Annotated in this window: 57 protein-coding genes (2 of these 57 only partly in view); 16 read left to right on the top strand and 41 right to left on the bottom strand. The window is 70.8% G+C overall.

Going from position 1 to position 54970, the window contains the following annotated elements:
* A protein-coding gene (locus ACQPWZ_RS29630; RefSeq protein WP_433572846.1) for a helix-turn-helix domain-containing protein crosses the window boundary here: on the top strand, positions 1–33 show its 3' portion. 777 nt of this gene lie to the left of the window's left edge; the window shows 33 of its 810 coding nt (coding positions 778–810); the start codon falls outside the window, past its left edge; its stop codon occupies positions 31–33.
* A gap of 14 nt (positions 34–47) precedes the next feature.
* Here ACQPWZ_RS29630 and ACQPWZ_RS29625 read toward each other — a convergent pair whose 3' ends face one another.
* The 14 genes from ACQPWZ_RS29625 to ACQPWZ_RS29560 form a co-directional block, all read right to left on the bottom strand.
* Positions 48–467, bottom strand: coding sequence for a hypothetical protein (locus ACQPWZ_RS29625; protein ID WP_340476318.1), 420 nt, complete (start codon positions 465–467; stop codon positions 48–50).
* 217 nt (positions 468–684) lie between these two features.
* The gene (locus tag ACQPWZ_RS29620) at positions 685–1875 is read right to left on the bottom strand and encodes a tyrosine-type recombinase/integrase (protein ID WP_433572845.1); all 1191 of its coding nucleotides are present in this window, start codon (positions 1873–1875) and stop codon (positions 685–687) included.
* Positions 1876–1953: 78 nt separating this feature from the next.
* Positions 1954–2169 (bottom strand): helix-turn-helix domain-containing protein, encoded by a 216-nt coding sequence (locus ACQPWZ_RS29615; protein WP_433572844.1) that lies wholly within the window; start codon positions 2167–2169, stop codon positions 1954–1956.
* A gap of 223 nt (positions 2170–2392) precedes the next feature.
* The gene (locus ACQPWZ_RS29610) at positions 2393–3559 is read right to left on the bottom strand and encodes a DUF3631 domain-containing protein (RefSeq protein ID WP_433572843.1); all 1167 of its coding nucleotides are present in this window, start codon (positions 3557–3559) and stop codon (positions 2393–2395) included.
* Positions 3556–3909: a hypothetical protein gene (locus ACQPWZ_RS29605; RefSeq protein ID WP_433572842.1), complete on the bottom strand. Its 354-nt coding sequence runs from the start codon at positions 3907–3909 to the stop codon at positions 3556–3558. The genes ACQPWZ_RS29610 and ACQPWZ_RS29605 overlap by 4 nt, the downstream gene beginning before the upstream one ends.
* Entirely contained in the window at positions 3906–4817 is a 912-nt protein-coding gene (locus ACQPWZ_RS29600) for a bifunctional DNA primase/polymerase (RefSeq protein ID WP_433572841.1), read from the bottom strand. The genes ACQPWZ_RS29605 and ACQPWZ_RS29600 overlap by 4 nt, the downstream gene beginning before the upstream one ends.
* An 88-nt stretch (positions 4818–4905) precedes the next feature.
* Positions 4906–5160 carry a hypothetical protein gene (locus tag ACQPWZ_RS29595; protein WP_433572840.1) on the bottom strand — a complete coding sequence of 85 codons (255 nt, stop codon included), beginning with the start codon at positions 5158–5160 and terminating at the stop codon, positions 4906–4908.
* Positions 5157–5357 (bottom strand): hypothetical protein, encoded by a 201-nt coding sequence (locus ACQPWZ_RS29590; RefSeq protein WP_433572839.1) that lies wholly within the window; start codon positions 5355–5357, stop codon positions 5157–5159. The genes ACQPWZ_RS29595 and ACQPWZ_RS29590 overlap by 4 nt, the downstream gene beginning before the upstream one ends.
* Before the next feature lie 15 nt (positions 5358–5372).
* Positions 5373–5561, bottom strand: coding sequence for a hypothetical protein (locus ACQPWZ_RS29585; protein ID WP_433572838.1), 189 nt, complete (start codon positions 5559–5561; stop codon positions 5373–5375).
* 19 nt (positions 5562–5580) lie between these two features.
* Positions 5581–5835 (bottom strand): hypothetical protein, encoded by a 255-nt coding sequence (locus ACQPWZ_RS29580; protein ID WP_433572837.1) that lies wholly within the window; start codon positions 5833–5835, stop codon positions 5581–5583.
* 142 nt (positions 5836–5977) lie between these two features.
* Positions 5978–8209 carry a cell division protein FtsK gene (locus tag ACQPWZ_RS29575; protein ID WP_433572836.1) on the bottom strand — a complete coding sequence of 744 codons (2232 nt, stop codon included), beginning with the start codon at positions 8207–8209 and terminating at the stop codon, positions 5978–5980.
* Positions 8210–8303: 94 nt separating this feature from the next.
* Complete coding sequence (locus ACQPWZ_RS29570; protein WP_433572835.1) at positions 8304–8684, bottom strand: RRQRL motif-containing zinc-binding protein; 381 nt, start codon at positions 8682–8684, stop codon at positions 8304–8306.
* On the bottom strand, positions 8684–9646 hold the full coding sequence (locus tag ACQPWZ_RS29565; protein WP_433572834.1) for a DUF2637 domain-containing protein: 963 nt from the start codon (positions 9644–9646) through the stop codon (positions 8684–8686). The genes ACQPWZ_RS29570 and ACQPWZ_RS29565 overlap by 1 nt, the downstream gene beginning before the upstream one ends.
* Entirely contained in the window at positions 9643–9939 is a 297-nt protein-coding gene (locus ACQPWZ_RS29560; protein WP_433572833.1) for a hypothetical protein, read from the bottom strand. Before ACQPWZ_RS29560 ends, ACQPWZ_RS29565 begins: the two co-directional genes overlap by 4 nt.
* A 500-nt stretch (positions 9940–10439) precedes the next feature.
* On the opposite strand from ACQPWZ_RS29560, the gene ACQPWZ_RS29555 reads away from it, so the two are divergent.
* On the top strand, positions 10440–11822 hold the full coding sequence (locus tag ACQPWZ_RS29555) for a hypothetical protein (protein WP_433572832.1): 1383 nt from the start codon (positions 10440–10442) through the stop codon (positions 11820–11822).
* Here ACQPWZ_RS29555 and ACQPWZ_RS29550 read toward each other — a convergent pair.
* Both ACQPWZ_RS29550 and ACQPWZ_RS29545 read right to left on the bottom strand, forming a co-directional pair.
* Complete coding sequence (locus ACQPWZ_RS29550; RefSeq protein ID WP_433572831.1) at positions 11819–12721, bottom strand: phosphotransferase enzyme family protein; 903 nt, start codon at positions 12719–12721, stop codon at positions 11819–11821. The two genes, ACQPWZ_RS29555 and ACQPWZ_RS29550, sit on opposite strands and share 4 nt — an antisense overlap.
* Positions 12718–13170: a GntR family transcriptional regulator gene (locus tag ACQPWZ_RS29545; protein ID WP_433572830.1), complete on the bottom strand. Its 453-nt coding sequence runs from the start codon at positions 13168–13170 to the stop codon at positions 12718–12720. Before ACQPWZ_RS29545 ends, ACQPWZ_RS29550 begins: the two co-directional genes overlap by 4 nt.
* Positions 13171–13346: 176 nt before the next feature.
* On the opposite strand from ACQPWZ_RS29545, the gene ACQPWZ_RS29540 reads away from it, so the two are divergent.
* On the top strand, positions 13347–14051 hold the full coding sequence (locus tag ACQPWZ_RS29540; RefSeq protein ID WP_433572829.1) for a DUF4145 domain-containing protein: 705 nt from the start codon (positions 13347–13349) through the stop codon (positions 14049–14051).
* A gap of 115 nt (positions 14052–14166) precedes the next feature.
* Here the strand turns inward: ACQPWZ_RS29540 and ACQPWZ_RS29535 are convergent, their stop codons facing one another.
* Entirely contained in the window at positions 14167–14445 is a 279-nt protein-coding gene (locus ACQPWZ_RS29535; protein WP_433572828.1) for a hypothetical protein, read from the bottom strand.
* Between the two features lie 185 nt (positions 14446–14630).
* Positions 14631–16283, bottom strand: coding sequence for a P-loop ATPase, Sll1717 family (locus tag ACQPWZ_RS29530; protein ID WP_433572827.1), 1653 nt, complete (start codon positions 16281–16283; stop codon positions 14631–14633).
* Between the two features lie 426 nt (positions 16284–16709).
* Here ACQPWZ_RS29530 and ACQPWZ_RS29525 point away from each other — a divergent pair, with 426 nt between their 5' ends.
* The gene (locus tag ACQPWZ_RS29525; protein ID WP_433572826.1) at positions 16710–17711 is read left to right on the top strand and encodes an NAD-dependent epimerase/dehydratase family protein; all 1002 of its coding nucleotides are present in this window, start codon (positions 16710–16712) and stop codon (positions 17709–17711) included.
* A 21-nt stretch (positions 17712–17732) separates the two neighbouring features.
* Here the strand turns inward: ACQPWZ_RS29525 and ACQPWZ_RS29520 are convergent, their stop codons facing one another.
* The gene (locus ACQPWZ_RS29520) at positions 17733–18845 is read right to left on the bottom strand and encodes a sensor histidine kinase (RefSeq protein WP_433572825.1); all 1113 of its coding nucleotides are present in this window, start codon (positions 18843–18845) and stop codon (positions 17733–17735) included.
* A 2-nt stretch (positions 18846–18847) separates the two neighbouring features.
* Positions 18848–19579, bottom strand: a complete 732-nt coding sequence (locus tag ACQPWZ_RS29515) for a response regulator transcription factor (RefSeq protein WP_433572824.1) — start codon at positions 19577–19579, stop codon at positions 18848–18850.
* A gap of 111 nt (positions 19580–19690) precedes the next feature.
* On the opposite strand from ACQPWZ_RS29515, the gene ACQPWZ_RS29510 reads away from it, so the two are divergent.
* The 3 genes from ACQPWZ_RS29510 to ACQPWZ_RS29500 are packed head-to-tail and all read left to right on the top strand — an operon-like array spanning position 19691 to position 21806.
* Entirely contained in the window at positions 19691–20404 is a 714-nt protein-coding gene (locus tag ACQPWZ_RS29510) for a glycosyltransferase family 2 protein (RefSeq protein ID WP_433572823.1), read from the top strand.
* On the top strand, positions 20401–21048 hold the full coding sequence (locus tag ACQPWZ_RS29505; RefSeq protein ID WP_433572822.1) for a TIGR04282 family arsenosugar biosynthesis glycosyltransferase: 648 nt from the start codon (positions 20401–20403) through the stop codon (positions 21046–21048). The genes ACQPWZ_RS29510 and ACQPWZ_RS29505 overlap by 4 nt, the downstream gene beginning before the upstream one ends.
* Positions 21045–21806 carry a class I SAM-dependent methyltransferase gene (locus tag ACQPWZ_RS29500; protein WP_433572821.1) on the top strand — a complete coding sequence of 254 codons (762 nt, stop codon included), beginning with the start codon at positions 21045–21047 and terminating at the stop codon, positions 21804–21806. Before ACQPWZ_RS29505 ends, ACQPWZ_RS29500 begins: the two co-directional genes overlap by 4 nt.
* Before the next feature lie 322 nt (positions 21807–22128).
* Here the strand turns inward: ACQPWZ_RS29500 and ACQPWZ_RS29495 are convergent, their stop codons facing one another.
* On the bottom strand, positions 22129–23367 hold the full coding sequence (locus ACQPWZ_RS29495) for a molybdopterin-dependent oxidoreductase (RefSeq protein WP_433572820.1): 1239 nt from the start codon (positions 23365–23367) through the stop codon (positions 22129–22131).
* Positions 23368–23480: 113 nt separating this feature from the next.
* Between ACQPWZ_RS29495 and ACQPWZ_RS29490 the strand changes: the two genes are divergently transcribed.
* On the top strand, positions 23481–24881 hold the full coding sequence (locus tag ACQPWZ_RS29490; protein WP_433572819.1) for a hypothetical protein: 1401 nt from the start codon (positions 23481–23483) through the stop codon (positions 24879–24881).
* A gap of 543 nt (positions 24882–25424) precedes the next feature.
* Entirely contained in the window at positions 25425–25910 is a 486-nt protein-coding gene (locus ACQPWZ_RS29485; protein ID WP_340476309.1) for a peroxiredoxin, read from the top strand.
* Between the two features lie 46 nt (positions 25911–25956).
* Here ACQPWZ_RS29485 and ACQPWZ_RS29480 read toward each other — a convergent pair whose 3' ends face one another.
* From ACQPWZ_RS29480 to ACQPWZ_RS29450, 7 genes are all read right to left on the bottom strand, one after another.
* Positions 25957–26769, bottom strand: coding sequence for a hypothetical protein (locus ACQPWZ_RS29480; protein WP_405573922.1), 813 nt, complete (start codon positions 26767–26769; stop codon positions 25957–25959).
* Entirely contained in the window at positions 26769–28064 is a 1296-nt protein-coding gene (locus ACQPWZ_RS29475) for a VWA domain-containing protein (RefSeq protein WP_383237434.1), read from the bottom strand. Before ACQPWZ_RS29475 ends, ACQPWZ_RS29480 begins: the two co-directional genes overlap by 1 nt.
* 74 nt (positions 28065–28138) lie before the next feature.
* On the bottom strand, positions 28139–28306 hold the full coding sequence (locus tag ACQPWZ_RS29470; RefSeq protein ID WP_433572818.1) for a hypothetical protein: 168 nt from the start codon (positions 28304–28306) through the stop codon (positions 28139–28141).
* Between the two features lie 64 nt (positions 28307–28370).
* The gene (locus ACQPWZ_RS29465) at positions 28371–28730 is read right to left on the bottom strand and encodes a hypothetical protein (RefSeq protein ID WP_433572817.1); all 360 of its coding nucleotides are present in this window, start codon (positions 28728–28730) and stop codon (positions 28371–28373) included.
* Between the two features lie 167 nt (positions 28731–28897).
* Positions 28898–30019, bottom strand: coding sequence for a zinc-dependent alcohol dehydrogenase family protein (locus ACQPWZ_RS29460; protein WP_433572816.1), 1122 nt, complete (start codon positions 30017–30019; stop codon positions 28898–28900).
* Positions 30020–30070: 51 nt separating this feature from the next.
* Positions 30071–32143 carry an alkaline phosphatase family protein gene (locus ACQPWZ_RS29455; RefSeq protein WP_433572815.1) on the bottom strand — a complete coding sequence of 691 codons (2073 nt, stop codon included), beginning with the start codon at positions 32141–32143 and terminating at the stop codon, positions 30071–30073.
* Positions 32144–32236: 93 nt separating this feature from the next.
* The gene (locus ACQPWZ_RS29450) at positions 32237–32641 is read right to left on the bottom strand and encodes a hypothetical protein (RefSeq protein ID WP_433572814.1); all 405 of its coding nucleotides are present in this window, start codon (positions 32639–32641) and stop codon (positions 32237–32239) included.
* 282 nt (positions 32642–32923) lie between these two features.
* Between ACQPWZ_RS29450 and ACQPWZ_RS29445 the strand changes: the two genes are divergently transcribed.
* Both ACQPWZ_RS29445 and ACQPWZ_RS29440 read left to right on the top strand, forming a co-directional pair.
* Positions 32924–33694, top strand: a complete 771-nt coding sequence (locus tag ACQPWZ_RS29445) for an MBL fold metallo-hydrolase (protein ID WP_433572813.1) — start codon at positions 32924–32926, stop codon at positions 33692–33694.
* Complete coding sequence (locus tag ACQPWZ_RS29440; RefSeq protein ID WP_383237450.1) at positions 33691–34365, top strand: DedA family protein; 675 nt, start codon at positions 33691–33693, stop codon at positions 34363–34365. Before ACQPWZ_RS29445 ends, ACQPWZ_RS29440 begins: the two co-directional genes overlap by 4 nt.
* 80 nt (positions 34366–34445) lie before the next feature.
* Here ACQPWZ_RS29440 and ACQPWZ_RS29435 read toward each other — a convergent pair whose 3' ends face one another.
* Together ACQPWZ_RS29435 and ACQPWZ_RS29430 are read right to left on the bottom strand one after the other, a co-directional pair.
* On the bottom strand, positions 34446–35549 hold the full coding sequence (locus ACQPWZ_RS29435; protein WP_433572812.1) for an MBL fold metallo-hydrolase: 1104 nt from the start codon (positions 35547–35549) through the stop codon (positions 34446–34448).
* 12 nt (positions 35550–35561) lie between these two features.
* Entirely contained in the window at positions 35562–36779 is a 1218-nt protein-coding gene (locus ACQPWZ_RS29430; protein ID WP_340476300.1) for an aminotransferase class I/II-fold pyridoxal phosphate-dependent enzyme, read from the bottom strand.
* A 207-nt stretch (positions 36780–36986) separates the two neighbouring features.
* Here ACQPWZ_RS29430 and ACQPWZ_RS29425 point away from each other — a divergent pair, with 207 nt between their 5' ends.
* Positions 36987–38498, top strand: coding sequence for a bifunctional phosphatase PAP2/diacylglycerol kinase family protein (locus ACQPWZ_RS29425; RefSeq protein ID WP_340476298.1), 1512 nt, complete (start codon positions 36987–36989; stop codon positions 38496–38498).
* Between the two features lie 83 nt (positions 38499–38581).
* Here ACQPWZ_RS29425 and ACQPWZ_RS29420 read toward each other — a convergent pair whose 3' ends face one another.
* Together ACQPWZ_RS29420 and ACQPWZ_RS29415 are read right to left on the bottom strand one after the other, a co-directional pair.
* The gene (locus ACQPWZ_RS29420; protein WP_433572811.1) at positions 38582–39937 is read right to left on the bottom strand and encodes an MFS transporter; all 1356 of its coding nucleotides are present in this window, start codon (positions 39935–39937) and stop codon (positions 38582–38584) included.
* Positions 39938–40275: 338 nt separating this feature from the next.
* The gene (locus ACQPWZ_RS29415; protein WP_340476296.1) at positions 40276–40707 is read right to left on the bottom strand and encodes a phage holin family protein; all 432 of its coding nucleotides are present in this window, start codon (positions 40705–40707) and stop codon (positions 40276–40278) included.
* A gap of 145 nt (positions 40708–40852) precedes the next feature.
* Between ACQPWZ_RS29415 and ACQPWZ_RS29410 the strand changes: the two genes are divergently transcribed.
* Entirely contained in the window at positions 40853–41662 is an 810-nt protein-coding gene (locus ACQPWZ_RS29410) for a methyltransferase domain-containing protein (RefSeq protein WP_433572810.1), read from the top strand.
* A gap of 123 nt (positions 41663–41785) precedes the next feature.
* Positions 41786–42136: a VOC family protein gene (locus ACQPWZ_RS29405; protein ID WP_340476294.1), complete on the top strand. Its 351-nt coding sequence runs from the start codon at positions 41786–41788 to the stop codon at positions 42134–42136.
* Positions 42137–42160: 24 nt separating this feature from the next.
* Here the strand turns inward: ACQPWZ_RS29405 and ACQPWZ_RS29400 are convergent, their stop codons facing one another.
* Both ACQPWZ_RS29400 and ACQPWZ_RS29395 read right to left on the bottom strand, forming a co-directional pair.
* A complete protein-coding gene (locus tag ACQPWZ_RS29400; protein ID WP_433572809.1) occupies positions 42161–44131 on the bottom strand; it encodes a DUF5107 domain-containing protein in 1971 nt (656 codons plus the stop codon).
* A 103-nt stretch (positions 44132–44234) separates the two neighbouring features.
* Positions 44235–45134 (bottom strand): arginase family protein, encoded by a 900-nt coding sequence (locus tag ACQPWZ_RS29395; protein WP_433572808.1) that lies wholly within the window; start codon positions 45132–45134, stop codon positions 44235–44237.
* A gap of 253 nt (positions 45135–45387) precedes the next feature.
* Between ACQPWZ_RS29395 and ACQPWZ_RS29390 the strand changes: the two genes are divergently transcribed.
* Positions 45388–46134, top strand: coding sequence for a GntR family transcriptional regulator (locus ACQPWZ_RS29390; protein WP_340476291.1), 747 nt, complete (start codon positions 45388–45390; stop codon positions 46132–46134).
* A gap of 63 nt (positions 46135–46197) precedes the next feature.
* Complete coding sequence (locus tag ACQPWZ_RS29385; RefSeq protein WP_433572807.1) at positions 46198–47265, top strand: adenosine deaminase; 1068 nt, start codon at positions 46198–46200, stop codon at positions 47263–47265.
* 6 nt (positions 47266–47271) lie between these two features.
* On the opposite strand, the gene ACQPWZ_RS29380 is transcribed toward ACQPWZ_RS29385, so the two are convergent.
* From ACQPWZ_RS29380 to ACQPWZ_RS29350, 7 genes are all read right to left on the bottom strand, one after another.
* Positions 47272–48204 (bottom strand): S66 peptidase family protein, encoded by a 933-nt coding sequence (locus ACQPWZ_RS29380; protein ID WP_405573890.1) that lies wholly within the window; start codon positions 48202–48204, stop codon positions 47272–47274.
* Positions 48201–50204 carry a prolyl oligopeptidase family serine peptidase gene (locus tag ACQPWZ_RS29375; protein WP_340476288.1) on the bottom strand — a complete coding sequence of 668 codons (2004 nt, stop codon included), beginning with the start codon at positions 50202–50204 and terminating at the stop codon, positions 48201–48203. Before ACQPWZ_RS29375 ends, ACQPWZ_RS29380 begins: the two co-directional genes overlap by 4 nt.
* Positions 50205–50215: 11 nt before the next feature.
* Complete coding sequence (locus ACQPWZ_RS29370; RefSeq protein ID WP_356703782.1) at positions 50216–51550, bottom strand: M20/M25/M40 family metallo-hydrolase; 1335 nt, start codon at positions 51548–51550, stop codon at positions 50216–50218.
* Positions 51543–52376: a M55 family metallopeptidase gene (locus tag ACQPWZ_RS29365; RefSeq protein WP_433572806.1), complete on the bottom strand. Its 834-nt coding sequence runs from the start codon at positions 52374–52376 to the stop codon at positions 51543–51545. The genes ACQPWZ_RS29370 and ACQPWZ_RS29365 overlap by 8 nt, the downstream gene beginning before the upstream one ends.
* A 111-nt stretch (positions 52377–52487) precedes the next feature.
* Positions 52488–53249: a PIG-L deacetylase family protein gene (locus ACQPWZ_RS29360; RefSeq protein WP_433572805.1), complete on the bottom strand. Its 762-nt coding sequence runs from the start codon at positions 53247–53249 to the stop codon at positions 52488–52490.
* Between the two features lie 84 nt (positions 53250–53333).
* Positions 53334–53960 carry a papain-like cysteine peptidase gene (locus ACQPWZ_RS29355; RefSeq protein WP_433572804.1) on the bottom strand — a complete coding sequence of 209 codons (627 nt, stop codon included), beginning with the start codon at positions 53958–53960 and terminating at the stop codon, positions 53334–53336.
* A gap of 28 nt (positions 53961–53988) precedes the next feature.
* Positions 53989–54970 carry the 3' portion of an SAM-dependent methyltransferase gene (locus ACQPWZ_RS29350; protein WP_433572803.1) on the bottom strand. 170 nt of this gene lie beyond the right edge of the window, so 982 of the gene's 1152 nt are visible here — the last part of the coding sequence; its start codon lies beyond the right edge, outside the window; its stop codon occupies positions 53989–53991.

Below are 54970 nucleotides of genomic sequence, written 5' to 3'. Positions count from 1 at the left end.
ACGGTGAAGTACCTCCAGTCCCTGACCCCGTAGCTCATCGGGCCGGATCAACTCCGGGCCATGGCGCGCAGGGCGGACCACTGGAGAACGGCGAAGGCGGCGACGGTCATCGCCTGCAGCGGGATCCACACGGCACCGGCGGTGCTGGGCTCCAGCCAGAGGGCGAGCGCGGCGATGCTGAGGACCGCCCAGGCGAGGTTGGCGTCGATGACGAACTTCACGGCGGCGACCGGCGGCTGCGGCCGCGAGGCGAGATACCCGACCCCGGCCCCGTAGACGGCGAGGAAGACCCCCAGCCCGAGCACCACCCCGGCGTCGACCCCCAGCAACCGCCCGAGGGGCCCGGAAGCAACGGCGTACGCCAGCCCGTTGACCCCGGTCACCAGCGCGTCGAGCGCGAGAAACCGGCGCAGCATGGTCCGCGGTTCGGTGGTGCGGGAGATACCGGCGAGCAGAGTTGCGGACATGACGAATCAGCCTCCATCGAGGTCGTAGGGCCTGCTGGGGACCCGGAGCTCGGGCGGAGTGCGCCGCCCGAGTTCCAGTACCGCAAGACTGCCGGGGCGGGGGTGGGGCGGTCGATTACGCGGGAGGTAATGGTGGTGCAGGGTCCCCGTGCAGGTCACAGACCCAGTGCTCGACGCTCACCGCCCATTGGGAGCCAGACGGGGAGCCACGGCTCCCCTAATGCGAGGTCCCATCTGCCTCTGGAGCTGTCGTGCCGACCTTCTCCTTGAAGATGTCGTCCATGGCTTCGGCACCCGAAGTGATCACTGGACGCAACTGCTTGCGGTAGACCCGCTCAGTGGTGCTGCTCCCGCTGTGGCCCACGACGCGAGCGATGACCTCAATCGGGATTCCGTGATCCGACAGCAGCGATACGAAGCTCGTCCGCAGCATCCGCGTGGTCCACTCCTTCGGATCCTCGAAGCCGGCTTCCTTCAGCAAGGACCTGAAGTTGCGCAGGACGTTCACCGAGCTGCGCTGCTCGCCGGTCTCGCTCGGAAAGACGAAAGCGTCGTCGGTCCAGTTCGCCCCTGCCTCCTGCCTCTGGCGAACCTTGTACACCTCCATTACGGAGGCGGCTTGGTAGGGCATGACGAGTGAGCGACGGCTCTTGCTCGTCTTGGTGTCGCCATGCCGGCGCACTGAACGCCACACGTCTATGTGCGGCCGCGTTTCGGCCGATTCGGCGTCGTGCACGTGCTTCCAGGTGAGCGCCCGGCCTTCCTCCGTGCGGACGCCAACGAGTAGGGCCAACACCACGTACGCGTGAATCCAGCTTCCTTCGCGCGCCCGAAGAACCGCTTCCGCCTGCTCCAGGGTCAACGACCTGCTCGGACGCCCAGGCTGCCCGTTGGGCAGGTCCACCCATTCGGCAACATTGCGCATCGCCAAGCCTCTGCGCTGTGCGTGGTTGATCGAACGCCGCAGGATTGAGCGCACCATCTTGAGGGAGGTATGCGAAAGGATCTCTGCTTTGCCTTCCAGCCACTCATCCAAGTCATCAGCTTGGAGGTCTCGGAGCCGGGCCCTGCCGAGGTCGGGCGTGATGTGGTTGCTCGCCAGGCTGCGGTAGGTGTTGATGCTGCTCTGTTCTCGGCCTTTAAGCCCGTGAGTGAGCCAATCCTCTACCGCGCCGGTGACCGTGTAAGTCGCTGAAGTCTTGACCCCAGCCCGTAGTTCCTCCTTGAGATCCCTGAGCTTCCGGCGGACCTCCGTCTTCGTCTTACCTGTCACCTTGGGCCGATTGCGCTTGCCCGCAGGGGTGTAGCCAAGTGACGTCGCGCCTACATAGCGGTTCTTGGACTTGTCCCAGTAAATCGAGTCTTCCCCGTTGCCCGCCTTACGAGGCCGCCCGGTCGCGTCCGTCATGAGTTCTGAGCGCCCTTTCAGTGAACGACCGGAGCCGCGCCCTGTTCGGGTGCGGCTCCGGTCTGATGCTTCGTTGGTTCAGCGCGTGGTGTCGGCCTCGCGCTTGAGGAGTTCGACGTATTCGTCGATGTACTCAGTGGGGATGAGGCGCCGCCGGCCGACCCGGACTGTGCGGAGTCGTCCGAGGCGGATCTCCACGTACGCCGTGGAACGTCCGACGTCGAGCAGTTCTGCGGCTACTTCGACGCGGTGCATACGGCGCTGGGGCGTGGACGCATCAGGAGCCGTGGCCATGAGGTGGTTTCCCTTCGTGACGTGACGGTGGGGCCTTGCCCCTTCCTGTCAGGTCCGCTACTTCCGCTACCTCCGCTACCTGCCTGGTCAGGGGCATGATCGAGGTAGCGGATAGGTGCTGCGGTAGCGGATAAATGCGCTACCGGCCCCGGTTGGTGTCCGTGGGCCGGTAGCGGATGGAGCGGTGAGGTAGCGGATAGATTTCGGCTATCCGCTACCCTTTTCAGGCCTCTGACCTGCGCGGTAGCGGAGGTAGCGGAAGTAGCGGACTCTCAGGGGTAGGGGGGCAGTACCGCGCCCACGCGTCGTTCAGATCGGACGCGTAGTAGCCCTTCATCACGCTGCCGCCGGTCTTGATGTTCCTCGCGGCGATGGGCTTGTTGTCCGCGGTCATGTACTCGCGCAGCATCCGCGAGAGCCCCCGTGCATCGAGCGGCTTGCCGCTCATGTCCGCCCACGGCGCCTCGTCGAGGCTATGGAGGCGGTCGAGGACGGCGACGGTGGGCAGGCGGTCGATGCCGTTGAAGACGTAGTCCCGCAGATCGGTGAGCAGCCGGATACCGATGCTGCCCTTGTCGCCTTCCTTCGCCGCGTTGACCAGCTCGACACATGCCGCACGGGCCCGGGTTGGCCAGTGGCCGCCAGCCGCATCCGCCATAGCAATCAGCGGTTCCCATACGTCGGCGGGCCGGTCGGTGACTTCCGGCGGGAGCTCCGGGAAGACTCCGTCCACCAGGTGGCTCACGGTCTGGGCCCAGTTGGCGAGGCGGTCACGCAGCGCGTTGCCTTCCTTCTCGTGGATGCGCTGCCGGTAGGGCTCCACGTGCTCGTTCCTGGCGCGGCGGCGCATGCGGATGATGACCGAGCGGGTCAGGATCGTGTCGGGGAGGGAGCCGAGCCCGGCCATGGCGACGGCGCAGTAGGAGGGGAATTCCTGCACCTGCTGATTCGCGCCGTCGCCGACGCACCGCCACATGCCCACGCCGCGGCGGTGGCCTGCGTTGAGGAATCCGCGGAGCGGTTCGTTGTCCCCGGCTTTGGGGCCGAAGACGGTGTCAATCTCGTCGAAGAGGACCGTGGGGCGGGTCTCGAGTGTGGACACCGCGCGGAACAGCACCGAGGCGGATGCGTTGGCCGCGACGAGCGGTTTCGGTACGAGCGTTTCGACGATCTCCAGTGCCCGGGACTTGCCCGAGCCCGGTTCGGGCGAGAGGAACGCGATGCGCGGGGTGGCGTCGAAGCAGTCGAGCAGGTGCGCGTGCGCATCCCACAGCGTGACGGCGACGTAGGCCGCTTCGAGGGGGAAGACGTTGAAGCGGCGGTGGAAGGCTTCCACTTCATCGAGCAGCGCGGAGCCGTCCGTCGATGGTGCCGGCCGATTGATGCTCATGCTGCCTGCCTTCCTTCCTGCGGGGTGCGGAGCGGGCATGTGTCGCGGTGGGTGGTGTGCAGGTCGATGAGGTGGCGCACCTTGTTCCGGCCGATCGCGCTGCGGTCCCAGCCGCACGTGCACTTCGACGTGGCGGTGGGCACCGCGGCGCGGGGCGCGCTGATGTGCAGCCACGCGACCGGATACCGCCCGTCCGGCTGGTGCGGGTCCGGGAGAACTGCAGAAGGGACGCCTTCGGCGACGACCTTCGGCGCGCCGACACCCTGTGGAGCTACGGCCTGTTCGGCGGCGCGCGGGCCGGTTGCGGCTGAGGCGAGGCTCTTTGGGCGGGGAGGATGCGGGGCGCTCATGCCGTCCTCCGCTGCGGGTTGTGGGCAATGGACCAGTTCAGTCCGTCACGCACGGTCGCGCGGCAGCGGCGGGAGGAGAGCCCGGCAGCCTCGCCCGCTCCCCAAAGAGCCTCCTCGACCACATCGCGCGGGAGGTCGCCCCACGCGATGAACCGCCCTAGAGCCCGCGCCCCCGCGAGTAACGCCGCGTTGCGCTCGCCCTGCGGCGCGTCCCGCACGGTCGCTGTTTCCGCCCTGAGCGCGGCTGCGGCGTAGCGAGAGGCCCGAGACGATGCGGGGACAGCCATCAGTCCCCGCGAGGGTCGACGGGGCGTCAGAAGGCTGTGCAGCCAATCCGGGAGTGGAGCGGGCGGGGCGGGATTGACCGGGGTGTAGGGGCCGGTGGGGGTGATGCTCCCTGCGGCAACGACGTAGCCGCCCCAGGCACGGGTGTCGATGAGCTTGCCGAGCCTGCCCGCGGTGTTCGCGAGGCGGGCCCCGGCGGGGGCGGTGAAGTACAGGTGCACTCCCCCGCTCGCAGTCCGCACCGTGTGCGTGGTGGGCAGAGCCTGCCCGGCGCGCTCGCAGAGCGCCCTAAAGGTCGTCACGCCGGAAGGCGTGTCCGCACTACAGCTTTTGCTCTTGCGCTTGGGCATGTCGAGATCGACGACCAGGAGCCCGGAGGGGCCGGTGGCGATGCCGACGTTGAACGGGAGGGAGGCCCAGGCGCGTCGGATGCGGTCGGGGTCGATGGTGGCCCGGTCTTCCCACTTGCGGTGGCCGCCCGCGCAGTCCCCGATGCCGGGGCACACCGTCTCCCCGTGCAGGGCGGGGCGCTTGTCGTGCGGGCGGAGCGGGATGACGTGCCAGCCGCGTTCAGCGGCAGTCAGCGCGGCCGTGAGCGGCGCCGATGGGGGGTGATGCGTCATGCTGGAGACCTCCAACAGGTCTGTAGTGGGCTGGTTGGCCGGGGCGGCCCCGTGTCATTGGCGTGAGAGGGGGCCGCCCCGGGCGTAGTTAGGCCGCGTCGCGGCGTCGGGCGGCGAAGTCGATGACCGTGGCCACAGGCGCGGGCGCCGTCTGGCGCGGGGCCTTGATGCGGCCCTTCGGCGGGGGCTCCGGCTCGGTGGTCTCGGTGGGCCGGAAGCCAGCGACGACGGACGCCACGGTCTCGTCGTGCCTGCGGGTGATTCGGTGCCCGATGAGGCACACCGGGCCGACGATTGCGGCCGGGCCGAACAGCACTGTGGCGGTGATCAGTTCACTGTTCATCCCGCTTCACCCCTTGCGGTGGTCAGCAGCGCGGGGAGCGTGCCACCGAGGGTGTTGAGGCGGTGCTCGATCGCCTGCCAGGAGGCGGGGTCGATGCTCATGAGCGCGGCGGCGGCTGTCGGGAGGTCGCCGCGGGCCTGGGCTTCGAGCGCAGTGCGCAATTCACCCGCGGCCATGAGCGTGATCCGATCGGTCATGGAGGGGGCTCCCTTCTAGAGGTCGCTGACGGCAGCGATGACGGCGGTGGTGAGTTCGTTGACGGGACCGGCGGCGCCGGTGGAGGCGAGGAAGAAGCCGAACATCACGGCGACGAACGCGGAGCCGTAGCCGAGGGTCTTGGAGCGCAGCAGGAAGAACAGGACCAGTCCGTACAGGGCGACGAGCGAGACGGTCACGGCCATGGCCGGACCTCCTTTCGGGTCAGGGGCGGGTGCCGGCGCGGTAGGTGCGGGCGGCGACGTTGAACAGGTGGCGGCCGATGCGTATGCGTTTGCCGTGGCCCTTGCAGCGGCGGCAGGTCTTGCCGCGCTTGGGCCGTCCCTTGCGGTCCGTGGTGGTCGCGAAGCCGAAGCCGTGGCACTTGCGGCAGTCGCCGAACGGCGAGCCCGCACACACAGCGACGTAACACAATGTGACTACGAGCAGGAGCGTGATAGCGAGCAGGGCAGGGGGCATGACGGGCCCTTCCAGGCGGTGTTCAGGGGTTTTCGCAGGTGGGCCGCTATCGGCTAGCGGCCTGATCAGATAGGGCGGGGACCGCTAGCGGGCCCTCTAGCGCTAGAGGGCCATCCCCCTAGCGCTAGAGGCGGGTGGACGGTCAGCCCGCATCCCGCTTTCGGTCACGCTCCGAAATCGCGGTGGCGATGTGGGCCCGTTCGAAGCCGGTCCGGTTGACGGTCTTGCCCTTGATCCGCCGGGCCACCTGCCCGGTGGCGACGCCGTACGGCTTGAGCGCGGTGGTGAGTTGGCGTGCCTTGTCAGCGGGCGCCATCTCGCCCCATGCGCTGTACCGCTCCGGCCGCAGCTCGGCGAGCCGGTCCACCGTGACGTCGTTCCACGGCTTGGCCTCATCCGCCGGAACAACGGCGAGGATGTCGTCAAGCAGCGGGTCGGCCGCATCCCGCCGCTCCGGCTGCTGCCCGGCGGCAATGCCGCGCAGCGTGCCGGCGTCGATGCGGGCCTTGCGGGCGCGCTCGCAGATCACTTCGGCGGCCGGGTTGTCCAGGTAGTAGCCACGCACGATTTGCGGGTCATCCGCAGCGCCGACCAGGTACCCGATGCCCTTGTCGGACTTGGTGAACGACGTTGCGCGGATGCCGTTCTTGTAGGTCGACGTGCCCAGGATCATGTCGTTCTCGATCTGACCCATCACCCGCAGGCAGAACCGGGTACCGACGTTCGCGCTGATCGCCGGGGGCAGCGATTCCTTGTCCGGGCGCTGGGTGGCCAGCAGCAGCATGACGCCAAGCGCACGGCCGCGCTTGATGATCGCCGTGCACAGCGCCCCGGCTTCCTTGCCGAACTTCTCGTGGGAGAACAGCTCCTGGCACTCGTCGATGGCCAGCACCAGCGGATGCAGACCCAGCGACCGGTTCGCCGCCAGCTCCGGAGTTACCTTGTTCTCCGGGCACTTGTCCTTCGGCAGGCTGCTGATGACCTTGGCGCGGCGCTCCAGGTCCTTGTGGACGTAGCGGATCGAATCGAGCGTGGCCGCGCACGTCTCGTCGTCCGGTCCGGAGCCGTAGTCGGCGGCCACCCTCTTCAGCGGATCCAGGTCGCCGGTGCCCTTCAACTCCCACACCAGCAGCTCAGAGAGCACGTCCAAGGCCGCAGCCAGCAGCGGGGTACGCAGGGAGAACGTCTTGCCCATGCCCGGCATCGCCCCGATGAGGACGTTGTCGTACATCAACGTCAGGTCGACGTTCCGGCCCCGCTGATCGGTACCGAACGGCAGCGGCTTGAACAGCGAAGCCGTCCCGGACTTCGCCAGCGGCCACGTTGCGAGCGGCACCTTGTTCAGCGCCCGGTCCCCCACCCACAGCACCATCCGGCCGGCATGCTCATCCGGAACCGGCTCCGGCCACACACAACCCAACGGGCGGCGCAGACCGGACGCAAGCTTCTCGCGCCGGTCCAGGATGTCCGGCACCGTCACGCCGTAGGGCAAGTCCACATCCGCCCGCCACCCGGGCCCGTCCCGCGTAATCGGCGCGGGGAACTTGATGCCCTCCCCGCCCTTGCCGAGCGCCTTGTTGATCTCAGCAATGCCGAGCGCACCCAGTGCGCGTTCCACGATGCCGGACGTCAGCCGCTCCACCTCGCTCGTCACCACAGCGCGAGTAATGACCGGCTTGTCGGACGGGGCACCCAGGAAACCGAGCCCGGCCGTGAGCACCGCAACCGCCAGCACCGTCAGCCAAGTCGGGGCCAGCACGTACAGCAGCAGCGCGACGACCGGACCGAGGACGAGTCCGAGGACCATGAGGATGCCGCGCAGCTTCACCCGGTTGTCACGCTGCCGGGACAGCTTCAGGTACTGCTCGACGTCCTCGCGCCGGGCAGCGACCTGCCGCAGCGGATCGCCCTCCGTATCCGCCACCCAGCGCAGTGCACCGCCGATGAACCGTGCCGCCCCCGCCGGGGCCTGGAACGTCAGGCGGAGGCTGTACCAGGGCAGGCGGACCGCGTGGAACGCGGTGGTGTGCCAGGCGTGCCCGGCCAGCCAGCCCAGCGCATCCAGGAACTCAGGCTTGGAGCGCGCCCACGCGGGGATCACCTCGCGCCGCCTAGCGCCACGGACCCTGTCCATCAGGCTCGGACCGGACGGCGCGGGGCCGTCGACCATGAGAGCCGACTCCCCCTCACTCCAGTCGGCCCACTGCTCGGGCTCGGAGTCGGGTGCATGGTGGCCGACCGGGTCGGCCGACTCGCTGCGAGCCGACCGCGCCCGGTCCAGGTCGACTACGTCCGCACCGAAGTCGGGGCCGAAGTCGGCCGCCATAGCGGCTTCGAGTCGGCGGATCAGATCGTTCTCATCGTCGTGATTCACTGAACGTCCCTCCCTGGAACCAGGGTTGGAAGGGGCCCGGACGGCGCTTTGGACGGCATGCGTCCGGGCCCCACTTGGTTGGTGTCGTACGAAGTCATGCGGCGCGCTGTTCCTCGGGATAGGCGCACGGGACGCACGTGCCGAGCGATGCGGGAATGACGTATCCGGCATCCATCCGGCAGGCGGGGCAGGTACGGCGTGCCGTCATCGCCCGGTCGAGCGCGGCCCACTTCGCAGGCGTCATCGGCCGCACCGGCTTGGCCCGGTCGACCCGGTACAGGAAGGCGGCCAACGCGCCCGACTTCCGGCGCCGACTGCGACGCATCACCTGCGCGACGACCTGCTGCCCGCCAGGCCGTAAGCCGCGGGCCCGGAGCTGACGGCGAGTGGCGTAGCCGTCCGGCGCGAACCGCCACGGGAAGGTCGGTATCCCGTACGTGGTGCCGTTCGGGTCGTAGCAACTCGCCGGAGCCATCAGGCGGCCACCGGCTCAAGCTCCTGCCGGCCACCGCCGGTGGCGCGCTCCGACTTGAGCGCGTCACGCAGCATCCGCGCGTTCGCTGCAGACACCCGCACCGTGGTTCGGATGCGGTCCGCGGTCAGCTCAGCATCCGACCAATCGGCCGTAGCCTCACGCGCTGCAATCAGCAGGTCGGCAGGCGTCCGCGATCCGGCTTTGCCCTTGGTCCTGCTACGTCGTCCGGGGCTGGGCTTGGCCTTCGGCTCGCCCTCGGCAGCACGGCCCGGCTCAGGGTCAGACGGTGCAGCCGGTGCAGGCGCGGGACCCAGTTCGCCCAGCCTGAGCAGCACGCGGGTGCGCTGCGGTGTGCGCTTGCGCCAGCGACGCCCGTAAATCTCGCGCAGCTCCGCGCGAGCCAACTGCCGTTCCTTCTCCCGCTCCAACGCCACCGCGTAGGAGGTGACCTCCCACAACGTCATCCGACGCCACAGGGCGAACGTGGAGGGGAAGGCCAGCAGCCACCGACCAAAGCGAATCTTGTCCATGCGCCGGCCGGTCGCCGCACCAATGCGGACGGCGTAGACGTGGGCGCCGATCTCGGAGAACACCACCCACAGCAGCGGCATCGTCCCGTGAGCCACCTTCGCCCACATGCCCTGCCCGGCCGCGACGTTCAGCCCGCACGTGATCAGCGTCAGCGCCCACGGCACGAACCGCACCCAGGCCAGCGCCATATCCATCCGGATCAACAGCAAGTTGGCGACGGTGAACACCGGAATCGCCACATCAATGCCGACCGGCAGCATCCACGGCGAGACGAAACCCCACCGTGCGGCAGCGACCGACACGGCATCAAACGAAGCAACCAAGCCCAGCGCCCCGACCCCGGCCGCAGAAAGCGCACCCAGAGCGGCCAGCCCCAGTTCCGGGCGGGTCAACGGCGGCACTTCCGTCCGCGCAGACGTCGACTTGGTCATGCCGCCACCGCCTTGCCGCCGCGCGGCCAACGCCGACTGGTCCGGCGAGGCAGCGGGGTGATGTTGAACAGCTCCGGGGCGTACGTCTCGATGGCCTCGGCAGCGACCCGGCTCACTGTGTCCGGGAGCTCCGGGTAGGCGGCGAGGATGTCCCGCGCGGCATCGAGGCGGGCGGCCCGTTCCATCTCGCTCTCACCCACCACACCGAGCCACAGATCCAACGGGGTTCCGAGCGCGAGCTCAACGAACTCTGTGGCGGTAACAGCCACATGACCAGCAACGATGTTCTTCATGGGTCGTACTCCTCTCACAGTGGAACGGCCCAAACAGCGGCCCCGGTGTTCCAGCACCGGGGCCGCGCGCCGTCGACGTCTTGTTCGGCCTAGCGGCCATCAGGTTTGTGCGCGGACATGAGCCGCGCCGGCCGCCTTTTCTGAGGAGGCGGTGACCTCGTCACGCTGTTGAGTTCTCAAGGAACGACCAGCAAGGGGCTCCCGTCGTGGCGAGCGATCCCGAGCCGGCAAGCCGCCCGCCCGAAGCGTGGCATGTATTACCTACCACTCACGTTGGCAGATCGATTCCGCGTCGTCAAGCACTCGGCTTTTTTGAACTCGGAACCGTCGCTCTGCCTTGCGGCGGTGACTCAACTATTGCCAAAGGGAGGGGACTTCAGGAGCGTGTACTTGGGGGTGTACTCGTGCACTCCGACGTGCAAACCCTCTGCACCCCTTGCCTGGCCTGCGTAGAGTGACAGTGCGTCAAGCTGTGACTTCGGCCGCTCCATGGGGGATCAATGGCAGACGGGAACGCCAGATTGACGGCGCTCATGGAGCAAGGCGGCTTCTCGCACAAGGCGCTCGCTCGCGCCGTGGTCGTCGCTGCCGGCCGCTCAGGTCAGGACGTCACCTGTGATCACACCTACGTCAGCCGCTGGCTCAAGGGCTCCATCCCGCGGGGCGACATGCCTCGGTTCATCGCTGACGCCGTCGGGCGGAAGCTGGGACGCCAACTCACCATTGACGACATCGGGATGGGTGACGCGGCTGTCTCCGCCATACAGCCTGACTTGGGCCTCGATTTCGCAGACCGCCCCGAGTCGGTCACCACCACTGTGGCCGACCTTTGGCGCGCCGATCTCGCGGAATCCGAGCTGCTGATTCGAGCGCTCCCAGACTCCGCCGCATGGAACGAGACGTCCGTGCGTTGGCTCGTCTCACCGCCGGACGGCGAGCTCACGCGCTCTGGCGGCCGGTCCGTTGGGGCCGTGGACGTCGACATGGTGCGCTCGACTGCCGACGCGTTCAGCATGCTCGACGGCAAGTTCGGCGGGGGCCACGCACGACGCGCGCTCATCCAGTACCTGCACACCGATGTGCGACCCATGCTCGACGGAAGGCACTCCGATGCCGTGGGCAAGCAGCTCCATTCGGCAGTAGCCGAAGCGCTCTTGCTCACAGGATGGATGTCGTACGACAGTGGCCTGCACGGCATCGCACAGCGCTACTTCATTCAGGCCCTGCGCATGACGCATGCGGCTGGCGACAGGCTGCTAGGCGGGTGCATCCTCTCCGCAATGAGCCACCAGGCCACCTTCGTAGGGCGATACCGCGAGGCTGCGACCCTGGCTCGTGCCGCGCTCACTGGTCCGGCCGCGAGGCTCACGCCGACACTCGCAGCGCAGTTCCGCGCGATGGAGGCGCGGGCACTGGCGCGCTTGGGCGACGCGCGAGGCTGCGACCTCGCCCTGTCCGAGGCGGAACGTCAGCTCAGCCAGCGCACCACGGACAGCGATCCGGCCTACATCGCGTACTTCGACGAAGTGGAATTGGCAGCCGAGTTCGGGCACTGCTTCCGCGATCTGGGGCGCTCCGCGCAGGCCACGGAACGGGGCGCGGGCTCCATATTTGGCGATGGTCTCAACAACCGCAGCGACTTCTTCGCGACGATGGTGCAGGCAGAGGCGTACATCAACCAGGGCGAGGCCAGCCGAGGGTTCGACATCGCCCTGAGCGCGTTGCAGCTCGGAGAGGGCCTGAAGTCGGCACGCTGCGTGCAGTATGTGCACGAGTTCCAGGGGCGCATCACCGACGGCATGAAGCGGGCCGGGGAGTTCCGCGACTTCATAGAACAGGCCCGCGGCTTCCGCCTCTGGCAACAGGTCGGGGTCCAGCCCTAGAACGGTGCCCAGTCGCGGCGCGAGCCGCCTGAGCGCAGTGTGTCTACCCGCTTCTCCACTTCGTCGGCCGCGCGTGAATTCGTGCCAGCGTTCTGCGAGAGCCACGTGACCATCAGCAGCTCGCGGACGCTGCGCAGCACCTCATACCCGGACCACTCTCGAACGTCAAAGCCGTAGCCGTCTGCAAAGTCGACGTACTCGGCCTTCGTATGCCAGCCGAAGCTGTCGTAGTACATGGCCGTCTGCATGAGGTCCCACTCCCGTGGGCCGGTCACGAAGCCATCCAGATCGATGACTTTGGGATGTCCCGCAGCGTCGCGCAGGACGTTGCCGATGTTGAAGTCTCCGTGCAGTGGGCCAGCCGGAAGGACGAACCGCAGTCGGTCGTACTCAGCCGCCAACTCCTCTGCCAGGGTGGCTAGATATTCGCGTGTTCCAGACGGGATCACTGCCAGCTCTAGGCGCTGTTCCACCTTGTCAAAGGGGTGGAGCGGCGGCAGGGAAAAGGGCGGTGGCTCTAGTTCGTGGAGCTGCCGCAGTAGTTCACCCATCTCGCGCGTACTGGCGTAGGTGTCCCCGTCAGCCAGCCCTTCCCAGAAGGTCACGGGGTGGCCGTCGATCACAACGGGCTGTTCCGCCTCCGTGACGAGTCTCGCGGCCGGGTACTTCCCGGCTGCGAGCCACATCGCCACGGCTACCTCTCTACGGACGGACGGCAGCCGGTCAGCGCTGCGACCGACACGGGAAACAATGCGACCACTATCAATGCGGAACACTGCGTGATCTCCGAACCGCAGCATCTCGATACCGTCCGGATCCACATCGGCGAGAGCGCATGCCCTCCGCAGGATGTCCTCTGCCGCTGCGGCGTCGAACACGATGCGTTCGGTCGTCGTCATCCCGTCCGATCCCCCTGCCCGGCGGGCAACGCACGGACTTCCCGCCCTCGCGTCGTCCCTCTTGCGATGAGTCCCTGTCCCTCCATCTGCGCGATGGCGGAACGGACCGCGGTCCGCGACACGCCGAATCGATCGCACAGCTCTTGCTCGGTAGGGAACCGGTCACCGACCTTGACCTCATCAGCCCGCAGGAGGTCAGTCACCCTCTCGACCAACGGACGCCGGTCACCAGTCCCCGCCACGTACCACCCAGCCCCCTGCACGGACTCGATCGCACCTTCGCTCTTGAGCACACTGAGTGCCCGCTCAATGGTGCTGCGGCTCACGCCATACGTACCGATGAGCTTCGCCTGAGACGGTAGCGCTTCGGTGATCTCGCCCTTCTTGATCTTCTGACGCAGAGCCTCAGAGACCTGCAAGTACGTACCTCGCGGACTGACCTGCGACACCTAACCTCCCATTCGATGATCTCGCTGCGTAACACCCGCCGCCTCAAGCTTCCCACGACGAGGGAGCGCACCCCAGGGGGTCGCTCGCGGTGTCCCGACGAGGTCCCCACCCTCGGCGCCCCACCAGTACCTGAAAACGCCGCGTGCCGAAACATCGTGTGAGCTACCGTCCTCCCGTGTTCACCAACCTGGACGGCTTTGACCCTGAACTCAATAGAAGGTCAATCGCTGGCGAGTGCGCGAACTGCATGCGCCACACGACACTCCAGACCAAACTCCATTCCAAGCTCGACGGCACCGGAGTCAAGGTCGGAGAGAAGCAGACGGTTCGCTTTCTCCTGCAACTCACCTGCGACTGGTGCAATAACGACTGCGCATTCATCCGACGGGTTGAGATCGGTAACAGGCAGACCACCGGGGGGCTTCGAGAGGAGTACAGGACGATCTCGCTCGAACGAGTCTGGCCCAAGCAGACCCCCCGCGAACTTGCACCGGAAGCCCCTGACATCGTTCGGGAGGTTTTCGCCGAAGCGGCGCTCGCCGAAGCTGCTGGGGCCCTCCGCCTCGCTGGCATCGGCTACCGCGCCACAGTGGAGCAGATCGTCAAGTACCAGGGAGCAGCAGGCAGCAACCTCAACCAGCGCATTCTCGCCCTGTCCGGGATGGGCGTACCTCAAGATGTCGTGGACGCTTTCCACGAGGCCCGATTCGTCGGGAACGACGCAGCACACGATGCCCTCGCCTACGACGATGAGGAAATCGCGGACATCGCCGAGCTGATCCACGAAGCGGTGCTCGTCCTGTATGTCCAGCCTGCGCAACGGGCCAAGATGGCTACCCAGCGGGCCACCCGCCGTGCAACCGCGAAGCGGGCTCCCTGAATAACTTCGCACGCAGTCCTTGACGTGCGACATGCCCGCTCGTCACGCTCCTCCGGGCCAGATTCCCTGTGCCAGCGGATCCCGAACGCGTGCCATCGATCCTTGACTAGTGAAACTAGTCAGCATCAGGTAGCCGCGGGGATAGGGCGCGCAGGTACTCACCTGTCCATGCGACGTAGTCCTCGGCACCGCTGGCCTTGGCCAGTTCGAACGCCAGGAACATGTTCAGGTTGAGTAGACCCGCGACGACATGCATCACTTCAGGGAGTTCGCGATCTTGGAGCACGTCGGTGATATGTGTAGCGGCGGCAAGTCGATCCGCCTCCATCCACAGCATCAGGAACTCGACGGCAATGCGGGTCGAGTCTTTCTTGGCTTCGCTGGGGTCTGTCATCTGAGTAGCGTAGCCCGTCCGATTTCACCAAAATTGCCGCAAGTCATGGAACTTCTGGCACTAGACAGTTGCCCCCGCCCAGGGCGCGCCGGCATGTGCTCATGCATCGCCGACGAAGGCATCACAGTACCGACTGCCCACTCAACGTCAACGTCCGTGTGGGCACACCAGTTATGGCACAACCTTCAGCGAGTGAAATTATCGATGCGCGTATCCAACCCCATCTGAAAAGCAGGGTGAATATTAAAGTCCGTAATCGCTTCGAGGTTTCTAGTCCTATGCGCAAAATCCGGGAAGTCTTGGGCGTAGCGAAATTCTGTGCGAATGCCAGTCATGCAGCCAATAAACCCGATGTCGTACAGCAGGCAGACCAATGGACCGTACCAGTCCGACCAGCTCCCATCTGGATGGGACCACATCTTCGCAGTGAGGCCATGCACCCAATCCGCTCCACGAAATCCCGGGTCACCCGTCAGAGTGATTGCGTCATCGAGGATTCTAGTGAAGTCAGCGCGAGGCAAGGGCAGCGTGACGCCTTCGAATAGGTAGAAGACCTTGTCGATTTCAGGAAAGGAAGTCTTCCATTCATCGCGCAACGCAAGCAACCGCTTATGCGAGTACGACTCTTCCGCGTTGCGAATATCGTCCCAAGTTAGTCGAGTACTCGTGGAAATCGATAGCGCTTCATTAAGAAAGGCGATTATGTCTCGCGGCCTCATTAGGGTTCGCTTGAGCATGTACTCCAAAGCGTCCCCTCGTGTGCGATTGCTGCGGGGCAGGATGTCGTAAATGGAGTGGGCGCTAGTTCCGTGCTTGGTGGCCGCCACGCGCAGACGCTCAGTCACAAGCTCTTCCAACTCGCCCGCGGTCCACCGCATCCTGAGCGCCATCGACCTGAATTTCTCTTCTTGGCCACCAGATCTATGGCCAAAATCTAGATGCTCAAAAATGTTTGTGCGGAGAGCGACGATCACTTTGAGATTGGTTACGCGCTGGAGGTCTAGGACTGCGCGAAATAGGCACCTGATCAAGCCGTTCGCCAGTTTCTCATCAACCCAGTCGCGGTCCAAGTCATCGATCACAACGAATGTGAAGTTTTGGCGACTCTCAAGAATATCCTCATCGAGGACCTTCATCATTTTATTGAGTCTGGCCATCTGGGTTTCGTTGACGATTCTCTGAAATCTATCAGCCAGTTCCGTCCTCACCTCCGAGGAGAAGGTATCCCCCGAAGAAGCGCCTAGTGTCGCGTCAATCTGTCCAGGCAGGCCGATCTTCCCTTTCGCCTCTTTATTTATCTTCTCTTCAAACTTCTCAGTGATCTCCTTGACGCGCTGATCCGCTTCGACCCAAAATCGGTCCTGGAATTCCTCTAGATAATCGAGCGCGGCACGCTTTCCGGGATCTCGTCTAATCTTCTCCCTCAGGGCGCTGAGAAAATTGGCTTTCGCGGTAGGTGAATTCACCTTGTACCTGTGGCGAATTAGCTCAACCAGCAGGACATGCTTCCAGAGAGCAATAAATAGCGGATCCAGGCTCACTTCCAAGCTATCCAAGTAGCGCATCACGCTGAGATTTGTGATGTATTGCAGGGACAAATCTTCCGGAATGATCCGCACTACGTGATCCGGGAATTCCTCCTCTAGCTGCTGAAGCGCAGCAGATTTCCCGGTTCCGGTTCTGGCAATCACAAAACAGTGAGGGTCATCTTTATCGGAGATGGTGATGTAGTCGTCTGATTCATAGAATGCCGAACGCAACAGCTGCTTGTCAGCTTCAGCTTGTTCGGCCCCGAGGTTGAAATTCGGCCCTCGGCGGCGCGCTCTGTCCTGTGACATGCCCCCCCTGCCCGCAGCAGCTCCCCAGCTACTCCGTGTAATGATCCCTTCACCATAGCGGAACCGGAGTTTGCTGAGTAGACACTCGGCAGCACCTTCAACTTCGGGCCCGTTAACGTGTCCTGAGGCCAGCGGCCGTTGCCGGACATCAGACGGAGAGAAGCGTCTTCCCGCCTGGTGAGCACGCCCGGTGGCCTCAGTGCGGGAGCCAGAAGGGGAGCCAGAGGGGGCGACACATGCTGGTCCGTCTTGGACGACAACGGACGGTGACGCCCAGCGGTCATCGCCGTAGCGGCACTCTCCAACTGCCTGTTCCCTCCCTCTGATTACGCGGGAGGTAATGGGCGGTCCGGCGCCGTCTTACGGAGTCATGACGTACCGCCGCCGCACCCCGGTGCGCCACCCCCGCGGCGCTAGCGTGGCCATATGCGTGTACTGGTCACCGGCGGTGCCGGGTTCATCGGGTCCCATGTCGTCGCTGCCCTCCGGGAGCGCGGGCACGAGCCCGTGGTGTTCGACGTCAAAGTCGATCCCGCAGCAGACGTGCGGGATCCGGTGGCCGTCGGGCGGGCGCTCGGTGGGGTGGATGCCGTGTGTCATCAGGCCGCGATGGTCGGGCTCGGCAACGGGGTTGCCGACGCCGCCGAGTACGTCTCGCGCAACGATCTCGGCACCGCCGTGCTGCTCGCCGCCATGGCCGAGGCCGGTGTCCGGCGGCTCGTGCTCGCCGGGTCGATGGTCGTGTACGGCGAGGGGCGGTACGCGTGCCCGCTGCACGGAGTCGTACGGCCCGGGCCTCGTGACGTCGCCGATCTCGACGCGGGGCGGTTCGAGCCCACGTGCCCGGTGTGCGGGGAGGGCCTCTCCCCCGGGCTGGTCGGGGAGGACGCCCCGGCCGATCCGCGGAACGTGTACGCGACGACCAAGCTCGCCCAGGAGCATCTGGCCGCCGTCTGGGCCCGCTGTACCGACGGGTCGGCGGTGTCGTTGCGCTACCACAACGTGTACGGGCCGGGGATGCCCCGCGACACCCCGTACGCCGGTGTCGCCTCCTTCTTCCGCTCGGCGCTCGCCCGGGGCGAGGCACCGCGTGTGTTCGAGGACGGGGGGCAGCGGCGGGACTTCGTGCATGTCCGGGACGTGGCGGCGGCCAACCGGGTGGCGTTGGAGGCGGAGGCCGCCCGCGGGGTGCTCACCGTGTACAACACCGGCAGCGGTGACCCGCACACCGTCGGCGAGATGGCGCGGGCGCTGGCCGCCGCGTACGGCGGACCCGAGCCGGTCGTCACCGGCGAGTACCGGCTCGGGGACGTACGGCACATCACCGCGGACTCCTCGCGGCTGCGGGACGAGCTGGGATGGCAGCCGGAGGTCGGATTCGAGGAAGGCATGACGGAGTTCGCACGGGCCGGGATGCAGCAGGCATAGCGCCCGGTGGTGGTGCCCGCGTCAGGAAACGGCGGCGGGCAGCACCACCTCGAAGCGGCAGCCGCCGGGAATGTTGCGTACGCCGGCCCGGCCCTGATGCGCTTCAACGATTCCCCGCACGATGGCGAGGCCCAGCCCCGCGCCGGCCGGGGGCGTCCGGGCGTGGGTGCCGCGCCAGCCGGTGTCGAAGACGCGCGGCAGGTCCTCCTCGGGGATGCCGCCGCAGCCGTCCGACACCGACAGCACCACGCCCTCGGGGGAACGTTCCACCGTTACCGCGACCGTGCCGTCGGCCGGGGTCCGGCGGATGGCGTTGACCAGCAGGTTGCCCAGCACCCGGCTCATCTCCTTGCCGTCCACCTCCACCGGTACCGGCTCGATGCGGCCGCCGACCAGCCGCACGCCGTGCTGCCGGGCGAGGGGGTCGACTCCCGCCAGCGCGTCGCCGACCAGGTCGTAGAGGGAGATCCGGGTGGGCATCAGGGGCAGGGTGCCGGCCTGGATGCGGGAGAGTTCGAAGAGGTCGCCGACCATGTCGTTGAGGCGTTCGACCTCGGTGCGCATCTGCTTCAGATAGCGGTCGGGATCGGCGGCGACGCCGTCCTCCAGGGCTTCCGACATGGCGCGCAGGCCGGCCAGCGGGGTGCGCAGGTCGTGCGAGATCCAGGCGACGAGCTCGCGCCGGGAGGCCTCCAGGGCGCGTTCGCGCTCACGGGACTGGGCGAGCCGGGCGCTGGTGGCCGCGAGTTCGCGGCTCAGGAACTCCAGCTCGGCGGTCGCCGGGCCGTCGGGGGCGGCGAAGTCCCCTCCGTCACCGAACGAGCGTGCTGCCACGGCGAGTTCGCGGCTGCGCGCGACGACCCAGCGACCCAGCAACAGGGCGGTTGCCAGGGAGACGACGGCCGCCATCGCGACGACGGTCGTGACGACGGTCAGGTCGTGCGGCGACAGGAACATCGCCCAGGCCACGGCGAGCGTGCCCGCGAGCATCGCGACGACGCCGACCGCAGCGACCACGGCGAGCGAAGCGGTGAGCGAGCGGCGCCGGATCAGGCGCAGGAGGCCCGCTCCGGCCAGACCGGTGGCGGCGGCACCGGCGAAGGCGTACAGGGCGATGAGCAGGGTGTCGCGCACGGTCAGTTCTCCTCTGCGGCGGGATCGAAGCGGTAGCCCACGCCCCACACGGTCTGGATCAGCCGGGGCCGGGCCTGGTCGGTCTCGACCTTGCCGCGCAGCCGGCGGATGTGGACCGTGACGGTCGACAGGTCGCCGAAGTCCCAGCCCCACACCTCGCGCATCAGGTCCTCGCGGCTGAAGGCCCGCCCCGGGTTGCGCAGGAAGAAGCAGAGCAGGTCGAACTCCCGCAGGGTGAGGGCGAGTTCAGCGCCGTTCCGGGTGGCCCTGCGGGCCGCGGGATCGAGGGTCAGACCGGCTGCCCCCAGCCGGTGTCCGGCGGCGGGCCCGCTGCGGCGCAGCACCGACTCGACGCGCAGCACCAGTTCACGGGGACTGAAGGGCTTGGTGACGTAGTCGTCGGCGCCGACCTCAAGGCCCAGGATGCGATCGTCCTCGTCACCGCGGGCGGTGAGCATGATGACCGGCACGGGGGCGCGGTCGCGGATCCGCCGGCAGACCTCCAGACCGTCCATGCCGGGCAGCATCAGGTCGAGCACCACCAGATCCGGGCGGTGCGAGGCGGCGCGGGCGAGGGCCGTCGGACCGTCGTCGGCGCGGTCGACGAGGTAACCGGCGCGGTCCAGATACCCGGCGACGACCTCGGCGACGGTCGGATCGTCGTCGACGACCAGGACCCGGAGGGACCTGTCGGTGGCGTGCGCCCCTGGGGACTCGTACGGCTGTTGCTGCATGCCCCCAGCCTGGCACTGTGCCGCCGGTGAGGAGCATGCCGGCCTCCGACGTCCGCGTTTCGTAAGGAGTAGAAGTCCGGTATGCCCGGTTCGCGTTCGTAGGGTGAGACCGTGACCACGACACCTTCGGACGTCGATGTGGTGCTGCCCTGCCTGAACGAGGCCGAGGCCCTTCCCTGGGTTCTCGAACGGATTCCGCCGGGCTGGCGTGCCATCGTCGTCGACAACGGTTCCACCGACGGCTCGGCCGCGATCGCCCGCGCGTACGGCGCCACCGTCGTGCCCGAGCCACGCCGGGGCTTCGGCGCCGCCTGCCACACCGGGCTGACCGCCGCCACCGCCGACGTGGTGTGCTTCTGCGACTGCGACGCCTCCCTCGACCCTTCGCTCCTCGTCCCCTTCGTCCGCGAAGTGCGCGACGGCGGGGCGGACCTGGTGCTCGGCCGGCGGCGTCCGCAGGGCCGGGGTGCCTGGCCCGCACACGCCCGGGCAGGAAACCTCGCGCTCGCCCGGATACTGCGCCGCCGCACCGGGCTGCGCCTGCACGACCTCGGTCCGTTGCGCGCCGCCCGCCGGGAGCCGCTGCTCGCCCTCGGCCTCACCGACCGGCGCAGCGGCTATCCGCTCCAGATGGTCGTCCGCGCGGCCGACGCCGGCTGGCGGATCGCCGAGCACGACGTGCCGTACCTGCCGCGCACCGGAGCGTCGAAGGTGACCGGCACCTGGCGCGGGACCTGGCAGGCCGTACGGGACATGAGACGCGTGCTCGGCGAGACCCCCGCGTACCCGGCAGGCACCGCACACCCAGGAGGAACCGTCCGTTGACCACGCTCCTCGTCATCGCCAAGGAGCCGCGGCCGGGCCGGGTCAAGACCCGGCTGACTCCGCCGTTCACGCCGCACGAGGCGGCGGAGCTGGCCGAGGCGGCCCTCGCCGACACCCTGCATGCCGTGGCGGCCACCCCCGCCTCCCGGCGCGTCCTCGTCCTCGACGGCGCCCCCGGCCCCTGGCTGCCGTCCGGCTTCGACGTCGTACCGCAGTGCGCGGGCGGGCTCGATGAGCGGCTGGCGGACGCCTTCGCGCACTGCGACGGGCCCGCCCTGCTCATCGGTATGGACACCCCGCAGGTGACGCCCGAGTTGCTCACCGTCGATTTCGCTGCCTACGACGCCTTCTTCGGCCCGGCCGAGGACGGCGGCTTCTGGGCGCTCGGGCTGGCGCACCCCGATCCCGCCCTGCTGCGGGGCGTGCCGATGTCGACCGCCGGGACGGGTGCGGTCCAACGGGACCGGCTCGTCGCCGCCGGGCTGCGGGTGCGCGACCTGCCGCGCCTGCGCGACGTCGACACCGCCGCCGACGCGCACGCCGTCGCCGCACTGGCCCCGCACGGCCGCTTCGCGGCCCGGCTGGCCCGGTGCACGGCGGTCACGGCAGCGAAGCCGGCCTCGCGACCGGCCACACCCCGATGAGCACGCCTCCCGCCACCGCCCTCCCCTGGGCGACCGCCGACCCCTACGCCGCCGCCCTGCGCGCCGGTCACGGTCCGCTGTTCCTGCGCCGCGCCGACGGCTCGCTGCTGCCCCTGGAGGTGGAACGCTGGTGCGCCCGCGCCGATGCCGTCGACCGGAGCGTGCTGGACCGGTGCGAGGAGACCGTGCTCGACGTGGGGTGCGGGCCCGGGCGGCTGGTGGCCGAACTCGCCGCCCGGGGGCGGGCCGTCCTCGGTATCGATGTCAGCGAGGCGGCCGTCGAACACACCGTGCGGCTCGGTGGTCAGGCGCTGCGGCGCTCGGTCTTCGAGCCGCTGCCCGGCGAGGGCCGCTGGGGCACCGCCCTGCTCATGGACGGCAACGTCGGCATCGGCGGCGACCCGGTCACCCTGCTGGACCGGCTGGCCGGACTCCTGCGCCCCGGTGGCCTGCTGATCGCCGAGACCGTCCCCGTGGACGTCGACGAACGCGCCCGGGTGCAGGTCGTCGGCCTCGGCGGCACCGACGGAACCGACGCCCTCTTTCCCTGGGCGCGGCTCGGCACTCGCGCGCTGCTCCGGTACGCACGGGGCTGGGAGCAGACCGGTCAGTGGACGGCCGGCGGACGGTGCTTCGTCTCCCTGCGCAGCCACAGCCGCAGCACCAGGAGCAGCGCCGAGCCGCCGAAGAGGACGGCGGTGATCAGGAGCCAGCGGGCGAGGAACACGTCCGCGGGGAGCCCGGTGGCGGACCGGTAGCGCGCCTCGGCCGCCCCGCTGATCAGCGGGAACCACACGAGAAGGAGCAGTCCGGAGAGGGCGGCCGGTACGCGCACGTACAGGATCCGGTCCCGGCGCCGGACGGCACCGAGCCCACGTACGAGTGCCCGGTCGGCGACCGAGTACAAGGGCACCAGCACGAGGTCGTGCAGCAGTGCCGCCCCCACGAACCACAGGGCGACACCGAGCCAGTCGTCCGCGAGCAGCCGTACACCCGCGTAGGCGGCCAGGGCGAACGAGCAGGCGAGCAGCAGCAGTTGCACGGGGCTGCCGATCGGGATGCGGCGAAGCGGCGGAAGCATCAGAGGTCTCCGAACGTCATCCGGGCCACCCACTTGGTGTTCAGCACACCGGGAGCCGCGGGCACGATGATCCGTGCCGGGTAGCCGTGGTCGGGGGAGAGCTGCTCGCCGTTGACGTACAGGGCGAGCAGGGAACGCGGGTCGGCCACCTGGTTGGCACGCAGGGCGGCCCGCCGGAAGGCGCCTCTGCGCTGGAGGGACTCGACGAACACGTCGGGCGGGTCCTCGTCGTACCCGGCGAGCGCCGCGAGGTCGCGCAGCCGTACCCCGCGCCACCACTGGTCCGACGTCGACCAGCCCTCCACGCAGGCGATGGGCAATGCGGAGCTGTGCTGGGGAAGTCGGAGCAGCTGGTCCCGGCTGAGGCGGACGGTGCCCGAGCGTCCCGTCACGACGAGTCGCCACGCGTCCTCGCCGGTCTCCGCCGCGACGATCCCGGCGTACCGGGCGGTCTTGTTGATCTGGAAGCCGTTCGGGCCGCTGCCGGGGTCGTCGCCGCCGTGCGGTGCGAGGAGGGCGGTGCGCCGCAGCAGGCCGTCGAAGTTCTGTCCCACCGTCGTCGCGAACAGCAGCAGCGAGCCGCCCCCGACGAACCACAGAGCGCCGCGGCGGGAGACGGTCGGCTCGGCGGGACGCGGCGACACCAGGTCGTTCTTCTCCTCCCGCAGGTGCCGCAGGTTGCGCAGCGCGATGGGCATCTTCAGCAGTGCGTGGGCGACGAACGCGGCGAAGAACACCCACGCTCCGTAGAAGTGCAGCGGATAGAAGGAGCCGGGGAAGATGTAGTCCAGCTGGACGTTGAGCGCGCCGGTCACGAACTCGAACAGCGCCCCGCCCACCAGGAGCAGCAGCGAGATCCGCTCCAGGGCGTGGGCGAGCGAGCGGGCGGGCGGCAGCGCGAACAGCCTCGGCACCACGGACCACAGCTTGGCGAGCAGGACGGGGATCACGGTGATGCCGAGGGTGACGTGGACGCCCTGGTTGAGCCGGTACAGCCAGTGCGGGTTCGTCGGCCAGGAGAAGAGGTAGAAGCCGAGAATCCCCTTGTCGGGGGTCTGGTCGTTCACCGGCGACAGGTTCGGGTTGTAGGCGGCGTACGAGACCAGGCCCGTCACGAACAGCACGGTGATGCCGACGAGCAGGACGAGGCCCAGCACCGAGGTGAACCAGGGGCCGCGCAGAGGGCTGCGCCAGAAACCGGGCGAGGAGGGAAGCCGTGGGGCGTCGGGGTCGGGCATGCCCCGACGTTAGGCCGGGACCACCCCGCAAACGGGTGCGCAACCCATGACGAAACGCTGACATCGGCCCGGACGGCGGTCCGTGGACCGGTCGCGCGGCCTAGCGTTCCCGTGTGATCCGCACCCTGCCCTCCGCCGAGCCCGACGCCGTACCCACCCGCGCCCCCCGCGGCCTCCGCCATGACCTGTACGCCGCCGGGGCGGCCGTGCTGCTTGTGACGGCGGCCGTGCTGGTCGGCCACCACATCCAGAAGACCAGCGGGACGCTGCTCGTCAACTGGCCCCCGCTGCTGGCATCGTGGGGACCCCACCTGGGCCCCGGCACACCGGCGGCCGTCCTGGTGGCCATCGCCACCGTGGTGTACGGCCCCGCCCTCGCGGTCCGTCTCCCCTGGCGGGCCCTGCTCCCCTTGACGTGGGCCGCGGCCATGGCGTGGATCTACTCCCTCGCCCTGATCGACGGGTGGCACCGGGGTATCGCCGCCCGGCTCACCACCCGCCACGAGTACCTCCGGGTCGTCGACCGCTTCCACGACATCCCGGCGGCCCTGCGGGACTTCACCTCGCACATCCTCATCGGCTCTCCCGACAACTGGCCCGCCCATGTCGCCGGCCACCCGCCGGGTGCCACGCTCACCTTCGTCCTGCTCGACCGGGCCGGGCTGGGGGGCGGGGCCTGGGCCGGAGTGTGGTGCATCACCGTCGGCGCGACGGCCTGCGTGGCCGTGCTGGTGACGATCCGCGCCCTGGCCGACGAGGCACTCGCGCGCAGGGCGGCGCCCTTCCTCGTGCTCGCCCCGGCAGCGGTGTGGATGGGGACCTCGGCGGACGCGTACTTCGCGGCGGTGGCGGCGTGGGCGGTGGCGCTGCTGGCCCTGGCGGTCACGAGGCGGTCTGCGCTGTGGGCGGGGGCGTCGGGACTGCTGTTCGGTCTGACCTGCTATCTGTCGTACGGCCTCACGCTCTTCGCCCTGATCGCGGCGGCGGTACCGGTGCTCGGCCGGCACGGAATCCGGGAGCGCCCCGCCCTGTTGGTGGCGCTGCTCGCCGGGCCGGCGGTGGTCACCGCGGCCTTCACGCTCGCCGGGTTCGCCTGGTGGGAGGCGTACGACGTGCTGGTCACGCGCTACTACCAGGGCGCGGGCGGCATCCGTCCCTACGGCTACTGGGTGTGGGGCAATCTGGCGTGCGCGGTGCTCATCACGGGCCTGGCGACGGCGGCGGGTCTGCGGCGTTCCGGAGTGCTGCTCCTGCGGCACCGTGGCGGTGCGCTCACCCGCCCCGGCGGCCCCGGCGCCGACGCCCGTCTCGCGCTCCTCGTGGCCGCCGCCGTCCTCGCCCTGCTGGTCGCCGACCTGTCCGGCATGAGCAAGGCCGAGACGGAACGCATCTGGCTCCCCTTCGCCCTGTGGCTGCTTCCGGCCTGCGCGTTCCTGCCCCGTGCCCGCGGCTGGCTCGCCGCCCAGGCGTTGCCGGCACTGCTCCTCAACCACCTGTTGCTGACCGGCTGGTGATCCGACACACGGCCTCGGGGTGAGACAGGCCGGCACCCCGAGCAATCCGCCGCCCCTCCCGCTCCGAAGAGAACCATGACGGCGCGCCCACCGGCGGTGCGCGGATCACCCGGGTACTGGGGGCGCACATGCGAGCGACGGTACGGGTACGGGTACTGGCCACGGACGGGCCGCAGGTGTGGATCGCCGTGAGCGGACGGCTGGCGCGGAGCACCCTGCCCGCCCTCGCTCAGGCGCTGCGGGAGCGAGCGGGCGAGGGGTTCACGGCGTTCTTCCTGGACATCAGTACGCTTGCCGACGACCGGGATGTACCGGCCGACGCGTTACGGGAGTTGTTCCCCGCCGGCGCACGGCTGACGTTCCACCTCATCGGTGCTGCCGGCGTTCTTCGATTGCAACCCGGCCACGATCGCCGCCTGGTCTTCCATCCGGACCCCTCGTCGGCGTGGACTGTCTGGGTGTGCGGTCCGCCCCCGAGGGGCGCCAGGGGCCGCCGAGCAGCACGTACCCCCGCCGTCCGTACCCGTAGCCGCAGGAGTTCCCTTGGCAGCGTCACCTGAACCCGGTAAGCCCGTCCCCGACTTCACCCTCCCCGGAGGCGTGCTCGCGGACGGCGCCTTCGAGCGGCGTGAGTTCTCGCTCGCCGCGGTGCGGGGGCGACCGCTCGTGCTCGCGTTCTACCCCGGGGACGACACCACCGTCTGCACCAAGCAGCTGTGTTCGTACTCCAGCGGTCTGGAGTCGTTCACGGAGTGCGGCGCCGAGGTGTGGGCGATCAGCCCGCAGGGGGTGGACAGCCACGAGGCGTTCGCGCGCAAGCACGGGCTGCGGATGCCGCTGCTCGCGGACACCGACCGGGCGGTCTCCAAGGCTTTCGGGGTCGCGGCCCCGGGGATCGGGCTGCGGCGCGCGGTGTTCGTCGTCGCCGGGGACGGCACGCTGCACTGGAAGCATGTCGCCCTGTTCGGCGCGACGTTCCAGTCGAAGGAGACGCTGGCGGCGCAGCTCGCCGCGCTCCAGGAGGCGTAGTTCCTGGGGCGAGTGGCTGCCGGTGGCAGCCACTCGCCCGCACGCGTCAGGCGGTCGGCGGTACGCCGGAGGGACGGCCTGCGCCCCGTGTCAGCGCGTATCCGGCGATCGCGCCGAGCGCACAGAGCAGCCCGCCCGCGACCGTCCAGATCCAGCGGTCCGACCACCAGCCGGAGGACCAGCCGTCCTCAGGCTCACCGAGGACGCCCGCCTGCTTCGGTTCGCCCGCCGTGTCGGCCGTCTTCGCGCCCGCCACGAGCGGAGCCGCGAGCGAGCCGTCCACGGCGGAGGCGCCGCCCGCGTCGGACACGTCCGCACGGACCTCGGCGCGGACCGGCAGTCCGAGGTCCTCCTCGGGGAGCTCGGTCACGGTCAGGCGGACGGTGTAACTGCCGGGCAGCGGATCGTTGTCCCACGGCTCCGCCCAGGAACGGACGGTCCGCAGCGTGCAGGACAGCTCCACGGTCGCCGCGTCCTTCGCCGCCGCCCGGGTCTGCATGCCGTACATGCAGGCCTGGCGCCGGCGCAGCCCGTCGTACACATCGAGCTGCCAGGTGGACGAACCGGTCCGGGTGGCCGACTCGGGCAGGGTGACGGTGGCCTTCACCGTGGCCCGGTGGCCGGCGTCCGCCGGGAACACCCAGTACAGATAGTCGCCCGCCGATGCGGTGGCGGTGGCGGGCTGCCCCGGCTCGATCGCGGTGGCGTCACGGAATCCGGTACCGGCCTCGGTCGGTCCCGCCCCGCTCGCGCCGTCGCTCGGGGACGGCGACGGGTCGTCGGCGACGGCGGCACCCGCCGTACCGCTCAGTACGGCGGCGGCGAGCAGCACGGTCGTCAGTGCGCGTGCGATACGCATCAGTTGGTCCTCCATACGGCGACGCGCCAGCGCGAGATCCAGCCCCACAGCACTCCGGCCAGCAGGCCTGTGAGCGCGAGGACGGCCAGGAGCCACCAGCCGCGGCCGAGACCGAAGGCGGCGACGTCGGACGACTCGTCGGGCGCGTCCACGATGTCGACGGTGAGCTCGACGGGCATACCGGGCGTGGTCTTGACCGCGGGAGCCGCGGCGAAGGCGTTGCTGACCTCCAGGCAGACGGACTCGGCGGCGGGCTTGGTGTCGTCCGTGTCGTCCGCATCGTCGGCGGACTCCGGCTTCGGATAGCGCAGGCCGGTGGAGATGACGTCGGTGCGTCCGTTACCGGCCTCCGACCCACGGACGATCTCCCGGCCGTGCACGGTGACGGCCCGCAGGAGTACGCCGTAGTCGTTGTTGACGGCACGGTCGGCGCCGATGCTCACCGAGGCGCGCAGCTCCTGGCCGGGCAGCACGTCCACGCGGTACCAGCGGTGCTGGCCGAAGGTCTCCCGGTCGCTGTACAGGCCCGGTTCGAGCCGCGGGGCCTTCGCGCACTGTGTCGCGCCCTGGGTGGCGACGGGGGTGACCACGGGCTCGGCCGCACGGTCGACCAACTGGTTGACGCGGTCGGACAGTTCGTCGGTGTGCTGCACCGAGGTGTAGGTGCCGCCGGTGGCCTCCGCGATACAGCTCAGCTGATTGCGGGTCTTCGCGTCCGGGACCAGTCCCAGGGTGTCGATGACGAGGTGGATACCCTTGGCCGCGATGTCGCGCGCGACCTCGCACGGGTCGAGCGGGGCGCAGGTGTCCTCGCCGTCCGTGATGAGCACGATCCGCCGGGTGCCGTCGCCGCCTTCGAGGTCGTCGGCCGCGCCGAGCAGCGCCGGGCCGATGGGCGTCCAGCCGGTGGGGGCGAGGGTGGCGATCGCGGTCTTGGCCTCGGTCCGGTCGAGCGGCCCGACGGGGTAGAGCTGCTTGGTGTCCTTGCAGCCGACCTTTCTGTCCTTGCCGGGGTAGTCGGCCCCGAGGGTGCGTATGCCGAGCCGGACTTCGGCGGGCACGGCGTCCAGTACGTCGTTGAAGGCCTGCTTCGCCGCCGACATACGGGTCTGGCCGTCGATGTCCCGGGCACGCATCGAGCCGCTCACGTCGAGCACCAACTCGACCTTGGGAGCTGCCGCGGGGGTCTTGTCCGCCGGTTCGTCGTCGGCGGCGGCGCCTGCCGGGAAGAGCCCGACGGCGAGGGCGGCGAGCAGGCCGCACGCCCCGGCCGCCAGCCGTTTTCTATTGATCATCAGCGGATCGTATTGATGATCTGCTGATGCTCCAAAACGGGCCGGTGGCAGGGGCGTCGGGCGGTGTGGGCGCGTCAGACGGTGCGGTCGTCGGTGCGCGAACGGCGGGCGTCCGGCCTCGGTTCGGACACGGTCTCGGGAGGCCTGCGCCGCTCGGTGGGCTCGACGGTGTGCGTGGTCTCGGTGCGCGCCGCCTCGGCGCGGACCATGGCGCTGAGCGCGGCGAACGGGTCGATGGGCATGGCTGTGCACCTCGCGTGGTGTGGGGGTGATGGTGCGGAACAGTGCTGGGGTCCCTCAGCACTGTCAGCAGCGCAGCACCACACAGCGCACGGCGAGCGGAACACGTGGAGGCCCGTCCGGAAAGCGCTGGGAGGGCCGGACGGCTCGTCCGCCGGCCCCGGCGCCGGCATCGTCACCCGGCGGCCGCAAAGAGGCGCGGGCGCGGGCCGGCGCGGACGTTCCGGTGTCGCCCTCCTCGGGCTGGCCCGGATGTGCCGGGTCGGCGGGCGCGGAGGCAGGCGGCCGGAGTTCGCCCATCGCCACGGTCTGCGCCCCGGGTCCGAGGGACATGCCCAACAGGGCGAGGAGAGCCACCAGCGCTATCGGCGCAGCCCGGCGCGCCAGGGCGCGGAGTGCGACGGTGTACGGCGCGGGCTGGTTCATGGGGCGTGACCTTCCTGGACAGGCCTCCTTTACCCCTGCGCGCCCGCGGCCCGGCCGTCGTGGCCACAGATCCCCTCCACCGGGGGACGCCCGTTAGCCCGATTCCCGTACACGCCGGATCCGGACGGGTGCACCGGCCCGCCGCACGGACGGCTCCACCGCGGCCTTCACACCCGGTGCGGCCGGATCACCGTCACTCCGCTGCCGGGCGCGGTGCCGAGCGACGCGAGCGCCTCCGGAACCGCGTCCAGACCGATCTCTTTCGTCACGAGGAGATCCGGGCGCAGCACCCCGGACGCGACCATCGCCATCATCGCCGGGTAGTCGTGGGCGGCCATGCCGTGGCTGCCGAGGATCTCCAGCTCCAGCGGCACGACCCGGTCCATCGGGAGCCGTACGCCATCGGGCAGCAGGCCCACCTGGATGTGGCGGCCCTGACGGCGAAGGGACTGGACCGAGTTCACGCAGGTCACCGGGGAGCCGAGGGCGTCCAGCGAGAGGTGGGCGCCGCCCCCGGTCGCCTCACGGACGGCTTCGGCCACGCCTCCGGCCGTGGCGGAGTCGGCCGCGCCGCTGTTCGGGGTGGAGTCGGTCGCGGTGCCGGGCGGGACGGAGGTGTCGACGCCGCCGGTGAGTGTGGAGGCGTTCACACAGACCTCGGCGCCGACTGCCCGCGCCAGGTCCAAGGCCCCCGGCGACACGTCGACAGCGACCACCCGCGCCCCGCACGCCGCGGCGATCATCACCGCGGACAGGCCCACCCCGCCGCAGCCGTGCACCGCGACCCACTCCCCCGCCCGCACCCGGCCCTGGCCCACCACCGCACGGAAGGCGGTCGCGAACCGGCAGCCCAGACCGGCCGCGGTGGCGAAGGACATCGCATCGGGCAGGGCCACCAGATTGGTGTCGGCGTACCGGAGCGGCACGTACTGCGCGAACGAGCCCCAGTGCGTGAACCCGGGCTGCTGCTGGCGTTCGCACACCTGCTGCGCTCCCCGCGCGCACGCGGCGCAGCGCCCGCAGGCGCAGATGAAGGGCACGGTGACACGGTCTCCCGGGCGCCAGTTGACGACGTCGGCGCCGACCGACTCGACGACACCGGCCAGTTCGTGGCCGGGCACATGCGGCAGCGTGATGTCGGCGTCGTGGCCCATCCAGCCGTGCCAGTCGCTGCGGCACAGCCCGGTCGCCTCGACGCGGATCACCGCACCGTCCTCCGCGGGCGCCGGTTCGGGCACCTCCCGTACGGCGAGCGGCTTCCCGAACTCCTCGAACACGACAGCACGCACCCGGCACTCCTCACGTCGGCACACGCGGTGGACCCCACAGCGCGGCCCACGCTATCCGGGCGATGCCGTCCGGCCGAGGGGGGCGATCGGCACCTGCGGACCCTCCGACTCGTTCAGCCAGCGCCGCAGGACCTCGTGCACCTGCTCCGCACCGATCAGTTCGGCGCCGCCGCTCACGGGTGGTGACAGCTCGAGCGGCGACAGCAGGAAGGGCTGGGACTGCTCACCGCCGAGGCCGCCGTGGGAGCCGATCTGCGCCTCGAAGGCGTGGACGGTGCCCGTCTCGGGGTCGTACATCGAGTTGACCATGATGTCCGCGACGTGCGGGAAGGAGTCGGTACGGCGTACCGCATCGGCCGCCCCGGCGCCGAACACCGCCAGCGGGCCGTCGTCGTCCAGCTCCGCGAGCGGGATCTCCACTCCGCCGGGGCCGAGGACCAGCGAGCCGTGCTCCTCGCTGCGTACGAGGAGGAAACCGACGCCCGGGTGGCTGGCGAGCGTCCGCAGCAGGGCGGGGTGGCGGGCGTCGATCTCCTCCCGGCTCAGCCGCTCGGGCACGTCGGGGAAGGAGATCAGCGCGAGATTGCCGGAGGCGAGCACGATGGGTTCGGAGCTCGGTGCGGCGACTTCGTCGGCTCCTTCCGTGAGCCGCCGGTGCAGAGCGGTGTGCAGGGTGTGGCGCGCCGCGTCCCGCGCTTCCGCGCCGCTCCTGGAGCGCTCGGCGCGCCGGGACACCGGCAGGCCGCAGCCGGCCCGGACGAGGTCCTTGAGGGTGAGACCGTAGGCGCCCGCGAAGGTCTGGCCCGGGCTCTGCCCGTGGTCGGACAGCAGCACGATCCGGTAGCCGCGCGGGGTGTGCTCGGAGACCTTGGCGATCAGGGCGAGCGAACGGTCGAGCCGCTCCAGGACCTGCATCGCGTCGCGGCTGTGCGGTCCCGAGTGATGTGCCACTTCGTCGTAGGCGACGAGGTCGGCGTAGACGGCGGTGCGCCCGGCGAGCATGTCACCGAGCACCGCGGCGACGACGACGTCGCGCTCCACGACGGTCGCGAACGCCCGGATGAAGGGGTACAGACCGCCGCGGCCGATCCGGGGTGTGTCACCGCGCAGCCGCGCCCGCGTCGACTGGCGGATCTCACGGACCACTTCGGCGAAGAAGGCGCCGGCCGTGCGGACGGCGTTGGCGGGGTCGGAGAAGTAGGCGAAGTACCCGGCCCGGGAGCGGTTGGCCTTGCCGCGCCTGGCCGCGATCGACAGCACCAGGGCGAGCTGGTCGGCGCCGCCGCTGAAGAGGTTGCCGCGGCTCGCTCCGTCGACGGTGAGCAGCCCGCCGTCGCCGGTGCGCTCGATGGCGCGGCGCTGGAGCTCGGCCGCGCTGGCGGGCCGGTTGCTGACCATGACCCGGCCGGTGTCCTTCTCGTACCAGCGGAAGGCGGGGACGTCGTGGTTGGTTCCGTGCAGGATGGCGAGCTGGCTTGCGCCGGTCTGACTGGACCAGTCCGTACGCCAGGGGGTCAGCCGGTGGGTCGTGGCGAGCCACTCGGCGACGGTCGGCATCACACCGTCCTTGGCCGCGCGCTGGAGCACCTCGTGACCGACGCCGTCGAGCTGGAGGAAGACCGTGCCGTCGGCGGCGGTACGGCCGACGTCCTCTCCGCGTCTTCGGCGGCGCCGGGTGGCGAGCCGGGAGAGCCGGCGCCGGTAGGCGTTGTCGTCGTGGACGGCGAGGGCCGTGGAGGTCGCGGAGGCGACGGCGGACATCACGGCGGCGACGAGGACTGCGGTCTCCGGAGCCGCCTCTCCCCCGCCGTCGGGGATCAGTCTCAGGGCGAGGAGCAGCAGGGAGCCGTTGAGGAAGAAGACCAACAGGCCGAGCAGGAGTGCCGGTACGAGCAGCAGCGCCCGTACCGCCACCGGCCACACCAGTGCGCCCAGCAGACCGAAGGCACCCGCGCCCCAGGCGGCCGTCACGGCGGTACGGGTGATGCTCTCGCCGTCCTCGGACTGGAGCCGGAAGTCGGGCAGCAGCCCGGCGAGAGCCAGCATCGTCAGTGTGGAGACCATCCACACGGCGACCACCCGCAGCAGGGTGCTCCCCGCCCTGCGCCATCGGCTTTCGACCACGCCGCTTCCACCTCACCCCTGGATCAGGTCTCCAGCGTGGCACAGCGGTGGGCATGATCCGCTCGCGCGTCCGCGCAGGCCGGGGGCGACGGCTCAGCGGCCGTTGTAGCCGGCGGTCGGCATGGAGAGCCTGCGGTGGACGTCCGCCTTCATGGAGGCGTCGTAGACGGGCTCGTCCAGGCCCGCCGTCTCCAGCCGTACGCCACGGCGCTCGCACTCGGCGACGAAGTCCCGCACCGAGGCCAACGCCCGTGCCAGCACCCGGTCGTTGGGGGCGATGAAGAGGTCCACCTCGCCGGCGTCCACATCGGCCCACAGCCCGCAGTGGTCGTGCCGCAGCCCGTAGAACAGCAGCTGCCGGGTGACGACGCCGCCCTTGTCGGCGGCCCAGCGGGCGCACATCGCGTGCTGACTGCGGGTGTCCACCAGGAACGGGTCGCTGTCGAGCTCCTCGAGGGGCGTCAGGCTGGCGATCGCCGCCACTCGTAAGGCATCCATCAACATCCCCCTGCGCTCTCCGGTCGCGCCGACCCTACTCCGACGGGACCGGCTCCAGGGAGCGCGCACCGAGGCGCATCAGAGGGCGCGACGGGAGCGGGCGGAGGGCTCGTGCGCCGGGACGCGCGGGCCCGCGGAGAACGACAGACCATGGGCTCCAGACCCGCTCGGAACGACAGGCCATAGGCTCGGACGGGTACCCGCCCGCGAAACGGGCAGTGGTTCGCAGAACGGTCCTCGTGGTTCGCACAACGGGCCGACGTGGGCAGAAGGAGGCGCTGCGTGCCGGTGGAAGTCACCTGGTGGGGTCATGCCACCTGCACGGTCGAGGACTCCGGGGTCCGGGTGCTGACCGACCCGTTGTTCGTGCGCCGGCTCGCGCATCTGCGCAGGCGGCGCGGGGCCGTGCCGCCGCCGGAGGCCGCCGTCGCCGACGCGGTCCTCGTCTCCCATCTGCACTCCGACCATCTGCATCTGCCGTCACTGGCCAGGCTCGCGCCGGGCACCCCGCTGATCGTGCCGGAGGGCGCGACGCGTTCCGTGCCGGGCCTGAAGCGGCTCCCGCTGCCGGTCACCGAGGTGCTCCCCGGCGACGAGGTGCCGGTCGGCGACGTGGTGGTGCGGGCGGTGTCCGCGCTGCACGACGGACGGCGGCTGCCGGTCGGCCCGCACCGGTCGCCCGCGCTCGGCTATGTGATCACCGGTGAGGCCCGCACGTACTTCGCCGGGGACACCGGACTCTTCGACTCGATGGCGGACGAGGTCGGTCCCGTCGATGTGGCGCTGCTGCCGGTCGGCGGCTGGGGTCCCTACCTCGGGCACGGGCATCTGGACGCGCACCGGGCCGCCGAGGCGCTGGTCTCCCTCGCGCCGGGTGCCGCGGTGCCGGTGCACTACGGCACGTACTGGCCGATCGGGATGGACGGCGTCCGCCCGCACGAGTTCTACGCCCCGGGCGAGGAGTTCCTCCGCAAGGCGGCGCGGATCGCGCCGAAGGTGGCCGTGCACCGGCTCGGCCACGGCGAGCGGGTCAGACCGGAGGCGAGGCGGTGAGCTCGAAGGCTGCGGAGCTGTTCGGGCAGCTGTCGGACTTCGTGGCCCAGCTGCCGCCGGAGTCCACCCAGCAGGCCGTCACCTATCCCTCGCTGTTCCTGCTGGTGGCGCTGGGAGCCCTGGTGCCGGTGGTGCCGACGGGGGCGGTGGTCAGCTCCGCGGCGGTGGTGGCCTTCCATCAGACGTCTCCGCTGAGCCTGCTGTTCGTCTTCCTGGTGGCGTCATTCGCCGCGTTCCTGGGCGATGTGACGCTGTACTGGCTCGGGCAGCGCGGCGTCAGGTCCAAGAACGGCTCGCGCTGGCTGGCCGCGCTCCGCGACCGCGCCGCGCCGGAACACCTCGAACAGGCGCAGAGCAAGCTGGAGGACCACGGCGTGGCGGTCCTGGTGCTGTCGCGGCTGGTACCGGCCGGGCGCATCCCGGTGATGCTGGCCTGCCTGCTGGCCAAGATGCCGTTGCGCTCGTTCGTGCGGGGCGACATCCCGGCGTGCCTGGCATGGGCGGCGACGTACCAGCTGATCGGGATACTCGGCGGCTCGCTGTTCGACGAACCGTGGAAGGGCGTGGTCGTCGCGGTGGCGCTGACGGTGGTGCTCAGCGGGGCGCCGCCGCTGTGGCGCCGGTGGCGCCGGAAGGGGCACCAGTCGGGGTCGTCGGGGCAGCACGCGTAGGGGGCCCAGTCGGGGTAGCACGCGTAGGGGCTCCGGTCGGGTCGCGGCCGGATCGTCCCGCCTGCACCTGCGAAGGCCCGTCAGCCCGCGTCCAGCACCCGCGATCCGCCGACCGGCAGGTCCCACAGCTGCTCGCGCGGCCGGCCGGTCCGCTCCCACGCGGCGCGCACCCGTACGAGCGGTTCGAGGACCGGTTCCGCCGAGAGGACGAACGTCCCCCAGTGCATCGGGGCCATGTGCCGTGCGCCGAGATCCTCGAAGGCGCGTACGGCCTCCTCCGGATCGGTGTGCACATCGCTGAGCCACCAGCGCGGGGCATAGGCACCGATGGGCAGGAGCGCGAGATCGAGACCGGGGTGGCGGCGGCCGATCTCGCGGAACCAGTGGCCGTAGCCGGTGTCGCCGGCGAAGTACACGGACCGGCCCGGCCGGTCGCCGAGCACCCAGCCGCCCCACAGCGAGCGGCACGTGTCGACGAGGGTCCGCTTGGACCAGTGGTGGGCCGGTACGAAGTCGAAGCGGACGCCGTCCAGCTCCGCGCCCTCCCACCAGTCGAGCTCGGTCACCCGGGTGAAGAGCCGGCGGCGGAACCAGCGGCCGAGGCCGGCGGGCGCGAAGACCGGCGTGTGCCGCGGCAGTCTCTTCAGGGTCGGAGCGTCCAGATGGTCGAAGTGGTTGTGGCTGATGACCACGGCGTCGACGGGCGGCAGGTCCTCCCACCGCACCCCGACGGGTGTGACCCGGGCCGGGGTGCCGAAGATCCGGCGGGACCACACGGGGTCGGTCAGCACGGTGAGTCCGCCGATGCGCAGCACCCAACTGGCGTGTCCCGCCCAGGTGACAGCCACGGTGGTGGCGTCGACGGCGGGCAGCGGACCGGGTTCGAAGGGCAGCAGCGGGATGTCCTGGAGGCCGTCCCGGCCGGGGCGCACCGCGCCCTCACGGGCGAGCCGGGCCATGGCCCGCACCCCGGGCAGCGGTGCGGTCAGGCGGTCGGCGAACGAGCGGGGCCAGTGACGGATCTCGCCGATCGGACGGGTCCGGAGGTGTGGCCGTACGCCGGCGGTCAGGGACGCGGTGGGCTCCGAGGTGGTGAGGGCCGCCCCCGCGAGGTCCGCCCCGGGCGCCTGGTCGGTCCGGTCTGCCTGTCCCGAGTGCTCCGCCTGTTCGGTCTGTTCCGTCATCCGGGGCTCCGTTCAACGCAGTTCGTCGAAGGCCGTTCCAAGAATGCTCAATGCCCTGGATACGTGCGGCAATTCCAGGGGCGCCGGTGAGGTGAGGGACGCGTGACGCTGTTCGGGGTCTGCGCCCAGCAACGGCCCCGCGGCCAGCCGCACCCGCAGCTCGCCCAGCTCGTCACCGAAACGGTGCCCGCCGGGCGCGGGTGACCCGAGACGGTCGCTCAGATACTCCTCGAGCTCCATGGAGTCGGTCACACCCAGCCGGGCGAGAGGGGCGCGCAGCGGGCCGAGGTCGGCGTAGAGATGCCGGCCGGCCTGCGGCGGGCGGGCGACCGCTCCGGACACGAGCACCGCGTGGTGCATCGCGGTGGTCACGGCCCCGTACAGCCCGGCCGCCTGCTCCGACCTGGTGACGACGGGCCCGGGCTCGTCCAGTGCCAGGGCGGCGGCGGCCGCGACGGGTTCCGCCACCACGGCGCCGAGGGCGGTGAGGATGTCGAGGGTTCTGGCGCGCCGGGCTGCCCCCTGCTCCGTCGGGGGGAACCGGGCGACGGCGACCGGCCACGAGGCGGGCATCAGCCCGCCGGCCAGATCGCTGAGGACGGTGACCTCCCCCGGGCACATCTCCGCCGGGCTGACCAGCACCGTCTCGTGCGGCCGGTGGAGGGTGTCCCGCCAGGTCTCGTCGCTGATGATGAGCAGGCCCTCGGCGACGGCAGCCTCGCAGGCCTCGCGCACGAGCTCGGGCGGCGCCACGGTCGCGGTGGGGTCGTCGGCGACGGAGAGCAGCAGCAGCCCCGGGTCGCCGCCCTCCGCGCGCACCCGGCGCACGGTCTCCAGCAGTGCGTACGGGTCGGGTACGCCGCCGCACTCCGCCGGGGTCGGTACGTGATACGCGGGCCGGCCGAGGAGCCGGGCCTGCGGGGTCCACCAGGCGGGGCAGGGCCGGGGCAGCATCACGTCCCCGCGGTGGGCGGCGATGAGGGCGAACAGCAGGGGCTGCGGGCCGGAGGCGGCGACGACCTCGTCGGACCGGCTGCGCAGCCCGCGCCGCGACCAGTAGCCGCAGGCCGCCTCACGCAGCTCGGGGCCGCCCCCCGGCGGCTCGCCCACGGGCCGTGCGGCCGCCGCGGCGGTCGCCTCGGCGAGCTCGGGCAGTACGGGGAGTCCCGGTTCGGGCGCGGGTGGTCCGTAGCGGACAGGTCCGCGGCCTTCCGGGTCCGTCCGCTGCATGCCGCCGCCTCCGCCGTTCGTGTCCCGAGGGCCCGCCCGGCCCACGAGCCCTTTATACGGAGGTTTGCCCGAGCCCGCCGCGCGGGAGAGCCGGTCCGCGCGAACGCAGCGGGGGCATCTGTCGGGGTGTTCGCGGATGCCGGACGGACGGGTGCCCGATGCCGGGCGTTCAGCGTGGCGGGCCCGTCCACGGGGTACCCGCGACCCATGTCTGACGCTCATACACAGGTGAACCCTCAGCTCCGGGACAGAATCTCGGCGCTGCTCAGCAGCTGGGACCGGCAGATCTTCAGCACGGTCGCGGCCCGGGAGTGGCCCGGTGCCGAGCCGGTGCTGCCACGGCTGAGCCGCAGCGCCAACCACGGACTGCTCTGGTTCGGTGCGGCGGCCGGGATGGTGGCGCTGGGGCGCAGCCCCCGCTCGCGCCGGGCGGCCGTACGCGGTGTGGCGTCTCTGGCACTGGCCTCGGCCACCATCAACACGGTCGCGAAGCGGTCGGTGCGCCGGGCGCGGCCGATGCTGGACGCGGTGCCGGTGATACGGCAGCTGAAGCGGCAGCCGTTCACCACGTCCTTCCCGTCCGGGCACGCCGCCTCGGCCGCCGCCTTCGCGACCGGGGTCGCCCTGGAGTCCAAGAGCTGGGGCGGGATCATCGCCCCCGCCGCGGTCTCGGTGGCGTTCTCCCGTATCTACACGGGCGTGCACTACCCGAGCGACGTCCTGGTGGGGGCGGCGCTGGGCGTCGGGGCGGCCTTCGCCGTCCGCGGTCTGGTGCCGACCAGGTCCCAGCTGCCGCCGCCCGGACGGCCGCAGACCAGCGCGCCCGTGCTGGCCGGCGGCGACGGCCTGGTGGTCGTGGTCAACCGGCAGTCGGGATCGGCGGATTCCTCGCACCTGCTGCAAGAGGCTCTGCCGATGGCCGAGGTCGTGGAATGCGAACCGGAGGATCTGCACGCGGAGCTGGAGAAGGCGGCCGGACGCGGCCGGGCGCTCGGCATCTTCGGCGGCGACGGCACCATCAACCGGGCGGCCGTCGTGGCCGCGCACCGCGGTGTGCCGTTGGCGGTCTTTCCCGGCGGTACGTTCAACCACTTCGCCTACGACCTCGGCATCGAGTCGGTGCACGACACGTGCCGGGCGCTCGCGGGCGGCGAGGCCGTCAAGGTCGACCTCGGCCGCTTCACGCCCGGCCCGCCCTCCGCCGAGGGCAAGGAGCGCTCCGGATACTTCCTCAACACCTTCAGCCTGGGCGTCTACCCGGAGCTGGTCCGCATCCGCGAGCACTGGTCGCCGCGGATCGGCGGCTGGCCGGCGGGGGTGCTCGCGGCGCTGGTCGTCCTGCGCGGCGAGCATCCCCTGGAGGCCGACGTCCAGGGCCGCCGGCGCCCGATGTGGCTGCTGTTCGCGGGCAACGGCATGTACCAGCGCATGGGGCCGACGCCCGGACACCGGCTGGACCTCGCCGACGGACTGCTGGACGTACGCGTCGTGCACGGCGGCCGGTGGCCGGGCCTACGGCTGCTGGCGGCGGCACTCTCGGGACCCCTGAGCCGGTCGCCGGTGCACGCGGCGCAGAAGCTGCGCAGGGTCCGTATCACGGGCCTGGCGCCGGGCACTCCGCTGGCGTTCGACGGTGAAGTGACCGAGGCCCCCGGTGAGTTGGTCATCGACAAGGCGGCGGAAGCGCTCACGGTGTACCGGCCGCAGGCTCTGCTGTAACGCCTGGCGTGCCGTGCGGACGCACGGGGCGTCGCCCGCCGGCGGCCTGTCGCGAGCGCGCGCCACGTCGGGTGGGCAGGGCCTCACTTCGACCAGCGCGAGCTCGGCGGCGCGTCGGGTGAGGCCGGCGGCACGCCGGGGGAGACCTGCGGTCCGGCGGGCGGGGCGGGAAGCTCCCGTCCCAGGCGTGCGAGTGGGGACACAGCCATGACCGCCGGGGACAGCAGCATGCCTGCGGCCGTCACCAGAAGGCTGGTGCGCAGTCCCCACTCCTGCGCCAGGAATCCGCCGAGCAGAGAACCGAGCGGGGTCAGTCCCATGCCGACGAACGTGATCGTCGCGGCCGCGCGGCCCTGCATCCCGGCCGGAGTGACGGCCTGCCGGACGGCCATGACCGTGACGTTCACCAACTGGCCGCCGAGCCCGAACACGAAGCCGGCTGCCAGGAGTACGGGAACCGTCACCGCGGAGGAGCCGTGCAGCGCGGGCACACACAGGAACACGCCGTCGCCGAGTGCCGCCGCACACACGAGCACGACGCCATGGCCGAACCGGCTCGGCAGGCGGGCGGCCAGCGCTGAGCCCACAAGTGCGCCCGGTCCTGCCGCCGCGAGTGCCAGCCCGACGACGGTGCCCGACAGGTGCAGTTCCCGCGACAGGAAGAGCAGATAGACGGTCATCATGGCCGCGAAGGAGAACTGGAAGGCGGCCGAGGCCAGGCACACGCTGCGCAGTGCGGTATCTCCGGCGACGAATCGCAGGCCCTCATGGATCCGCCGCCAGACCCGGGAGGGACGTTCCGCGCGTTCCGGGACGGATTCGGAGCGGCGGATCTGCCGGATCGACAGGAACGACAGCGCGAAGAACAGCGCGTTGGAGGCGGTGGCGAGCGGCGCCGACAGCAGGGTCACCAACGCGCCGCCGAGAGCGGGACCGCCGATCTGCGCCGCGGACCGGCTGCCCTCCAGCGCGCTGTTGCCTCGCACCAGTTGGCCGCGTTCCACCAGTCGTACGAGAGACGCCTGGTAGGCCACGTCGAAGAACACGGACAGGGTCCCGACGGCGAAGGCGAGCGCCAGCAGCGCGGGCAGGCCGAGCACGCCGAAGAGGCCGGCAACGGCCGCGACGCCCAGGACCAGGGCCCGGCCGACGTCCGTGAGCACCATCGTCGTACGGGTCCGCCACCTGTCGACCCATGCGCCGACGAAGAGCGAGAGCAACAGGATCGGCGCCTGCCCCACCGCCCGGAGGGCGCCCAGTTGGCCGGCACTGGCGTCGAGCGTCAGGACGGCGAAGAGCGGCAGAACCACCAGATTCGCGTGTTCGCCGAGTTGGGAGGCTGTCTGCCCCATCCAGAGTCTGCGGAAGTCGGCGTCCCGCCACAGGCTCGACGGAGCGGGCCGACCGGAATCGGATACAGCGGAGGAAGCGGACGGCACGGGAATCCCTCGGGTTGCCGACAACGAGGCCCGTCACCCGGCGCCTATCAGGCGCACCGGTTCGGGCAGGGAAGGCTCGCTGTGCCGCAACGTCAAGGGCAGCACGCGATGACAGGCCGGTCGCGGCCTACAACGTCAACGCGCGCTCGGACGACCGGGCATGCCTCAGCTCCTCGTGGGTGGCTCGCTGCGGCGAAACCCTAGCCTTCACCAGCCCGACGCGGAAGGCGGCCTCGCTCGCCCCACCTGCGGACAGGTGAGGGGGCGTCCACCGCGGTGGACGCCCCCTCACCTGTCCGCACCATCCCGTTGCCGGGTCGGGGACTTGCCTGTGAGACCTACTCCTTCTCGCGTGCGTGCGGCACGGCCGGCGGCGTGACGGGCGGCGGGCCGACCGGGCTCCCGGCGGGCGGTACGACCGGGGGCGCCTCCGGCATGGGCGGCTCGTCGGCCGCCGCCGCGGTTCCGGCCGTGCCGGCGACGGCCGCGCCCGGCCCCGGCTTCGCGGCGCGCTTCATCATCTCGGCCGCGGCCAGCAGCAGGACGGCGACGATGAGGGCGGCCGCCCAGCCGGGCATCACCAGAGCGAGCGCGAGGACGGCGCAGGCGACGACCGCCGCACCGCCGTAGAGACCGGCGGCACTGGCGCCCGCGTACATACGGGCGGCGTGCCGCTGCTTCCTGGTCTGCTCGCGCAACTCGTCCTTGATGGCGTCCCGGACGACCTGCGCCACATTCTGAGCCGCAAGATCCGACAGGTTCGTGTCCATGGGGCGCGGGTACCCGGCGGCCTCGGTGCCTAACGCGCCACGCCCGCTCCGCGTCCATCATGCAAGACAGCGGTCTCAATATGCGGCAATTCCGCCTAGGCTGGTGTCATCATCCGGGGCAGTTCGCACCAGAGGAGATCCGGCCATGCCGCAGGAGACCGCCGTCTACACCCACGGTCACCACGAGTCCGTACTGCGCTCGCACACCTGGCGCACCGCGGCCAATTCGGCCGCGTACCTGCTCGACGAGTTGCAGCCCGGCATGCGGATCCTCGACATCGGCTGCGGCCCGGGGACCATCACCGCCGATCTGGCGGCCCTGGTCCCCGAGGGCCGTGTGACGGGCGTGGACCTGGCCGCCGACATCGTCAAAAAGGCCCGTGAGCTGGCCGCCGAACGCGGCCTGGGCAACACGGACTTCACCGTCGCCGACGTCCACGCACTGGACTTCCCCGACGACTCGTTCGACGTCGTCCATGCCCATCAGGTCCTTCAGCACGTGGGCGACCCGGTCCAGGCGCTGCGCGAGATGCGGCGGGTCTGCCGCCCCGGCGGCACGGTCGCCGCGCGCGACAGCGACTACGGCACCTTCACCTGGTTCCCCGAGGTGCCTCTGCTGGACGAGTGGCTGGACCTCTACCGTCGGGTCGCACGGGCGAACGGCGGTGAGCCCGACGCGGGTCGACAGCTGCTGTCCTGGGCGCGCGCCGCAGGCTTCGACGAGGTCACCGTCACCGCCTCGGCATGGTGCTTCGCCGGAGCGCAGGACCGGAATTGGTGGAGCGGGCTGTGGGCGGACCGTACGACGGCATCGGTGTACGCCGAACTCGCCGTCGACGGCGGTCACACCACCGCCGACCGCCTGACCGCCATCGCCGAGGGCTGGCTCGCGTGGGGCTCGCACGAGGACGCCTGCTTCCTGGTGCCGCACGCCGAGGTGCTCTGCCGGGCCTGACCGCCCGCAGGGGCAGCGGCACGCCCTCCCCCGCAGGCACGACCGGCGGCGCGGACCTTCGCATCACACCCTCAATCGGGCAACCGATTCCGCCTCCCCGCCCCCTTTTACTAGGCTCTGCGTATGGAGATCCTGGGAACCACGCTGCGCATCTGCGTCGACGACCTGGAGGCCGCGGCGGCCTTCTACCAAGGCCTCACCGGCACCGAGCCGATGCGCTTCGAGCGCGGCGGTGTCTCGGTGGCGGCCGTCGGCTGCTTCCTGCTGATGAGCGGCCCCGAGTCGGAGCTCGAAGTGCTGCGCAAGGTGACGGCGACGATCGCGGTCGCCGACGTGGACGACGCGTACGCCACCCTCTCCCAGGCCGGCGCGCAGGTCGTGGCAGGACCGGTCCCCACCCCGGCGGGCCGCAATCTGATCGCCGTTCACCCCGACGGCACGGTCTTCGAGTACGTCGACCGCAAGGCGGTCTGAGCACCGGCCGCCGGGGCGCGTGCGTCAGCCCTGGGGCCGCATCCGGTACTCGTACGCGTCGGGCAGCGGGTCGTCCGTCGTGGCCGCCCAGACCTCGTTGAGGATCTCCGCACCCTCCCGCAGGTCGGCGACCTCGAAGCCCTCGTCGAAGACCGCCCGCGCCTCCCGCGGCCGGCCTTCGGCCAGGAGCAGTCTGGCCTCCGCGAGACGGAACCGGCCGCGCTGCCGTACCGCCGGACGCAGCCGGGACCAGACCGAGCGGGCGTCGGCGGGGCGGTCGGCCGCGAGGAGGGCGTCGATCGCCTCACGGGCGAGAGCCGCCAGCGCCGCCGTCCACGCCTCGCCGTCGTCGCGACGCTCCTGGCACAGGTCGTCGAAGGCCTCCAGATAGCGGTCGGCGGCCCGTTGGCCGTTGCCGCCCTCCTGGTCGGCGACGGCGAGGCAGCGCAGCAACGGCCAGCGCGAGGGGGCGAGTGCCAGTCCCCGCTCCCAGCTCCGGACGGCCTGCGCGAGATCGCCGGCGTGCCACTGGGCGACACCCAGGTGGTATTCGGTCAGCGGGTCGGCGGGAGCGGTCTCCAGCATGTCCCGCCAGTGCGGCGCGACGAGTGAGGGGCCCGGCGGGGCGACGCGGCGCGGCTCGGGCAGGACACCGGAGGTCAACAGCTCGCGCCAGGGCGCCTGTTCCTCGCCGAGTGTCGACTCGTCGAAGGGTGTGCCGGGCAGTTTGTGACCACCGCGCTGGACTTCGAGCGCGCCCCAGCCGGATCCGCGGGCGAGCCGGGCGCCCGGCTCGGCGTCCGCGCAGGGCAGCCAGGCCTCGTACGCGGCGTCGACGGCCTCGCGCGGCAGCGCGTCCGCGAGGCGCGCCTCCACCTCGGCACGGGCGGCGCCCCAGTCCTCGCCGTGCACCGTGCCGGGGTCCGCGGCCAGCGGGCCGTACGACTCCAGCCAGCTGAACTCCTCGCCGCCGTCCAGCCGTACGTGTTCCAGCTGGGTGCGGGCGAGACCGGCCTGGATCTCGGCATATCCCGGGGTGTCCGGCTCGGTCAGCCACTGCTGCCAGCGCCGGCCACCGCGTCCGGAGCCCCACAGGAACAGCTTCCGGCCGCGCAGGGTGTCGGTCGACGTCTGGACGAGCCCCTGTCCCGCGGCGTCCAGGGAGGTGATCCACTTGCGCGCTTCGGGAGGGACTTCGTAGAAGTAGTCCGCCGGGTACTCACTGCGCAGCGGGTACGTCCGGTCCGCACCGCGGTACTCCGGCACGGGCACCCGGCGCAGGCTGCGTTCGTAGCCGAAGTGCCAGGCCTCGTCGGCGGGGGCGAGCACGCGGGTGGTCGCGTGCTCCTCGACGGCGATGTTGGACCACCAGTACACGGGCGCGGGCTTCTCGTGAGGATTGCGGATCCGCACGCCGACATGAAGGAACGCGGAGTCGGCGGGAAGCCACAGATCGACCTGGAAGGGCAGGTCCCGCAGCCGTTCCCACTCCCAGAGCCTGACCATCTCGCCGCCGTCCGGGGCGGGCACGACGGCCGCGTGCAGGGGTGCGCAGGACAGCGTGGTGTGGCCGGTCGCGCCGATGTTCCACTCGATGCCGCCGGAGTACCAGGCACCGTTGAGCGCGAAGTCGGCAGGCTGGAACACCGGGTTGCGGTACAGGAGTTCACGGCCGGTGGGCTTGTGGTGCAGCGAGTGGATCCGGCCGCCGAGGCCCGGGAGCACGGTCGCACGCAGGTGGTCGTTCTCGATGACGATCGCGTCGAGATCGGCGGCGGCGCGGTCGCGGCCGTAGCCGTCGAGCACACGCACCGGCAGCAGGGTGCGCAACGGCTCGTAGCCGATCTGCCGCGCCATCTCACGCGGCAGTTCCACTCTGGTCCGCTCGTCGATCGCGTGCATCTCGTCGAGCGGTCGCAGCGCGGGCAGCGGGTTCGGCGGCCCCACGGGGGCTGCGGGCAGGGTCAGTACGGTGCGCCGGACGGTCGTGGCCAAGGCAACCTCGCTTTGCTCGCCGCGGGGCCGGCCGACGGTTCCGGCGGCAACCCGACGACCATGGAACAGCTTTGTCGCCGCCCCGGCCAGAGGGCTCGGGGGGTCAGTCCTCGGTGAAGGCGGCGACGATCAGGTCGGTGAGCAGCGCTCCCGCGCCGCCCTCAGGGTCGAGATCGGGGTCGTACACGGTCACATTCATGCCCACGCAGCGGGGCGACCGCACCAGTCCCTTGAGCAGCAGCGTCAGTTCGTGCGGCAGCAGGCCGTCCGGGTCGGGGCTGTCGACGGCGGGCATGACGCGCGGGTCCAGCACATCGGCGTCGAGATGGACCCAGTAGCCCTCCAGCGGGGGCACTTCGAGGGTCTGCACGACGGCCGACGTCAGTTCGGGGATGCCCCACTCCCGCAGTTCCGCCACGGTCATCGTGGGGATCTTCAGCTCGGCGAGTTCGGCGCGGTCGTCGTGGAAGCAGTCGCGGATGCCGATCAGCCGGATGTCCTCGTCCCGCAGGTAGGGACGCAGCCCTTCCAGGTTCGTCAGGTCCTCCTGGCCGCGCCCGGTGGCGAGTGCCAGTTCCTCACCGGCCGCCGCGCCCACGTGCGCGGAGTTGCCGGGGTGCCGGAAGTCCGCGGAGGCGTCGACCGCGGCGAGTCCGTACCGGCCGAGCCGGCGCAGGGCGAGCGAGGCGCCGAGCTGGATCGAGCAGTCGCCGCCGAGGACCAGAGGGAAGTCACCGGCGCGCACATGGTGTTCGATGCGGTCCGCGAGCCTGGGGGTGTACGCGGCGATCGCGCCGGCGTTGAAGACTCCGTCGCCCTCCTGCCAGTCGCCCCGGTCGTAGCGGGGCGGTACGACGACACCGCCCTCGAAGGCTCCGAGCCGCTGAACGATGCGCTGTTCGCGCAGCGCGCCGGCGAGCTTGTAGCAGCCCGGCACGGCTCCGGGGGCGGGCGGGCGCAGGCCCAGGTTCGAGGGAGCGTCGACGATCACGATATTTCGCATCGTTCCATCCTCACGCGCGTCCACCGGGTCTTCAATGTGCGCGACGCGAGGAAGGCGGCGGGAGGAAAGCGGGCGGAGGAATCCGACATCGCGTCAGGTCTCCACCCGCGGACCGGGGCCTGCCGGACACCGGAGCCAGGCGTACGGGTGGAGGCATGGCAAGCTGACGACACCGGCCGTCGGCGGCTTGCCACCCTGAGCGCCGTTCACCATCCTTGTCTGACAAGTGGTCGAGGCGAACCGAGGAGGGGCCATGGCAGTCGGCGGTCAGCAGCGCAGACCGGTCGTCGTGCTGTACGAGCGGATCGCCGACGCGATCCACGACGGCACCTACCCGCCCGGATCCACCCTGCCGTCGGAACCCCGGCTGGCCGGTGAACTGGGCGTGAGCAGACCCGCCCTGCGCGAGGCCCTGCTCCTGCTCCAGGAGGACGGACTGCTCTCGGTCCGGCGGGGAGTCGGCAGGACCGTGAGCGATCGTCCGCCCCGGCGGGGCTACGAGCACATCCAGCCGCTGGAGGACCTGCTCGCCGCGGGCTCCCCGCTCCGGGTGCGGCCGCTGCTGCGCACGGTCGAGGAACCCACCGACTTCACCACCCAGCATCTGCTGGCACCGGCCGGTGCGGAGCTGCGGTTCTGGGAGTCCCTGCTGGCCGGAGACGGTACGGCGGCTGCGCTCAGTCAGGAGTGGGCGGCCGCCGACGAGGTGCTGGAGAAGGCGCACCGCGACTTCGCCGAGGCGCTGCGCACCGCGTCCGCCCCTGCCGGCTCGATGCTCGCCGTCCTGACCGGCGCCTCGCGCGGGGTGGCCCTGACCGCGCACAGCGCGGTGAGCGCGACGCTGCTCGGCCGGCGGCGCGGCGAGCAGCTGGGCCGGGCGGCCGACACCCCCGCCGTACTGATCACGCAGGTGGTACGGGTCGGGGACACCGCGATCCTGGCCGCCAAGCACATGCTGCCGACGGGCGCGCCCGCGATGCCGGTGCTCCAGACGAACTGACCGGCCGGCCCGTGAGACGGCCGTCACGGCCCACCCGGAGATGGTGCCGTACACTCCCGGTGCATGCACTTGTCTGACATCCTGCGCGCGCCCAAGGCCGTCCTCCACGACCACCTCGACGGCGGCCTGCGCCCCGCCACGATCATCGAACTGGCCCGGGAATGCGGCTACCGCGATCTGCCCACCGAGGACCCGGCCGCGCTCGCGACCTGGTTCCGTGACGCGGCGGACTCCGGCTCGCTCGAGCGCTATCTGGAGACCTTCGCCCACACCTGCGCGGTGATGCAGACCCGCGAGGCGCTGGAGCGTATCGCGGCGGAGTGTGCCGAGGACCTGGCGGCGGACGGCGTCGTCTACGCCGAGGTGCGCTACGCCCCCGAGCAGCACCTGGAGCGCGGTCTGACCCTCGACGAGGTCGTCGACGCGGTCAACGCCGGATTCCGCGAGGGCGAGCGCCGCGCGGACGGCCGGATCACCGTCCGCGCCCTGCTCACCGGCATGCGTCACACCGACCGGTCGCTGGAGATAGCGGAGCTCACGGTTGCCCACCGGGACCGTGGAGTGGCGGGCTTCGACATCGCGGGCGGCGAGATCGGCAACCCGCCGGCCCGCCATCTGCCCGCCTTCCAGCATCTGAAGCGGCACAACTGCCACTTCACGATCCACGCGGGCGAGGCCGTGGGAGCCGAGTCGATCCACGAGGCCGTGCAGATCTGCGGCGCCGAGCGGATCGGGCACGGTGTGCGCATCACCGACGACATCACGGTGCACGACGACGGCACGGCGGAGCTGGGCGGGCTCGCCGCCTACGTCCGGGACAACAGCATCGCGCTGGAGGTCTGCCCGACCTCCAACCTCCAGACGGGGGCGGCCAAGGACTACGCGACGCACCCGCTCGACCTGCTGCGCCGCCTCGGCTTCCGCGTCACGCTCAACACCGACAACCGACTGGTGTCGGGGACGACCATGAGCCAGGAGTTCCAGCACATGGCCGACGCGTTCGGCTACGGGCCCGAGATCTTCGAGGAGCTCACGGTCGCCGCGGTCGAGTCCGCGTTCCTGCCGCTGCCGGAGCGCCGCCGGCTGATCGACGAGGTCATCAGGCCGGGGTACGCGGCGCTCGGCAACTGACCGTCGTCAGATCAGCGCCGGCTCGTCCAGCGTGAGGGTGCACGACTCGGCGTCCAGCACCGCCGGAACGCCGAGCGGCATCGTCAGAGCGGTGTCGCTGTGCCCGAAGCCCAGCTCCTCGACCACCGGGACACCGAGGCCGCCCAGCCGGTCCCGGAGGACGGCCCGGATCTGTTCGTACGGGCCGCACTGCGCCCAGGAGCCGAGGGCGACACCCGCGACGCCGTCGAGCCAGCCGGTGCGCAGGAGCTGGGTGAGCACCCGGTCGAGGCGGTAGTCCTCTTCGCCCACGTCCTCCAGCAGCAGCAGTCCGCCCCGGGCGGAGGGTCTGGCGTGCGGTGTGCCGAGGTCCGCGGCGAGGAGGCTGACGCAACCGCCGAGGGTGACGCCCCGGGCCCGGCCGGGGATCATCGTGCGGGCCGTGTCCAGGCCGAGTGTGCGCACCGACTCCGGCTCGAACAGTGTGGCCCGCAGCGACTCCTGCGTGCGGTCGTCCTTGAGGAAGGTGACCGCACCCACCATCGGCCCGTGCAGTGTGGCAAGGCCCATGCGGGTCGCGAACGCCTCGTGCAGGGCGGTCACATCGCTGTAACCGACGAACACCTTGGACCCGGCGGACCGTATGGCCGTCCAGTCGAGGAGGTCGGTCATGCGCTGCGCGCCGTAGCCCCCGCGGGCGCAGATGACGGCCGACACCGAGGGGTCGCACCAGGCCTCGGTCAGGTCCCGGGCGCGGTCGTCGTCGGATGCGGAGAGGTACCAGAACTCCGGGTGCCGCCCCCGGACATGGGGCATCACGACAGGCTCCAGGCCCCAGCCCCGCAGGATGCCGAGGCCCTCCTCCAGGCGGTCGTCGGGGACGGGACCGCTCGGTGCGACGACGGCGACCCTGTCCCCCGCCCGCAGTCGTCGGGGCCGCGTCAGGGGCGTGACGGTCACTTCTTGAGCTCCAGCAGCGGGATGTCGGACCGGGCGATCCCGAAGGTCTGTGCGTACAGGGAGAGTTCGGCCTCCAAGGCGCGGATCATGGTCTCCGCGCGGCGGAAGCCGTGACCCTCCCCCTCGAAGGCGATGTAGGCGTGCGGCACACCGCGGCCCGCCATCCGCGCCAGGAACCGCTCGCACTGCACGGGCGGGCAGATGACGTCGTCGAGACCCTGGAGCAGCAGGAACGGTGTGGAGATCCGGTCGACGTGCTCCGACGGCGAGCGCTCGCGATAGCGGCCGGGCACCTCGTCGATCGGTCCGATCAACGACTCCAGATAGCGGGACTCGAAGTCGTGGGTCTCGCTCGCGGCCCAGCTCACCAGGTCCAGCACGGGGTAGATGACCGTGCCGCAGGCGTACACATCGGTGCTGGTCAGGGATGCGGCGGTGGTCCATCCTCCGGCGCTGCCGCCACGGATGGCGAGGCGGGCCGGGTCCGCGGTGCCCTCGGCGGCGAGGGAGGCGGCGACGGCCGCACAGTCCTCGACGTCGACGACCCCCCACTGCTCGCGCAGGCGCTCGCGGTATTCCCTGCCGTATCCGGTGGAGCCGCCGTAGTTCACCTCGGCGACCCCGATGCCGCGCGAGGTGAAGTAGGCGATCTCCAGGTCGAGGACGAGGGGGACCTGACTGGTGGGGCCGCCGTGGGCCCAGATCACGAAGGGCGGCAGCTCGTCGTCGGGCGCCACCCGGTCGGGGCTGTGCGGCGGGTAGATGTGCGCATGGATCGCACGGTTGTCGGGACCGGCGAAGGTACGGATCTGCGGCTCCGGGTAGTACGCCGGGTCCACCGGGTCGTCATGCGCCGAGCCGATGACCCGGGTACGCCCCGTGCGGGTGTCCAGCTCGACGATCTCGTAGGCGCTGCGGGGGCTGGCCGCCACGCCGATCACCCGGTCGCCGTGCACGGTGAGCATGGGGGCCCAGTCGGTCCAGGGCCCGGCGGCGTCCACGAGTTCGCCGGTCTCCGGGTCGAGTATCCCGAGGGTGGTGGCGCCCTTGCCGTGGATCACGGCGACGAGTCCGTCGGCCAGGGGGCGGAACCAGGTGAGGCCCAGCTTCCACAGCGGCCCGCCGAACTCCTCCCCGCGGCCGGGGCACAGCGGGGTGGGCCGCGCGACACCGGACCCGAGGGCTTCCGGCCGGACGCGCTGGAGCTCCCACCAGTTGCCGGCGTCGGAGACGAAGAGCAGCGAGCCGTCCGGAGCCCAGTCGACCTGGCAGACGGACTCGTCGCTCTCGCCGACGACGGGGCGCACCGAGGCGAACGGGCCGTCGTGGGTGACCTCGCCGAGCATCACCACGGTGCCGTCCCAGGGCATCCGCGGATGGTCCCAGGCGATCCAGGCCGCGTGGCGTCCGTCCGGCGAGAGCCGCGGCCCGGTGACGAAGCGGTGGCGGTCGTCGGAGAGCTCCCGCACGGCGCCGCGGTCCCGGGCTGCCGAGCCGTCCAGTGGCACGGCAGCGATCACGCGCCGCACATCGGTGGGTGCCGCGCCGGTGAACTCCTCCAGCACGCACCACACTTCGTTCCGCTCGGCGTGGATCCTCGGCTCGGCCCAGCGCAGGCCCCCGCCGACCGACGACAACGGCGTGAGGGGGCGCGGCTCGGCACCGGGCTCGTCCGGCTCGTAGGCGTACAGCCGCTGGTCGACGAAGTTCACGAAGACGACGAGCGCTCCGCCGTCGCCTTCCACGACGCCGTCCCAGGGGTGTCCGCCGTACTCGATGACGCGGCTGCGGACGTTCCACGGAGCGGGGAGCACGGATTCCTCGACGCCGTCGGCCCGGCGGCGCATCAGGGCCCGTCTGCCGCCTTCGGTGGGGCGCGGCGCCGTCCACCAGACCTCGTCACCGACCATGCCGGGGAACTCGGGCCTGCCGCTGTGCGACGCGGCGAGCGCCGCGTCGATCGGCGACGGCCACGTTCCGTAGGCTCCTGTCGGTACCATTCCAACTCCCCCTATGCGGACCGCAGATAATGGTCGAGCACCCGCACCCCGAAGTGGAGTGCCTCCACCGGGACCCGCTCGTCGACACCGTGGAACATCGCCGCGTAGTCGTAGCCGTGGGGCAGCTTCAGCGGCGAGAAGCCGTAGCCCGTGATCCCGAGCCGGGAGAACTGCTTGGCATCGGTGCCGCCCGGCATGCAGTACGGCACGACATGGCCTTCGGGGTCGAACCGCTCGACGGCCGCGCGCAGTTGGGCGAAGGTCGGGGAGTCGACGGGTGCCTGGAGGGGCACCTCCCGGTGATGGAACTCCCAGTCCACGTCCGGTCCCGTCAGCCGGTCCATGGTCTCGCGGAACTCGTCCTCGCCGCCGGGCACCATGCGTCCGTCGACGAATGCCGTGGCATGGCCGGGGATCACATTGATCTTGTAGCCGGCGTCCAGCATGGTCGGATTGGCGCTGTTGCGCACGGTCGGCTCGACGAGGGCCGCGGACGTGCCGAGCTTCAGCATCAGTTCGTCCGCGTCGAAGTCGTCGGCTTCCACATCGGCGTCGAGGCCCTGAAGGGCGGCGAGCTCGGCGAGAGCCGCACGCACTGTCGGGGTGAGCCGCAGCGGCCACCGGTGGTCCCCGATCCTGGCGACGGCGGCCGCGAGGCGGCTGACCGCGTTGGTCCGGTTGACCTTGGAGCCGTGACCGGCCCGCCCGTGTGCGGTGAGCTTGAGCCAGGCGGTGCCCCGCTCCCCCGCGGCGATGGGGTAGAGCGTCATCCCGGGACCGGCGTGAAAGCTGAACGCCCCGGACTCGCTGATCCCTTCCGTGCACCCCTCGAAGAGACCGGGGTGCTCGTCGGCGAGGAAGCCGGAGCCGTCGGCCGCGCTGGCCTCCTCGTCGGCGGTGTAGGCGATGACGATGTCCCGCCGGGGCCTGACGCCCGCCCTGGCCCAGGCCCGGACGACCGCCAGGATCATCGCGTCCATGTTCTTCATGTCGACCGCGCCGCGGCCCCAGACGACGCCGTCGCGGATCTCACCGGAGAAGGGGTGCACCGTCCAGTCGTCGGGTTCGGCGGGCACGACGTCCAGATGACCGTGGACCAGCAGGGCGTCGGCCGACGGATCGGTGCCCTCGATGCGCGCGACGACATTGGTGCGTCCGGGGGTGCGCTCCAGCAGGGTCGGTTCGATTCCGGCGTCGGCGAGCCGCTGCGCCACATACTCCGCGGCGGGCCGCTCGACGCAGTCCCCGCCCCCGCGGTTGGTCGTGTCGATCCGGATGAGCTCGGAGGTGAAGGTCACCACCTCCTCGAGCGCCCGGTCGTCGATGGGCCCTGTCACGTCAGCCATACTGCTCCTCCATCGCCGCCGAGACGATCGTCGTGACCGCTTTGAAAGCGCGGATGCCTTCGAACATGGTCTCGCTGCTGTAGGCGACCCGCCGTTCCCCGCTGCCCGCGACCCCGGGCACGACGGTGGCGGCGGCCGCCAGATGGTCCGCGTCGAATTCCAGCTCCACGGTGAACGGCCCGCCGCGCACCGGATCGTGGCGCACGGCGAGCGCGGTCGCCTCCTTGGCCGCGGCACGGATGTCGGCCGCGGTACGGGCCGGGGTGCGGCACACCGCCGCGTACCGCGAGACATGGTCCTTCACCGCGACCGTGCGGGCCGCGGGCGCGTATCCCCCGGCGTCGACGCAGGTCAGGTCGTCCCCGGTGACGAGGACGACCGGCACGCCGTACTCCGCGACCACGTGCGCGTTCAGCAGGCCCTCGCTCGCCCGGGTGCCGTTCAGCCATACGCCCGTGATCGAGTTGGCCAGGTAGGTGTGCGCGAGCACGCCCTGGGTGCCGGCGCCCGTGTGATAGCCGACGAAGGCGATGCCGTCCACGTCGCCGTGCTGCACGCCCTCGACCATGGACAGCGACTTGTGCTTCCCGGTGAGCATCTGCACCCGCTCGTCCAGCTGCTCCAGCAGCAGATTGCGCATGGTCCAGTGCGCTTCGTTGATGAGCACCTCATCGGCGCCGCCGTCGAAGAAGCCGACAGCCGCGGCGTTCACATCGGAGGTGAACAGGACCCGGCAGCGCTCCCACTGGGGAGTGCCCGGCAGCACGTCGGCAGGCCAGGTGACACCGGTGGCGCCCTCCATGTCGGCGCTGATGAGGATCTTCATGCGACGAAACCGTACGCGTCGCCCGGCACGTCGACCAGCCCTGTGGATAACTGCCTCTGGGGTGGACCACTGGCATCACCCGTTCCGGTCAACGCGCGCCGTCCGCCGACGTCAGGACCCCGCGTCCGGAGGTGTCCCGGGCTCCAGGGACCAGACCAACTCGGCGCTCAGCGGTCCCGTGCGGGCGAGGAATCCGCCGTGGTCACCGGCGAGCATGGCCTGCTGCGAGCCGTGGCACAGCACGGCCGCCCGCTTGCGTGCCCACTGGTCGTCGTCGAGGCGCAGACCGTGCCGGACCGTGGTGCGGTGGCCGTCCAGCAGTTCCCGGTACGCCGGGCCGTAGGTGGTGTTCGCCCTGAGGGCGGCGTCGGCCTCGTCGGTTCCCCACTCGGGCAGATGGCCGGTGTAGGGGAGGTCCGCGTAGACCCAGGGCAGGGGCGCGCGGAGGCCGGCGAGGACCTTCAGGGCCCGGCGCCGCACCGTCGCGTGGTCGGGCTGGTTCGTGCCGAGCGGGACGAGGAGGCGGACATCCGGCGCGAGAGTCTCCACAAAGGCGTCCAGGCCGGGGAGTTCGGCGCTGTCGGCGTAGGGACCGTCGGGATGGTCGAGCACCACCTGTTCGGCACCGAGCAGGTCGCACGCCGCGGCGTCCTCGGCCCGGCGGCACCGGTGGGCCTCGGCCGCGGAGGAGAAGCCGCAGGAGCTGTCCCACCAGGACGTCGGAGCGTCCGCGGGCGGGGCGCCGCCGTACACGGTGACGATCGCGGTCGGCCCGGGCAGCAGGGGCAGCAGCCCGCCCAGGGAGAGCGCGGCGTCGTCGAAGTGCGGCGAGAGGACGACCGTGCGCCACAAGGGGTGTGCGGACACAGACATGGGCTCCTCGGTGGGGTCGGACGGGCGGGAGGGGTCGGGCGGCGCCCGCCCTCCGGGGAACCGTGGCCCCCGGGGGTTCAGGGATCAGCCGGATCCGGGCCACAGGACGTGCGGGGCGAGCCGGGCGAACGCGGCGTCCCAGGCGCCGTCGTCGCCTTCCCAGCGTCCGGGCCGGGCCGCGACGGTGTCCCAGGCGATGCCCGGCGGCAGCGCGGCGGCGTCCGGTGGGGGCGTCCGGCGCAGCCAGAGCAGCGTGAACCGGTGGCCGGGGCTGCGGGCGGACAGCAGTGCTCGAAGCCGTCGGAGGTCGGCCGCTGTGAGTTCGTCGAACGCGTCGTGGTGCACATAGAGGACCCGGGCGTCGGAGGAGGTCAGCTCCCGCCACCGCGCTGCCAGGTGCTCGAACTTGGCCCTGACCGCCGGGAACTGCCGCGCGATGTCGTCCGCGGTCAGCGGTTGTCCCTCCGCGGCCCGGAACTCGTGGAAGAACCGGATGTCGGACCCCCGGTCGAGTGCGCAGGCTCCGTCGCCGAACGGCTCGGTCAGCCCGGGCCGCAGTACATTGCGGAAGTCGGATTCCACGGCTTCGAGCACGGACTCGAACTCCAGGTCCAGCCAGTCGAAGAAGTGCGCGCGGTCGCTGCCGGTGATGCGCCGGATCTGGTAGGTCGACTCGCAGTGGTATCCGAGCCCGACACAGACGTCGTACACAGGGGCCCTCCGGGGCGCGACAGCGATGTCAGCCGGCGGTCCGGCGCAGCAGGACGCCGACGCTGCCGCGTTTGCTCAGATAGGCCCGGCCGCCGCACACCGACTCCACGGCGGGGAAGACCAGTTGGGTCTCGTCGACCTGTTCCCAGCCCGTCGAGGCCGCGAGCCAGGGACGCAGCCGTGTGGCGAGGGCCGCCGGTTCCAGGGCGACGAAGACCAGATCGGCCGGAAGGCTGTCCAGGAGGCCGAGATCCTGGCCGTAGTAGAGCATCTCGATCAGCAGGTACGCGGCGCCCGGAAGACGTCGTTCGGCGGCGAGCGTCTCGAGGTCGTCGGGGTGCACGCGGGCCTCGCCGGTGACGCGTTCGGCGAGCCGGGCGCGGAACAGCGCGTTGGGCTCGGTGGCCTCGACGTCGAAGCCCTTGCCGGTGAGCCGGGTGGTGAGTGCTCCCTCGCAGGCGCCGACCTCGATCAGCGGTCCGTCGTCGAGGGTGCACCAGCCCGCGATCCACGAGGTCGTGGCGTCGAGTCGTTCCTGCTCGTAGGCGGAGGTGGCGAACTCCCAGGGGTCGACGACCGAGGCGGCGTCGTCCCCGAGGCTCGCGAGCAGGGCGAACAGCCGCTCGCGCTCGTCGGCACCGGCGGCGAAGAAGCGTTCGGTCGCCGGGATACGGGCGGTGTCGAGCCGGTGCTGGGCGGAATCGGTACGCAGCAGATGACCGCAATGACGGTTCACGAAGCGGAGTTTGGCGGCGACGAGGTCGCGGTCGAGGGGACGGTCGAGGTCGCTGACGACCTGGAGGTAGGGCGAGTAGCCGACCGCATGGAGTACGGGCAGGCCCCCGGCCGCTGTGGCCGCGTCCCGCCCGAGCAGGCCGCGGCTGCCCCGGTTGTCGGCGGGCGAGTGTGTCCAGACCCGGGCCGCCCGGCCCGCCGCGGCTGTGACGATGGCTTCGGCGAGCGGACCGGGCCCGGGTGAGGCGGCGGCTTCGTCCACCGGCCGTTCCCGC

This window comes from Streptomyces sp. CA-251247, assembly GCF_050952975.1.
GTDB lineage: Bacteria > Actinomycetota > Actinomycetes > Streptomycetales > Streptomycetaceae > Streptomyces > Streptomyces achmelvichensis.
The sequence above is the reverse complement of the archived record's forward strand: the minus strand, read 5'-3'. Positions and strand labels throughout refer to the sequence as shown.

What these genes read in the sequence shown, in the direction of transcription:
- ACQPWZ_RS29625 (WP_340476318.1), bottom strand. Translation starts at nt 467, where the DNA reads ATGTCCGCAACTCTGCTCGCCGGTATCTCCCGCACCACCGAACCGCGG.
- ACQPWZ_RS29620 (WP_433572845.1), bottom strand. Translation starts at nt 1,875, where the DNA reads ATGACGGACGCGACCGGGCGGCCTCGTAAGGCGGGCAACGGGGAAGAC.
- ACQPWZ_RS29615 (WP_433572844.1), bottom strand. Translation starts at nt 2,169, where the DNA reads ATGGCCACGGCTCCTGATGCGTCCACGCCCCAGCGCCGTATGCACCGC.
- ACQPWZ_RS29610 (WP_433572843.1), bottom strand. Translation starts at nt 3,559, where the DNA reads ATGAGCATCAATCGGCCGGCACCATCGACGGACGGCTCCGCGCTGCTC.
- ACQPWZ_RS29605 (WP_433572842.1), bottom strand. Translation starts at nt 3,909, where the DNA reads ATGAGCGCCCCGCATCCTCCCCGCCCAAAGAGCCTCGCCTCAGCCGCA.
- ACQPWZ_RS29600 (WP_433572841.1), bottom strand. Translation starts at nt 4,817, where the DNA reads ATGACGCATCACCCCCCATCGGCGCCGCTCACGGCCGCGCTGACTGCC.
- ACQPWZ_RS29595 (WP_433572840.1), bottom strand. Translation starts at nt 5,160, where the DNA reads ATGAACAGTGAACTGATCACCGCCACAGTGCTGTTCGGCCCGGCCGCA.
- ACQPWZ_RS29590 (WP_433572839.1), bottom strand. Translation starts at nt 5,357, where the DNA reads ATGACCGATCGGATCACGCTCATGGCCGCGGGTGAATTGCGCACTGCG.
- ACQPWZ_RS29585 (WP_433572838.1), bottom strand. Translation starts at nt 5,561, where the DNA reads ATGGCCGTGACCGTCTCGCTCGTCGCCCTGTACGGACTGGTCCTGTTC.
- ACQPWZ_RS29580 (WP_433572837.1), bottom strand. Translation starts at nt 5,835, where the DNA reads ATGCCCCCTGCCCTGCTCGCTATCACGCTCCTGCTCGTAGTCACATTG.
- ACQPWZ_RS29570 (WP_433572835.1), bottom strand. Translation starts at nt 8,684, where the DNA reads ATGGCTCCGGCGAGTTGCTACGACCCGAACGGCACCACGTACGGGATA.
- ACQPWZ_RS29565 (WP_433572834.1), bottom strand. Translation starts at nt 9,646, where the DNA reads ATGACCAAGTCGACGTCTGCGCGGACGGAAGTGCCGCCGTTGACCCGC.
- ACQPWZ_RS29560 (WP_433572833.1), bottom strand. Translation starts at nt 9,939, where the DNA reads ATGAAGAACATCGTTGCTGGTCATGTGGCTGTTACCGCCACAGAGTTC.
- ACQPWZ_RS29555 (WP_433572832.1), top strand. Translation starts at nt 10,440, where the DNA reads ATGGCAGACGGGAACGCCAGATTGACGGCGCTCATGGAGCAAGGCGGC.
- ACQPWZ_RS29550 (WP_433572831.1), bottom strand. Translation starts at nt 12,721, where the DNA reads ATGACGACGACCGAACGCATCGTGTTCGACGCCGCAGCGGCAGAGGAC.
- ACQPWZ_RS29535 (WP_433572828.1), bottom strand. Translation starts at nt 14,445, where the DNA reads ATGACAGACCCCAGCGAAGCCAAGAAAGACTCGACCCGCATTGCCGTC.
- ACQPWZ_RS29530 (WP_433572827.1), bottom strand. Translation starts at nt 16,283, where the DNA reads ATGTCACAGGACAGAGCGCGCCGCCGAGGGCCGAATTTCAACCTCGGG.
- ACQPWZ_RS29525 (WP_433572826.1), top strand. Translation starts at nt 16,710, where the DNA reads ATGCGTGTACTGGTCACCGGCGGTGCCGGGTTCATCGGGTCCCATGTC.
- ACQPWZ_RS29515 (WP_433572824.1), bottom strand. Translation starts at nt 19,579, where the DNA reads ATGCAGCAACAGCCGTACGAGTCCCCAGGGGCGCACGCCACCGACAGG.
- ACQPWZ_RS29500 (WP_433572821.1), top strand. Translation starts at nt 21,045, where the DNA reads ATGAGCACGCCTCCCGCCACCGCCCTCCCCTGGGCGACCGCCGACCCC.
- ACQPWZ_RS29495 (WP_433572820.1), bottom strand. Translation starts at nt 23,367, where the DNA reads ATGCCCGACCCCGACGCCCCACGGCTTCCCTCCTCGCCCGGTTTCTGG.
- ACQPWZ_RS29480 (WP_405573922.1), bottom strand. Translation starts at nt 26,769, where the DNA reads ATGCGTATCGCACGCGCACTGACGACCGTGCTGCTCGCCGCCGCCGTA.
- ACQPWZ_RS29475 (WP_383237434.1), bottom strand. Translation starts at nt 28,064, where the DNA reads ATGATCAATAGAAAACGGCTGGCGGCCGGGGCGTGCGGCCTGCTCGCC.
- ACQPWZ_RS29470 (WP_433572818.1), bottom strand. Translation starts at nt 28,306, where the DNA reads ATGCCCATCGACCCGTTCGCCGCGCTCAGCGCCATGGTCCGCGCCGAG.
- ACQPWZ_RS29465 (WP_433572817.1), bottom strand. Translation starts at nt 28,730, where the DNA reads ATGAACCAGCCCGCGCCGTACACCGTCGCACTCCGCGCCCTGGCGCGC.
- ACQPWZ_RS29450 (WP_433572814.1), bottom strand. Translation starts at nt 32,641, where the DNA reads ATGGATGCCTTACGAGTGGCGGCGATCGCCAGCCTGACGCCCCTCGAG.
- ACQPWZ_RS29435 (WP_433572812.1), bottom strand. Translation starts at nt 35,549, where the DNA reads ATGACGGAACAGACCGAACAGGCGGAGCACTCGGGACAGGCAGACCGG.
- ACQPWZ_RS29430 (WP_340476300.1), bottom strand. Translation starts at nt 36,779, where the DNA reads ATGCAGCGGACGGACCCGGAAGGCCGCGGACCTGTCCGCTACGGACCA.
- ACQPWZ_RS29425 (WP_340476298.1), top strand. Translation starts at nt 36,987, where the DNA reads ATGTCTGACGCTCATACACAGGTGAACCCTCAGCTCCGGGACAGAATC.
- ACQPWZ_RS29415 (WP_340476296.1), bottom strand. Translation starts at nt 40,707, where the DNA reads ATGGACACGAACCTGTCGGATCTTGCGGCTCAGAATGTGGCGCAGGTC.
- ACQPWZ_RS29410 (WP_433572810.1), top strand. Translation starts at nt 40,853, where the DNA reads ATGCCGCAGGAGACCGCCGTCTACACCCACGGTCACCACGAGTCCGTA.
- ACQPWZ_RS29405 (WP_340476294.1), top strand. Translation starts at nt 41,786, where the DNA reads ATGGAGATCCTGGGAACCACGCTGCGCATCTGCGTCGACGACCTGGAG.
- ACQPWZ_RS29395 (WP_433572808.1), bottom strand. Translation starts at nt 45,134, where the DNA reads ATGCGAAATATCGTGATCGTCGACGCTCCCTCGAACCTGGGCCTGCGC.
- ACQPWZ_RS29390 (WP_340476291.1), top strand. Translation starts at nt 45,388, where the DNA reads ATGGCAGTCGGCGGTCAGCAGCGCAGACCGGTCGTCGTGCTGTACGAG.
- ACQPWZ_RS29385 (WP_433572807.1), top strand. Translation starts at nt 46,198, where the DNA reads ATGCACTTGTCTGACATCCTGCGCGCGCCCAAGGCCGTCCTCCACGAC.
- ACQPWZ_RS29375 (WP_340476288.1), bottom strand. Translation starts at nt 50,204, where the DNA reads ATGGTACCGACAGGAGCCTACGGAACGTGGCCGTCGCCGATCGACGCG.
- ACQPWZ_RS29370 (WP_356703782.1), bottom strand. Translation starts at nt 51,550, where the DNA reads ATGGCTGACGTGACAGGGCCCATCGACGACCGGGCGCTCGAGGAGGTG.
- ACQPWZ_RS29365 (WP_433572806.1), bottom strand. Translation starts at nt 52,376, where the DNA reads ATGAAGATCCTCATCAGCGCCGACATGGAGGGCGCCACCGGTGTCACC.
- ACQPWZ_RS29360 (WP_433572805.1), bottom strand. Translation starts at nt 53,249, where the DNA reads ATGTCTGTGTCCGCACACCCCTTGTGGCGCACGGTCGTCCTCTCGCCG.